Origin of the sequence: Sporosarcina trichiuri (genome assembly GCF_030406775.1) — a bacterium.
GTDB lineage: Bacteria > Bacillota > Bacilli > Bacillales_A > Planococcaceae > Sporosarcina > Sporosarcina trichiuri.
The window spans coordinates 54,919-110,875 of sequence record NZ_CP129119.1 but is presented as its reverse complement, the minus strand read 5'-3'; the positions used below and the strand labels follow the sequence as shown (position 1 = coordinate 110,875).

Genomic DNA, 55,957 nt, shown 5'->3' with positions numbered 1-55,957 from the left:
CTCTACGATGGCACAGTCCAGCACAAACTTATGCGCCTCCATCAAATCCGGTATGTCGACAACTTGGCCGTCTACGATTGGATATGGAACCTGATTGCCGTTCTTCTTATAGTCGCTGGTCTGTTGCTGGCATACCGCACCCGAAAGGACACGCTCCATGAAGAATGACCATCTTGTTCACCATCTTCCGGCTTCAGGCGATCCGGCTGTTACGCTGGGCGGCTTTTCTCAACCTCTTCTGGCCCTGCTGTTCGCAACAGCCATCATTCTCTATATTGTCGCCGCAAAACAGACGGGCCGACATTACAGGAGGTGGCCGGTCTCCCGTGTGATTTACTGGATTGCAGGAGTTCTTTTTGCATGGCTGTCAGTTGCAGGGCCTGTCGCTGACCGGGCTCATACCGACTTCACTGCGCATATGGTCGGCCACCTCTTCCTGGGGATGCTATCTCCTTTGCTCCTTGTGCTGGCGGCTCCCATGACTCTCATGCTGCGGACTCTTCCCACGGAAGCGGCACGCAGGCTCACCCGTCTGCTGAAATGCCGGTTTTCCCGACTGATGACACATCCTGTCACGGCAGCCATCCTCAACTTGGGAGGTCTGTGGCTGCTCTATACTAGTGATCTTTATTCACTGATGCACACATACCCGTCCCTTTACTTGCTTATCCATTTCCATGTATTCGCAGCGGGATATGTGTTCACGGTATCCATGCTCTATGTCGACCCGTCTCCCCATCCGCACTCCTATCAGTTACGTTCAGCCGTACTGCTAGTCTTTCTGGCAGGTCATGCGATTCTGTCGAAGTTCATCTATGCACACCCGCCAGCCGGCGTTCCGGCAGAACAGGCCCAAGCCGGAGGACTGGTTATGTATTATGGCGGCGATGCCATCGACGCTATTCTTATCTTTTTCCTTTGTCTCCAATGGTACCGCTCTGTCCGCCCACGGCAAAAAGGCGGCCGGAAACTCCGGCAATCCTAACTGATTCCGGTCATTCACCGCCTATGATTGCAGGAGCTTCAGCCGCAGCATTCAAGCTTCCCTCAGTATCTTCTCCATCTTCTTGCCTTTCGCCAATTCATCGATCAGCTTATCCATATAGCGGATCTCCTGCATGACCGGTTCTTCGATGTCTTCCACACGCACTCCGCAGATGACGCCTTTCACGAGGCGCCGGGCCGGGTTCAGTGCAGGGGCTTGTTCGAAGAAAGTCTCGAAATCGGTTTTGTCTGCAAGCACTTTGCTGAATCCTTCCTCCGTGAAGCCCGTCAGCCAGTGGATGATCGTATCGACCTCTTCCTTCGTCCGGCCTTTTCGCTCCGCTTTCGCGATATATAATGGATACACGTCCGCAACCGGCATCGTATAGATCTTATGCTTCGTCATCAGATTCTCTCCCTGTTAAACGTTCTGGTAAAACAGACCGTGCTCTGTACAAAATGACAATAACATGCCGTGCCGGCGGTTTGCAATTCTGGCTTGCAGCGCCCATTCCGGATACTGTTTGAACACTTGGATCTGGTCTCCTGTCGCGAATGCGACAAATGAAATCGAATGGTCTTTGTACATAGGGTGATTACTGGAGACATATAACTCCCCGTCGATCTTTTCACAGATCATCATGTGCTCTCCTGCCGCTTTCCCGGCTGTCAGCGGATCCAGTTTCCGGCCGCAGCATGCCACCGATGCACTGCCCGTGCATACGGAAATATTACCGCACGACGGACATACAAAATAGTTTGATTTTTTCATATTGCCTCCTGTGAGATCACCGGCGTCCAATCCGCCGGCCAGAATGTCTTCGATGTGCACACCAAGAAGGAAGGACAGCTCAGGCAGCAAGGACACGTCCGGATATCCTGCACCCCGCTCCCACTTGGAGACGGTGCGGTCGGACACCTGCAGCCGATCCGCCAGGTCTTTCTGTGTCCATCCTTTTTCCCTGCGCATCTGCTGGATGATACTGCCCGTCTTTTCCATATCCATCTCTCATCGTCCCCTTCCTGATGAACTTATCGTACACCGCAGACAGTCCTCTTCACAACAAACGTTCCGTAGAGTCGGCTTCCCACTCTTCCCGCAGGATGCCCATCCGGATCGAATCATAATAGGCCCCGTCATGGAACCGGACATTCCGCATGCGCCCTTCGAGCTGCATGCCGAGTTTCTCGCCGACCCGCATCATCCGGTGATTGCCGGACCATGTCGTCAGGCCTACACGAGGCACCGGCAGTGTCGTGAAAATATGAGCGATCCACATCGTCAATGCCCTCGTTCCGACTCCTTTGTTCCAATTACTTCCTTCATGGATGGCGATGCCTGTCTCCAGCCAGATTTGTGTGGTGTCCTCAAAATAATAGGACACGATTCCCCAGACGACTCCCTCTGCCTCGATCACCCACATCTCCTCGCAGCCGACCCAGCCGGGTGCTGTCTCCATGAATTCACCGAGAGGCTTTGCATGATGAGGAAAGTAAGGCGCATCCCACTGCTTCCACTCCGGCGATTCTTCTTTGTAGATCAATTCCCATAACCGCGGCAGATCCCGCTGCTCGATCGGCCGGATCACCAATTCTTCATCTCTGTACATACTGTTCCCCATTCCCTCAGTTTCCTTCCATCCTACCATACAATTCGGTGAATAAGGCGAGACATAGAAATCCCCGCGGCAAATGGTCTGCCACAGGGTTCCGCTCCATAATACGAGTTCACTTTCCGGACTTCCTAACGAGATACGCAGCACTCATCCAGGACGAAACCGGAATCACGAGCGCGACACCGATCCCCGCGCTGAAGACGAGCAGCACCTCCGAGCTGAACACTTTCGCATTGACGATCTCCCCGAGGTTGTACTGCAGATCCTTGAACCAGATGAGCAGGCCGAGATAGCCGCCAAAGAACGCGAAGAATAGCGTATTTGTATCCGTCCCAAGAATATCCCGGCCGACTTCCATTCCGGAAGCCGCCAATTCATCGCGGCTCATGAGCGGATTGCGCCGGTGCATCTCCTGCATGGTCGACGTGATCGAAATCGCGACGTCGAGAATCGCTCCGATCGTACTGATGATCACGACGGACGCTCCGATCTTCACGAAGTCGACGCCGACATATAAGGAGAAGCCACTCAGGGAATCGGCCTCCTCCTCACCGAAGCCCTGGATCATCAGCGCTTCTGACAGGTAGACGATGAACAGCAGCAGGACACTGATGACGAGCATCGTTGAGATGAATGCGATCACCGTTTTGCTGTTCACCTGATTGATGTAAAACAAGCCGATGCAGCAGACGAGGATGCTTGCGATAAATGTGATGATGATCGGATTGACAGACGGATTCGTCATGAAGAACAGCATGAAGAACAGCACGCCGAAATTCAGGAACAGAGCGAAGAACGACCGCAATCCGCTCGATCCGCCGACCCACACCATGACCAGCAGCAGAACCGCCCCAAGAAGTATGATGACATTCACAGCGCCGCCCTCCTTCTTCGGATGAAGTACAGGACCGTGTAAAGGGTGATTGGAATGGACAGGACGATACCGATGCCGCCAGTCAGCGCCCGTGCGACTTCAAGCGACAGGTTCATCGGCAGTGCGAAACTCAGAGAGGATGCATTCCGCAAGTACAGCAGGAGCATCGGCAGTGAACCGGTCAGATACGCAAAGAACAGGATGCTTGTGATCGTGCCCATGATGTCTTTCCCGATATCCAGTCCTGACATCTTCAGTTCATGCATCGGGATATCCGGATTACGGTGCTGCAGCGCGAACAGCGACGACGAAATCGTGATTGCCGTATCCATGATCGCCCCGAGCGAGCCAATGAACAGACCTGCGAAGAATACGGTCCTATATGGACGTGTCAGGAATTGCATCTCTTCATATCGGAGCCCCTTACCGTCCATCAGCCAGATGACGGCGGCCGCGATAGCGAGCGATATCGCGGTCGCGATCAAGGTAGCGATGATGGCCGCATAGGTCTTTTCATTGAATCCGCTCACCAGCAGCAGCGACACGACAGTGAACAGCACAGCACAGACGCCGGCGATGATCAGCAGACCTTTCGGGAAATGATCGGTGTACAGTTCCAGGGCCACCGTCAAGATGAGGACATTCGCCGCAAAACTGACGAGGGCGAGCATCCCTTTCCGGCGGCCGATCGCAAGCAAAATGAGCACGAACAGCCACGCGATGAGAACGACATACCCATCCCGTTTCAGATCGATCACTTGTCCGGTCAGCAGCCCGTCCGCCGTCCGGTCCTTGCCGATCGTCAGGAACACCCGGTTCCCGACTTCATATTGCTGGTCATAGACGCCCGAGTGGGAGTAGATGTTTTTCAATGCGATCCACTCACCCTTGTGCTCACCATTCCGCACTTCTGCGACGAGCTGCTGCGTCACGAGGGTGTCCCGGTTGCCATGCTCGTCCGTGACAGCTTCCCGACCTGCGTCGTGCGTCTTGACGATCAGACCGATCGGCCTGTCGTACAGAGATTCGTTATGGTGCACCGCAAACAGCGAACCGACGAACAGCACCGCAAGCACTGCGTACAGCCAGACCGCCTGTCGCCCGAGCACCAGTTTTTTCAGAGTAAGCCCATTCATGTACAATCCTCCAGAAGGTGATCCGGAGAACCGACCGGGATCACCAATACCATTTTCGTTTCTCTATCGTACCATGAAATCATATTGTCTTTTTCCTCGGGAGAATCTTCAGCTGCAATTTGTCAAATTCCCACAACAACTGGTAAACTAGTTGTTATCGTGATTGGAGGAGTAGCTATGACGGCACCCCAGATGATGTCGGTCCACAGAGCACTGGCAGAACTGAAGACATTGAACGACCGGATCGAAAAAGCGGTCCGGGATGCGGAATTCATCGCAACGGATCGGAAATCCGCTGAAAAGGTGAACGGACTCCCGATCGAGGAATTCGAGAAGACCCTGCAGGGCGGGTTCGACAAAGCTGTCTCCCTCATCGAGCGGCGCAACCGCCTGAAGGAAGCGATCGTGCAGTCGAACGCCACCACGGAAGTGACAGTCGGCGGTGAAACGATGACGGTCGCCAAAGCGATCGAACGCAAGACATCGATCCAGCTGGAGGAGGACCTTCTGGCAGCGATGACTGCGAAGCGGCGTCAGGCTGTGAATCGGCTCACGATGGAGAACGATACGCTGCCGCATCGGCTCGAGGCGTATTTGGCTGAAATCCTGGGCAAGAAAGAGAATGCCAAAAAAGAGGAAGTCGAGCTGCATACGAAGGCGTTCCTGGCGCGAAACGAATTTGTGCTCATCGACCCGCTGCATCTCAGCAAACGGATCGACGAACTGGAAGAGCGGATTTCGGCCTTCAAGACGGACGTCGACGCTGTCCTGTCCGAGTCGAACGCCATCACGCAGATCACCATCTGATCCGCCGGCCTGCATGGATACCTGAAAACGGCAACCACAAGACCCTTCGTTTACCGGAGTTTCTTTGGGACAATAAGCAAAACCGGCCAACTTACACTTACAATCCTAATGAATAGTTGAAGAGAACTGAAAGCTCAACGCTTACAGCTCAAAGTTGTAAATCTTACACGTCAAAGTTCTTACGCTGTAAAGTTCAACCGATAACGCACAACGCTCTTTCAAATCTTGGACAGACAGTTGCGGGGTTCTTGTGCCGCCCGCCGTTCCCTGCCAAGCTGGGTAGCCCGTGCATACGAAAAAGCCGATGGATCTCCCATCGGCTTTTTTGCATATCTCCTGGGCGGCCAGCAAACAGCGCATGCTGTTCCTGCAGCCGATCAGCGCACCATCACCCGCCTCACGAACAGCGAGCAGACGAACCCGATCACTGAAATGATCAGGGCGAACGAAAATGCATTCTGGACACCTGAAATCAGGGCCTGTGACAGATCGCCCGCAGAAGCGGGATGAGCCGCTCCGCTTAGATAGTGCCGCTGGGTTGCATTCATGATACTTATGGCGAGGGCTGTCCCGATGGCACCCGACGTCTGAATCATGGAATTGACCACTGCCGAGCCATCCGGATACAGATCGGGGCTCAGCTGATTGATGCCATTCGTCTGGGACGGCGTTGTCACCATGGACATGCTCACCATCAGGAGCATGAAGAAAAAGATGATCAGGTACGGGCTCGTCGCGGACGTAACCGTCGAGAAAAACCAGACAGCAGCTGTACTCATCACGAAGCCGGTGATCAGCAGCGCGCGCGGTCCGTGTTTATCGAAAATCCGGCCGCTGATCATGGACATGAGCCCGTTGACGATACCTCCCGGCAGCAGCAGCAGACCCGCACTGGAAGCCGCCAGGCCCAGACCGGTCTGCATATACAGCGGCAGCAGAATATTGGCAGAGAAAATGATGATATTCGCGAACAGGGTGATGACGATTCCGAGGATGAACATCGGTTGGCGGAATACGTTCAAATTGAGGACAGGCTCCGGAATGGTCAGCTGCCGAACTGCATACATACCGATAGCAGCAGCGCCCGCCGTCAGTGCTGACAGGACGACAGGACTCGACCAGCCGCCGCTTTCGCCTGCGAAACTGAAGCCGAACACGATCCCGCCGAAACCGATCGTCGACAGGACAATCGATAGGATGTCGATCTTCTGCTTGACGGGTGTGGTGAGATTCGGCAGGAAGAGGATGCCGAACAGGAGTGCAAATACCATGAACGGCAGGATGAACCAAAAGATCATATGCCAGTTCAGATAATCGATGACCAGCCCTGCGGATATCGGACCGATCGCCGGGGCGAACATCATGACCAACCCGACGATCCCCATGGCGGTTCCGCGTTTCCAGGGCGGAAACAGGATCAGCACTGTATGGAACAGCAGCGACACCAAGAGACCTGTCCCGATCGCCTGGATGATCCGTCCGCTCAGCAGCACCCCGAATGTCGGGGAGACCGCTGCTACCAGCAATCCCGTGATTGAAAAGCATAAACTGGTGATGAACAGCCGTCGGGTCGTAAAGCGCTTGATCAGCAGCCCGGAGACCGGGATCAGGATACCGAGAACGAGCAGATAGCCAGTCGTCAGCCATTGGGCAGCGGAAGGCGAAATCCCAAACTCCTTCATCAGCTGGCTGAGCGCCATATTGAGCGCCGTCTCACTGAGCATGCCCATGAAACCGCTGATCAGCAGGGCGGCCATGACAGGGAGGACGTTCATAGGTTTCTTGTTCGATTCGTTTTCTTGGATGTTTTCCATATGGAGTGTCCCCCTTTCGTATAGGCTGGGTGATAGTCCAAGGACACCGGGCGGCCGCACGCACTATGTGATTTCCCTGTTGTTCGCAATTGAAAAAGCCCGGAAGAATACTGAGAATCAGTACCTCCCGGGCTTTTATCCCTCCGTGTCATAGCGGAACGGCTATGGGTTTTCTCTCGGACCAGTCCATTTCATGAACGAATGCGGAACCCTAGAAAACTAATGAAACGATTCAATTTACTGCACTTTTTTACAGAATAACATACTTGGCCCTGCCTGTGCAGGATTCTATCTGCGACTCACGGCCAGTTTTCTTGCCGGCTCGCAATTGGGACCGCTCTACCTTCGACTCGCGCCCGATTTCCACGCTGAGTCGCAATTACAACCGCTCTATCTTCGACTCACGCCCGATTTCCCCGGCGAGTCGCAATTACAACCGCTCTATCTTCAACTCACGCCCGATTTCCACGCTGAGTCGCAATTACAACCGCTTTATCTTCGACTCGCGCCCGATTTCCCCGGCGAGTCGCAATTAGAACTGCTCTATCTTCGACTCGCGCCCGATTTCCACGCTGAGTCGCAATTACAACCGCTTTATCTTCGACTCACCGGCTCCTCCGCCAGCAGATCGGAGAATTCCCGCTGGATGCACGCTTTGTCACCGAAGACGAGCACCTGGTCCCCTTCCTGCAGACACTCTTCGAAGACCCCTTTTCTCAAAATCCGGTCTCCCCGCCGGATGAAGATGACATGGACGTCGTCATCTTCGCTCAGCAAGCGCTGGCACGGCCCGCCGATGAATCCGCAGTCTTCTTTGATCTCCAGCAGTGCCACATCATCCTCCTCGCCCAGTTCGAGCGCTGTCTTCAGCGGCCAATCCTCCAGCTCATACCGTTCGTCCATCGAGTATTCGAACCGGTTTTCCAGAAACCGGAACACCCGCCGGATCCGCAGCAAGACCATCACACAAAGCAGGAACGCGATGACCACGACCAGCAGCCGGACTTTCAAGTCATTCAGCAGCAGCGCCGCAATCGCTGAAATGATGACGGCCAGTGAAAAGTAGCCGAACAGGATGACAGCGGCACTGAGCCTGCGCCGGATCGGATGATCAATGATCAGCGTCGATTCATCCGTCGTGAATCCGGTCCCGGTCAGCATCGAAATGACCTGGAACCGTGCGATCGACTTCTTCAGTCCAGTGGCGGCAAACAGCTGGACCGCCGTCTCGATCACAAGCCCGACAATCACGCCATATAAGATAATGAACTGAAAATCCCCCAAGCCTGTCCCTCCGATTCATCTGTTTTGCTCAGCCTTTCCATCCGCCGATGTTTAAATTCCGTTGCGGATAGACAAGGTAGGAAAAAAGGGGGCAGACCGATGCTTGAACCTGCTTTTGAACACAAGAACTGGACATGGCACCGTCTGGACAATGCGTCTCCCCAGAACATCGCCGAGCTTCCCGGCATGTCTCCCGCAGGCAGACGCTGGGCGCAATCGTTATACAGCGGTCAAAACAGCAACCTTGAGATGGAGACGGACGAACCCGGCAGCGAATCGATGTGGGGATCGATCGTCTACTCCCAGAACCTTGAAGAGCGGAACCGCCAGACTATCCTGCATTTTTACGTATCCCAGGGTCTGCTGCTGACGTACGGCATCGAGCCGGCCGTCTCGCCGAAGTTATCCGCGCAGCATCTCCTGAAAAGCGTGAACGGCGCAGACAACGCCATCGAAGGATTCATGGCACTGCTCGGGGAAATCGTCGCCGTCTTCCTGATGGATATCGAGTCATTCGAAGACCGGATGCACGCCCTCCTCTGGCGCATCAAGGAAAAGAATGACGAACCTGTCTTCGAAGAAATCATGGAAAACCGGCACGAGATCCTCGTCTGGAAAAATCTCATCATTCCTGTTATCGAAATACGGGAAGCCGCTCAGGAAGCATTCGGCAAAAAGATCGCGGACGGCCCGCATTTCGAACGGACCTGCCTGCGCATCCGGCGCTGCCGGCAGACCATCCGGGACTATGACGATGAAGTCGGCAAGCTCATCGACCTCGAGTCGGTCATCTCGTCCCACAGAGGCAACGAAATCGTCAAGACACTCACCGTCATCACGATGCTCTTCACTCCTGTCGCGGCGTGGGGCGCTCTGTGGGGGATGAACTTCAGCGTCATGCCGGAACTGAAATGGCGGTACGGCTATATCGCCTCCCTGCTCGTCATCCTTCTGTCCACATGGGCGCTCTATTACTATCTGAAGAAGAAGAACTGGATCGGCAGCGTGCTGAAAAGCCCGAAAAACAGGAAGTTTTAACTGGTTGCCTGCAGGTTATCCCATCGTCTTTGCCCTATCAGACGGCCTGCATCCGCACGTGCAGCAGGCAATGCCCCCTTCAGTGGATGTATGGTTCATGGGAGGGCGGCAATCATAAGGGAAATGAGGAGGGACAAGATGAGAGCAGTGACATTTCAAGGCGCAAAAGACATTCAAGTGAAAAAGGTTGAAGCCCCGAAAATCGAGAAGCCGGATGATATCATCGTCCGTATTACGTCGACCGCCATTTGCGGGTCCGACCTGCACATCTATCTCGGCGGACTGCCGGCACAAAAAGATTACATCATCGGCCATGAACCGATGGGCATCGTGGAGGAGATCGGCTCGGGGGTTGTGAAAGTGAAGAAGGGAGATCGGGTCATTATCCCGTTCAATATCTCCTGCGGTGAGTGTTTCTTCTGCCGGCATGATATGGAGAGCCAATGCGACAATTCCAATCCGAATCCCCACGTGGATACAGGGGGATTCCTCGGGTTCACAGAGCGCTACGGCGGCTACCCCGGCGGCCAGGCAGAGTATCTGCGTGTTCCATACGGCAATTTCATCCCATTCGTCGTACCGGAGAGCTGCGAACTTCCGGATGAGTCCCTGCTGTTCCTGTCCGACATCATGCCGACCGCCTACTGGAGTGTCGAGCACGCCGGAGTCAAACAGGGGGATACGGTTCTCATACTCGGCTGCGGTCCGGTCGGTCTGCTGGCTCAGAAGTTCGCTTGGCAGAAAGGGGCGAAACGGGTGCTCGCCATCGACCATGAACCGTACCGTCTGGCCCACGCAGTCCGGACAAACCACGTGGAAGCCTTCAATTTTGAGGAAATCGATGAAATCGGCGGCCATATGAAAGAGCTGACGCAGGGCGGAGCGGATGTCGTCATCGACTGCGTCGGCATGGACGGCAAGAAAAACGTCTTTGAAAAGGTCGGTCAGAAGTTGAAGCTGCAGGGAGGGACAACGAATGCCATCGAAATCGCTCTGGAATCCGTCCGGAAGTTCGGCACTATCCAGCTGACCGGCGTATATGGCTCCCTCTACAACGCCTTTCCGCTGGGCAAGATCTGGGAGCGGAACGTCACGATGAAGATGGGACAGGCGCCAGTCGTCCATAACATGCAGCTGCTGTTCGACCAGGTAGCATCCGGCCAATTCGATCCCACTGATATCATCACTCATATCGTACCGCTCGATGAAGCCGCAGAGGCATATCAGAAATTCCACGGCCATGAAGACGGGTGCATCAAAGTCATTCTGAAACCGTGAAAGTGACAGTGCACGGAAAGCGGTAATCCGGGGTGATATGAATAAATCAGAAAGAGACAGGGCGAAATCGCAGACCTGTCTCTTTCTGGATAATATTCGATGTATCGATACGCCGCATAATCCAAAATCCTAGTTCCCATGGTTCGGAAGCAGTGCAGCAGCGGTGCCATTTCAGTGTTCATCATAATAGGGGTTCCTTGCCGTGATCTTTGTAGACTATACGCATCCGTATCAGTCTTCCACTAGTGAAGGTATCACCAGCCAACACCAAAAAACCCACCGCAACACGGTTCTTTCCCGGTCTGCGGAAGGTCTGCTGGTCACTGCTTGTTTTTCTCTTGAATCGTTTCATAATAATTCTTCTGGCCTTCTTTTATTACATCATGATACTCTTTTTGGCCATTCTTGATGCTTTCATTGTAAAGCTCTTGCCCCTTCATGGTGACATAGTTATACTTTTTCACCTTCTTATCGATTATATAATTCGATAGTTCGATGATGGAATCGTTGTCATCAAACGTGTCCCGTAAAAATTGCCGGGCGTCCACCAGCCGTTCTTTCTCACGGATCACCTGTTCTTGAAGAGTTTCTTTCGTGGTCCGAGCCAACTCCTTCAGGTCCTCTTTTTGTGCCCAGGCGTCTTCCTTGCCTGCCTCTTTCCACTCCCACCATTGCTGCTGGATAATCTCATACTGCTCTTTCATATATCTCTTCAGCTCTTTTTCGGAATTGACATAGATGAATTCTCCGTTACCTGCATCGGCCACCTTCTTCAGCAGGGTCTGCCCTTCGTTATCGACGTCATAACCGATAATGTTGACGACAGTCTGGATATTGCCAGCCACGAGGCCGGATGCCGCCTTCACCGGGTCACCGCCACACGTTTCAATGCCGTCGCTCACGACGTAGACGACCGCCTCATCCACTTCGGGCGGAATGTCCTCCTTCACCGTATCGAGCACGAGTCCGATCGGCGTCCATCCCGCAGGCTTTACGTTGTTGAGCGCTTCCCGGAAAGCCCCCTCCTCGAACTTTCCGTTATAGAAGCTTTCGGTGCTCGTGCAGGACAATTCTTTATCAGCCCGATTGCCGGAGCCTTTATGGCCGTACACCCGCATGGAAACGGTCGCGTCTTCCGGAATCTGCTTGGCGAAGTCCAGCACTGCTTCTTTTGCTGACTCCATCCGTGTCTTACCAGCCACGGTCGCCTTCATACTGCCGCTCGCGTCGATAAGAATCGCGTAATGGGCCTTCTTCAATTTCGGTTGTTCCACATTGCCATCCGGCCGTTCCAAGTCGACTTTCACTGTCGGATCGAATGTCAAATACGTCTTCATCCCCTCTTGATAATCTTCTCCGAGCAGATGCAGCATTTCGTTCAGATACTCTTCTTTCGTCAGATCGCCCGGCAGCTGGCGGAGCGCTTCCTGCACTTTCTGTTCATCATACCGGTCTCCGGCGTAAATGCCCGGTTTCCGCAAAAGCTCCTTCTCCACACTTGTCAGTTCGCGGCCGACGCCTTCCAGCTCGTAATACTCAGGCACAGCTGGCTCGAAGCCGGAATCTGCTGTTTCAGAGGACTCTTCCTGTTCAGTCGGTTTTGCCGGCTCCTTCTCCGCTGTCGTCTGAGCCTCAGCAGACTTGGGTGTTTCCTCTTTGGCTGAACACCCCGCCAGCACAACAAACGAACAAAAAAGCAACCATATCACTTTTTTCACCTTTCACCCTCCCTTGCCTTTCTTACACCGATTATATCGAAGTTTTCGAATCATAAAATACTGCAAAGCAAAACCGTTCCAAAGACGCGGGCCCTACTTCCTGAAAAACTCGCCAGCCTGCAGCAAAAGGTGCCACTCCGACCCATTCATCGGAATGACACCTTTTCAATTGAAACGTTATTGTTCCTTACACGTTACAAAATCACCATTTGAACATTAACGAATTATTTCATTCACAGGTACGTGTCAGTCTTTCACACTAACTTATCAGCTTGGAAAAACTCAGCCAGCTGCTGTTCCCGCTTATCGAGCATGATCTGTTCCGGCTGGATACCCTGTCCGCGCAGCACGCCGATTGTCTGTGCCAGGAATTCGTCGCTGCCGACAACATAGAACAGTCCATCTCTGTCCGCTTTGAGTTTTTCAACTTCCGCATAGTACTCCGTGCGGTTATCGACGAACTGTGCGGTGAACTTCTTATCAGGAGCCGATGTGAATACAGAAGGGAATAAAAAGTCTTCCGACGAATCAACATTCAAGGAATGGATCTGATTCACGCCGTCCTCCTTCTGCAGAAATTCCAGCACAAGCGGCCGGAATGTTGCCAATCCAACCCCTGACGAAAGAAGGTACACATTCTTCCCTTCCCGTTTCAGCGGAACGTTGGAATGTGTTTTGAAAATCGCCACTTCCTGGCCGACTTGCATATTCCGTAAAATCGACTTGAATTCGGAACACTGTTCCCGGATACGTGTCGTGATGCCGATCGAGTTTTCATGCGGCAGCGTGGAAATGGACATATGGCGGATCAGGCTGCGGTTCGGCTTGTCCCCTGCATTGAACCCCTCCAGTGCGAAATGCGTATGGGAGCCCTCTTCCCATACAAACCCTTCCGGACAATCGAGCATGTACGTCCGTACCTCCGGCGTCTCTTCTATGATTTCATTGATTGCTGTCCAATAGATTTGCATCATCATATCCCCTTCCCCCAATTAGTCGGTTCATTGCCTTACTATACAGTAACTGATAACAGTTATCAATTAAACAGATGAACATGTTCTATAATTGTGAAATCATCGGTACGCGCTGACTTTCAAAACCCGGTAGAGCCAGGAATGTCTGACAACAGAAAAAAGGCTTGGCAGCTACCCTGCAGCTGCCAAGCCTTTTATTTTACTTCATCTTCCACACCGCCAGCACCTACCGGATCAGCATGAACTTCAGCGGCATCCGCTTCAGCCTTTGTCACATGCACCGTTCCAAACGGGTGATTCGGCGGCGCATAGATCGAATACAACTTCAAAGGTCCTGCCCCGGTGTTGACAAGGTTATGCCACATCCCGCCAGGTATCAGGATCGCATCATCATCTTCGACATTCCGGCAGAAGTCCAAGCAGTCTCTCGTCTTCCCCATATGGACGGTGCCCTGCCCTTCCTCCACACGCAGGAACTGGTCGAGCTGCGGATGCACTTCCAAACCGACCGACTCACCTGGACCGATGGACATCAGGGTCACCTGCAAGTGTTCCCCTGTCCACATTGCTGTACGGAATGTATTGTTCTGCACAGTCGCCTCCTGGATATTGAACACATATGGAGCCGATCCCTGGTCCCGACTTCGTCTTTCGGGAAAATCGGCAGTCCTCCTCACAGGTTCAGCTGTCCTGCTCTCTGCAGCATAACGGGGCATTTGGTACATCGTATGTGTATGGCAAGGTACAGCCCAATAACAAGGAATCCAGTACACTGTTTCCCATCCTTCCTTCTTATGATGTACGCCTTCCAGGTTATGCGGAACGTTACCCATCCGTCACTGAGGTGTTGCACGCGCAGCAGAAAAGGGTATCCGGAGCAAGCCGGATACCCTCCCCTTTATTTCCGATTCTTTTCTCAATACAACAGATACTGTTTCCGGACTTTCTTGAACTGCTTCAAATCCTTCTCCCACCGTTTCTGCATTTCCTCGACCGTCATGCCCTGCTCGATCCCTTCGCGGACCCAGCCGTTTCCGATCAGCTTGTCGAAGAACGATGTCAGCTGGACTTGCTCCGGATACAGATCCTTCAGCGTCTTCACGATATGGAGGCCTGTCACAACCGGATCATACTTTTCCTTGTCTGTAATATGGATCTGGATGCCATGCGACAGCTTGCCGCTGTGTTTCGAGAACGTCGGGGTGAACGACGCTGCCCGGAACTGCACGCCCGGCAGGTTCAGCTGGTTCAGCTGATGGACGAGCTGCGGGCTGCTGACGAACGGTGCGCCGATCAGTTCGAACGGCTTTGTCGTTCCGCGGCCTTCCGACACGTTCGTTCCTTCTATCAGAGCCGCGCCTGGATAGACGAGAGACGTATCCAATGTCGGCATGTTCGGGGACGGCATGACGAACTGGAGCCCAGTTTCATCGAAGTAGTCCTTCCGGTTCCAGCCTTTCATCTTGACGACAGACAAATCCGCGCCGATTCCGAACTCTTTGTTGAACAGCTGCGCGAGTTCTCCGACTGTCATGCCATGGCGCAGCGGAATCGGATACTGACCGACGAAGGAGGCGAATTCCGGATCGAGCACCGGCCCTTCGACTTTCTCGCCGCCGAGTGGATTCGGACGGTCGAGGACGATGAACGGAATCCCTTTCTCCTTTGCTGCTTCCATCGACAGCGCCATCGTGTAGATGTACGTATAGAACCGCGTGCCGACATCCTGGATATCGAACACGAGCGCATCGATACCGTCGAGCATCTCAGGCGTCGGTTTCCGCGTCTGGCCATACAGGCTGTAGACCGGAAGGCCTGTCACTTCATCGATGTAATATTCGACGTATGACCCCGCCTGCGCATCGCCGCGGACGCCATGCTCCGGTCCATAGAGCGCTTTCAGCTCGATATCCGGATCATTGTTCAGCAAGTCGACGACACTGTTCAGATTGCGGTCGACGCCGGTCGGATTTGTGATCAGCCCGACCCGCTTTCCTTTCAGCATCTTCTTCTCCTTCTGCATGAGCACTTCCGCACCGACCGTGACCGTCTGCTGCCCTTTGCCGTGCCCTTTGTCGTGCTTCTTGCTACCGTTCCAATAGTGGTTGTCCGCCAATACGGCTGTACACGTCGTCATGATCAGCAGCGCTGTGAGCACCATCATCATCCATTTCTTCATCGTGCCACCTCCCTTAGTTGGTATACGTCAGTCCATGGCCGAACGGATACAGCGTACCGCCCGACGGATCGGGGATCGTCACCGGCAGTTTGCCCTGCGGTGCGATTTCGCCGAAAATGGCGGATGCGGATGCTTCGAAACTCGCTGTGCGGAAACTGTATTGCGCAAGATACACGTCGACTTCCGGGTACGCCATGATGTCGTACGGATTCCGCACGCCGATCGCTATCACAGGCACGTCCGTTTTGCCGATCAATTCATTCACCATCTGCATCTGCGGATGTGATGGAGACCTTCCCGCAACTGTTGACGTCGTCGTACCGACAATGATGGCGGATACGCCGTCGAGCTGCGCCAGCTCCTCATCTGTCAGCGGTTCGCCTTTTTTGATCAATACCGTGTTTGCATGGCGTTTTTTCACAGCGGTAAACAGTTCATCGATATAGGAACTGCCGACAACGGCAATCTTGTCTTCAGCCGCAGCGTTCAGCGGCAGCACGTTGTCATTCTTCACGAGGGTCACGGATTTCTCCGCAACGTCCCGCTCGACCTGCTTATGTTCATCGGAACCGACTGTCTTTTCCGCATTCGCAATCACCGATTCAATCGGTGCAGGCGCTTCCTCTTTCACGATTCCCCGTTTCAGCTTGAGGGACAGGATCCGTTCCATGGACTGCTCGATTCGCTGTTCTGAAATCTTACCGGACTGCACAGCATCCAGCAGACCGTCCGCAACACTTTCCAGTCCGACCGGCATGAGCACGAGATCCGTCCCGGCCTGTACCGCACGGATGACCGCATCGACAGGTCCGAAATGCTCTGCGATCGCGTTCATGTTGAGCGCGTCTGTCGTGATCAGCCCGTCGTACCCCATTTCGTCACGCATGAGTTCGGTCAGTACTTTGTGCGATAAAGTTGCCGGCACTGTGATCGGTGTGCCGTCCTTTTTCGAAATCACAGTCGTGTCATCGATCTTAGGGAAAGTGACATGCGCTGTCATGATCGCATCGACGCCTGCGTCCATCGCCTGCTGGAACGGATACAGTTCGACCTGTTTCAGCCGTTCCTTATAGTACGGCACTTCCGGAAGGCCGAGGTGGGAGTCGACCGCCGTATCCCCGTGGCCCGGGAAGTGCTTCGCCGTCCCGGATGTTCCGGTGCCCTGAAGGCCGTTCGTGTAAGCAACCCCGAGCTTGGCCGTCAGTTCCGGATCCTCACTGAATGAACGGACACCGATGACCGGGTTGTCCGGATTGTTATTGATATCGAACGATGGAGCGAAGTTCATGTTGATGCCGAGCGCGTGCAGTTCCTCGCCGATCGCCTGTCCGACCTGATGGGCCAGTTCTTCACTCCGCGCTGCACCGAGCGCCATGTTGCCAGGCATGTCCGTGCCCGACTGGAGACGCGTCACGATGCCTCCTTCCTGGTCGATCGACATGAGAAGACCGTATTTCTCGGACGCCTTCTGGTAATCGGCGACCAGGCGTGCTGTCTGCTCCGTCGTCACGACATTCTCACGGAACAGGATGACGCCGCCGAGATGATACTTTTTCACAAGCGCTTCGATTTCAGGCGTCAGTTCCGTAATGTGTTTGCCATTCATTGTCCGGAAATCAGGCATGAGCATCTGGCCGACCTTTTCTTCCAAGCTCATGCCCCGGATTGCATTCGGCACAAGATTATAGCGTTTTCCGTGCATCTTCTTCACCTCGTACGACATCGAGAAGTTCCCGTGGCGCTTGTCTGAGTTGCGTACCGGCTTTGCGATGACGAGGATCCGGTCCGTCAGACGGCCTTCCCTCACAAGAATCGTCGAAGCGCCGGGTTTCCCGGTCATTTTGACGACGCCGTCACGATTGACGGATGCAACACGGCGGTTCGTCGATGTCCACTGCATGCGGGCTGACGGTTTAACGAAATGCCCGTCCTTATACACATGCAGCGGTGTCAGCTGCAGGGTTCCATCCTCAAAACCATCTTGCGCTTGGGGCACGTTCTGCAGCAGTACAAGGTCATGTCCCGGCGTGCGGTGCGGTTTCGCATAGGCTGCCGTCCCGCTCATTGCGGCGGTCAGCACCAGGATTCCCGCCAGCAGCGGAACGAACAGATAGTTGCGCAGTTTTCTCATCGCCATCTCTCCCTATTAATAATTTCGTCGTGCCCATCCAGACGATTGCTTCGCAGGCTTCACCGTCCTGCCGTCCAGTCTGAAGTCCCCGACATACCAGCCGCGGCCATTGACCAGTGTATCGGTCGTATAGCGGAACCGGACGAACTGCGTCCCTTCGGGCAATGAAACCTTCATCTGCCGCCATTTCGAATTCGTCCCTGTGAGCCGGATGCCCGTTTCCTGCCAGTCAGTCCCATTCACGGACGTTTCGACGATGCCGAAATCGGAGTCCTGTTCAAGCTCGTACCACGTACCGAACGTAAATTTGCGTGCATTCTTCCGCGTTTCCACAACCAGCGTGCGGTCCAGCTTATCACCGTACCCTGCGAACCAGGCATCCGCCCGTCTCGGAATCGGTGCCGGGATTGCATCCGCAGCGTGACGGACGAACTCACGCCGCACACCGTTCAGCGAAATGGTCTTCCGTGTCGGGTGAACCCGATTCGTCAGCAGCACAGCAATCGTCTTGTTCTTCGGACTGATCACAATGCTCGTCCCCGTGAACCCGGTATGCCCCGCGGTCGACGGGCCTGCGAGCGCGTCCATGTACCAGCCCTGGTTCAGTTCCCAGCCGAGTCCGTGGTCATCCCCCTTGAATTCAGGGATCTGGTTCTGTCCAAGCAGTTTCACGGTGGCCGGCTTCAAGATACGTTTGCCGCCGTATCGGCCGTCGTTCAAAATCATGTGGGCAAAAATCCCCAAGTCCTTCGCTGTCGAGAAGACACCGGCATGTCCTGCAACACCGCCGAGTGACCATGCATTTTCGTCATGCACCTCTCCCCATACGAGTCCGCGGCCGATTTCCGGCTGATATTCCGTCGCGGCAATCCGGTGTTTGAGCGAAGCGGGCGGATTGTACATCGTGTCTTTCATGCCGAGCGGTCCTGTGATCTGCTCCTTCACGAACTGGTCGAGACGTTTGCCCGACAGTTTTTCAATGATTGCACCGAGTGTGATCATATTCAGATCACTGTACGTGTACCGGGTGCCGGGTTCCGCCTCCAGACCTTGCGCAAACACGAGCTGCAGCCGGTCTTCACGGGTCTCCCCTTGAGAGTGCAGCGGTATCCACGCCGTGAAACCGGACGTATGGGTCATCAGCTGGCGGATCGTCACCGCTTCCTTGCCATTCACCGCAAACTCCGGAATGTAGTCCGCAACCGGCGCATCGAGCTCAATCTTCCCAGCCTCATACAGCTTCATGGCGGCAACTGTCGTGAAGATCTTGCTGATCGACGCTACATCGAAGATCGTATTCGTCCGCATGGCGACCGGCTTGTCCATCTCTGTGAACTGATCATCCGTGTAGCGTGCAGCATCGCCGTAGGCCTGCTGCTTCACGATATGGCCGCTGCGCGCGACCAATACGACAGCACCCGGCATCGTCTTCTCCGCAATCGCCTGCTCCATGACCCCGTCGATCGCCCGCAGCGGTTCCTGGCGCATGCCCGCAGCCTTAGCGGAGCCAGGATGCAAAACAGGCGCCCCATGTCCTGGATTGTTCCACGCCTTGTGCGGCACCGATCCTCCATACGCTTCTGCCGTACCCGACATCACCAGTCCGCCGGCAAGTGCACCGGCCAGCAGCGCCGCCAGCAGTTTCTTCCTCGGTTTCACCATCAGTCCATCCCCTCTCAACGTAGTGTAAGCCCTTTCACTATAATCAATAACCGATACAGCCGCCATACGACTGAAGGGCAAATGTTTCCAGCTTCTCTGGGAAATTAGAACAGATGTGACATGGTATAATTGTCTGATAAATGAAATAAATATTCCGATTTATTTCGATTTGTTATGAAAGAAAACGACAAAAAACACCCTCCGTCGAAGACGAAAAGTGTTTGATCTGATACTTGCAGACTAGACCATCTCAGCAACTGAATGCCCAGTAGTCTGGAAGCGTACTGGGCAGAGATAGACACAGGGCAGAAGGAAATCCAATTCCTGTTCAGGGTCATTTCCCGATAACACCAATCACAAATCCTTCATATAGGTTTTCCCGCTCCGTTCCCCATCTGAGATGCAGCGAAGACAGGATTTCCACGTGGTCAGCCGGGAACTCACCAGATCTTGAACCGGTACTGACCATTTCATTCTCCACCTCATCCGGGGCAGGATCATAGTCAGCACCCGAGCTGATGACGCTTTGGATCTTTCCGGCCGATGGATCGATATCCACAACCATCTGCAGACGGACAGTCCCCTCTTTCGTCGGAACCTCCCTCACCACTTGCCGCTCAGTTCCGGAACCGAGGGATTCTCCATATGTATACAGAACGTCTTCGGTGTCTTTATCCGTGACATCGACAAACACATGGGAATCCGTCGTCCGCTTCGTCAGGAGGACATCCTTTTTCTCATAAGGAATTTCCACATACAGCTGATTCAGCGCCAGCTGGTGTCCCGTCAGCCCCGGCGGATCAGTATATTCGGACGTACCGTACTGTTCCGCAGGATCTTCCTCATCTGGACGGTCGATCACCAGCACCGCCAAAAATATGACTACTGCCAGAAGGACAGCAATCCAATATTCCTTCTTCATTCCACATCCTCCCCTCACTGCCAAAAAAATCCTACTTGCGCGCTTCACGCTTCGCCCAGACAATGGACAGCAGACAACTCACTACGAACGCGACAATCGCGCCAAAGACACTTTGCGAAATGGAACGATTGGCTATATAAATGCCGACGAACGTTCCGATCGTGATTCCAAGCGGCAGTGTCCACTTCATAGCAGCACCTCCCCTTTCAGTTCCCACGGCTGTCATCCTGATCATCTCGTGTACACTGTTCCGCCGTAACACTGCGTTTGTTTTTCCGATTCCAGACTGTGAACAACAGCCAGCCCCAGGCAACCAGATAAGCGACACCGAGCCCTTTGGTCGCCCAATGGCTGAAGCTAAGCGTGAACACGCACACCACATACGCCAACCATGCCACAGCACCGGCTGCCAGCAACCCTGGATATTTCTTTTCCACACGGCACCTGCTTTCCCGGTTTCTCAGAGACATTCCGATGCAGAGACTCTCCACACAGCCTATCATTCATTGAATCGTTTGTCAGCAGCAGATCATGTTTGCTTTGATTCAGCAGACATCGCGCTTACCCAAACAGCCGCGGCCGGTTCAGAAAGAGATCCGTTTTTTGAGCAAATAAAAAAAGACCCTGCAAATGCAGGGTCCCTCTTAGACGATGATTATGCTTTTTGAACGTTTGCAGCTTGCAGGCCGCGTTGTCCTTGTTCCACATCAAATGTGACGCTTTGACCTTCGTCTAAAGATTTGAAACCTTCACCTTGGATAGCTGAAAAATGTACGAATACGTCTTCTCCGCCTTCACGCTCGATGAAACCGAATCCTTTGTCTGCGTTGAACCACTTAACTGTACCTTGTTCCATAATGGTTTGCCTCCTGGTGCGGATCTCCGCACGATTTGTTACTATGCTTGCTCAAATACTTTAGACGAAAAACAAAACTTTTTGTCGTACTGATAAAGAACAAAGATAATACTCTCTAACCATAACAGGTATGTGCTGGAATAGCAAACAATATCGTCAAATTAAATAAATCTCCGCTGCGCAATCCATCCGCTGCGTCGAAGGTCGACATCTCACTGCCGGGCGTGCTGAACCGAATAGCATCCCGGCTTCCCGGTGAATACAGTATGGGAGATGAACGATAAGGAGAGAAGCGGATTGCAAATTCATGTTGTGAAACAAGGGGACTCCCTATGGGCGATCGCCCAGCGAAGCGGCGTCACCGTAAATCAGATCGTATCTGCCAACGGACTGGAGAATCCGAATGCGCTCGTGGTCGGTCAGGCCCTAGTCATCCCGACAGAGTCCAGCCCGACAAAGACGAAACCGGTCATCGACGTCAATGCGTATACTATCAACGCCGGCGAAACGGGCGCGAGGGAGATCCAAGAAGTCGGCCGGTATCTGACGTATTGGATGCCGTTCGTCTATAGCGTGAAAGAAGACGGCACTCTCTCGACGCTCGATGACACGGAAATGCTGCGGTCCGCTGCAGCTGAACGGATCGTGCCTGTGCTGGCGATCACCAACTTCAGTTCAACGGAGTCCGGAACGGCCCTCGCCCACACCATCCTGTCGAGCAAGAAACTTCAGGAGAAAACCATCACCAGCATCCTCACGGTCATGAAAGCGAAAGGCTATCAGGGACTCAACATCGACTTCGAGAACGTCCGTCCGTCGGATCGCGAATTCTACAACCAATTCCTGCAGCTGGCCGTCGACCGCCTGCATCCTGAAGGGTACTTCGTCTCCTACGCGCTGGCCCCGAAAACAAGCAGTGACCAGAAAGGACTGCTCTATGAAGCGCATGACTACGAAGCACACGGCAGGATCGTGGATTTCGTCGTGCTGATGACATATGAATGGGGCTACCGGAAAGGCCCCGCCCAAGCCATCTCCCCTCTCAATGAAATCAAGAAAGTGCTCGACTACGCGGTCACCGTCATCCCGCGTGACAAGATCATGATGGGCTTCCAGATCTACGCACGCGACTGGCGCCTGCCGTTCGCCCGGGGACAGGAAGCGGAAACCTTCAGCCAGCAGGAAGCGATCCGCCGCGCCATCCAGCACCAGGTCGCGATCCAATACGATCCTGTCGCACAGTCTCCGTTCTACCGATACACCGATTCGGCCGGACACCGCCACGAAGTCTGGTTCGAAGACGCCCGCAGCGCGCAGGCGAAGTTCGATCTGGTGAAGCAGTATAACCTGCGCGGCGTCAGCTACTGGGTCTTGGGCTACCCATTCCCGCAGAACTGGCTGCTGCTGGAGGATAACTTTACAATCCGGAAGCGTCTGTAAGATTTAAAAAACCGGAACTCCATTGAATTCAGCATTCAGAGGAGTTCCGGCTTTTTGGATGAGTTCATATCTCAGCAACAGAGGTAAACAGAGTCGTATGCCGTAACTTTATTCAAAATGGTAAATCATCATCTTCTATGTCTGGAATTCCAGCACCATCAGCAAAGAGATTTTCCGTTTCTGCTTGTACCCATGTTATCCCGTAAGGCGCTCCGCCTGACGTGTATCCTGCTGTATAGAACAGTCCGCTGCCTTGACAGTCTTCCATGTACTGATCGCTCTTCCAGTCGTTCCTCTTGTGTCGTTTAGCCCTCTATAGCTCTCCCTCTACAGAACACTCAAATACAAATCGAGTGAGTCTTCCACTTCCCGTGCCACCAAGGCAATGAAATCATCATAATTCCCTGTAGTATGGGCTTTATCAAGCGCCTCGTAATAAGCCAGCCGATTGCTGACTTTGATGACCACCGCTGGAAATCCTTCTTTCATGATCTCCAGGTTCAGCAACAGTCTGGACGTGCGTCCGTTCCCATCAATGAACGGGTGGATCCCGACAAATAGGGCATGCAGCATAGCTCCGCGCTCAACAGGATGGAGGTGGGTCCCTTCCGTTTCATACCACCTCAACAGCTGCTCCATTTCCTCTTGGATCAGAAAATGGGCAGGCGGTCGATGGTTCGCCCCTGAGATGAAAACCTGTTCTTTCCGATAGACACCGGCATGTTCCTCATGAATCCCTTTCAGAACGAGCCGATGCAGGTTTTTGATCTGCCATTCGGAAAGCGGTTCTTCGTTTCGGACAATTTCCTCGACATATTGGATTGCATCCCGATGGTTGATAACTTCCAGATGCTCCCGTAACGTCTTGCCTCCCACCGTAATTCCTTCCAGCACCACTTTTGTCTCGTTGATGGTCAGCGTATTCCCTTCAATGGCATTGGAATTATATGTCCACTCTAGGAACAATTTCTCTTTCAAGCTTTTTAATGTGTAGGCAGGCAGTGGCCTGGCAGCATCCAACCGGGCTTTCTTTTCATCGATGATTTCAAACAATCCCGCCGCCCCCTGTCTCCCGATTTTGCGTTAGCTTTAGTATATCGCAGTACATGGAAATATGTAAAAAGTGCACCAGCGCAAGAAACAATCGTATTTGTTCAAAAAACGCACCTGTGCACCAAACAAACGTGATTGTTTAAACATTCACGTTTGTTTGCTGCACAGGCACGCTATTCTTAGGAGGTTTTAAAAACCTTTAAGGGAATCGTAAGGAAATCGTAAGGACTCGAAAAGCACACCTGTGCACAAAATGTTTATTCAAGCGCTCTCTTTTGTTCACTGCGCTAGCAGTTCAAGTTTCCATCGTGAAAATTTGCAACACTATCGGGTGTGCAAGTCTCTATTCTTTTCCTTCTATCAATGACTTCATTTCCTGGAGTCTTTGATATGCCTCCGAATAATACCTTTTATTTCCTTCCCATGACTCGCTGGTATCAACTTTGTTAAGGATCTCTTCGGTTTCCGCAAGCCACGCTTCCAGGGGTTCAAAGTCGTTCAGCTCTCTTATTTCCTTCAATCTGGAGAGCGGTAGATCCACTTGGCTGGATGCATTTGAACTAGTGCGGTCCCCCGGTTCCTCCATGGCAGCGGCGTCGCTAAGGAGGCCCATGATGACACCTGTCTTCTGCCCCTCGGTCGGTGCAGCCGGACCTGTTTCTGAATGTTCCCGAGCCATCATGGCTTTCGTTCTGCTGTCGAACGTATAGCCATTTTCGTAGGTGATTCCATTAATGAATTGGCTGTCCGCCACCCGACCTTCTTGCGGAAGTTCGTAGTTCTCGAAATGCTTTTTGATCTCTTTGTAAGGATATTCCTGGAGCCATTCCTCATAGGGAGCCGGACGTTCCTCATCCTTGTTTACGCCCTCTCCGTCTATTGGCAGCGGAGCAGTTCCATTTTCAGTGACTGCCGGTTCCGCCTGTGGAGGGGATTCCGCTTGATCGGCCGGAGTTGAAATCATGTCTGTTATAAAATATACGCCGATCAGCAGGAATACAATCACAAAGGACAAACTCATCATCCGCGGAAACCAGTCGTTTCTTTTTCTTGTTCTTTGTTTGATCTTAACGAATACTTCCTGTTTATGACGCGTCGTGAACTTTCCCTCTTTGAACACACTTCTGTCCATGGCATCGCGGTAACCTGACAATCTATCCTTCATTCCACTCACCCCTTTCCATCGACCCTTCCATCAGGCTGCGTCCTCTTTTCAAACGCGTTTTGACGGTATTCCTGTTCATGTTCAGCAACTGTGCAATCTCCTGGACGGACAGCTCTTCATAATAATGCAAATGGATGATTTCCCTGTATTTCACCGGGAGCTCCATGACCTTTTCGGCCAGTTGAATGTCCGCATCTTTTTGCAGCGAGAACGTTTCCGGCGATGGCTCGGTTGATCTGAAAAATTGAAACAAGCCGCTGTTGACCACTACCCTTCTCGCCCAGGCACTCCTCAGCGCATCTTTGCAGCGGTTTATGGTGATCCGGTATACCCATGCTTTATAGGATAGAATTTCTTCGTATGTATCGTACTTCTCGTAACAAGTCAAAAAGACATCCTGGACAATCTCCTGCGCCTTTCCCCAGTCGCGGAGGTAACTGTAGGCCAGCTTCGTCAAGCGGTCTCCATATTCGTCCATCAGATCTGCCAGCCATTGGTCTTGAACGGTATTTGAAAAAGCGGTATTTTCCCGTTCCGTCACCACACGTCTCCCCCTTTCGCCGTTTTCTTTGTATGAGTACTTCTTTTTCAGCACCCCTAAGACGGTGGCAGATGGCTAGGAGTTTCATTTTTATCGAAACAAAAAACACTTGGGCTGGAAACAAACGTGTTTGTTTAAACATTCACGTTTGTTTGGCGCAGGTGCGTTGTTTTCGACACCTGAAATATTCATATGTCTTGGGTGAAGGGGTGTGCAATTTTGTTTATTACAAAGGCGTGTTCTTTAGCGGGTAAGTATTAAAGTATGAATTGCAAAACAGGAAGTTAATTGGTAAAGTTGAAAAAGAGAGAGAATTGGAGGAATTAAAATGAAAAAGGCAGCCATGGTATTTGGATCGGTGGTAATCGGAGGAACTCTGTTGACAAGCTACACTGGATTGGAAAAGCTTGATTTGAATGCAAGTGCAAGCGAATCAATTAAATATCCAAATCCTGAAGGAGTCATTAACTATCTTGTTGATGATCAGGGGAGAGAGTATGGCTATGACATGAATGGAAATGTAATCTTCCCGGATCATGAGAAAACAGAAGAAACTAAAGATGATGATTCTGTATTTATCTCTTCAATGAATATGGATGATGACACTATAAATGCAGAGCGATCTTCTCACGTATCAACATTATCTGATGAAATTCATCGGAACGATCAAGAAGCGTACGATAAGATTCGAGGAGATCTGTTCAAGATTCAAGAGAGCAACGTCATCACAAAAGAGAATGCTGAATATGACCGCTTCATTGATGTAATGGAAGATATATATCCATTGATCGATCCTTGGAAAAACCCTAGTGGATATGATGAATCTGTTATTGGACCAGAAGAAGAAAACGAATATTATGATGCAGCGATCAAATACATTGCGTATGCCAAGTACTTCGAAGACGAGATCAAAGAAAATGGATGGTATGATGAAGTGAAGAAGGCGATGAGCTATAATGTTGCTATTGTAAATCAAGATCATAATACTACTTATGGATCTCGTCTTGATTTTGGAACAGGAGTAATTGATGTGATTGCTCTTCATGACATGGGAAAATAAGTTGGATTCTGCCAACAAACAAAACTGCATATCAATTCTTGAGGCTTATTCGTATAGAATAAGCCTCAAATTGTTGACAAAAGGATTGGATATCATCGTTTGTTCGGTCCGCAATTACGTAATCCTTAAATCCTTCCCAGCGTTTAACCTACCAGGTGAGAGATTCACGGCACTCAACAGCCGAACCCTATCATGGTTCCGTCACGTCAATGACAGCTGTATGGATTTGAGTAAAATACGTCTCCAGCCGCTGTTCCAGCTTCGCCTCGAGCGCATGGTACGCACCATCCGCCTGCTCCGCAACCTCGTAAAACTCTTCTTCTGCTCTGTCATTCCCCTCTAGGGAGATGAACAGCCGCCACAATTCCGGTCCGTATGTCTTTTCGATCACGGCATACTCCTCCGCCCCTATTATTGCAAGAGCGTCCGCGAGCTGCTGTACATAGCTGCCGATCCCCATCTCCGAGATCTCATCACCGAACCACGTCAGCAATCCTTCATGGCCGCCGCCCTCCATCTCCGAATAATAGTGGTACAGCAAGAAGGCTTCGCGCAGTACCGGATCATCTTCCGGCAGGTCTGCCCCGCTCAGGACGGAAACGACCGCATTCCAAATACTCTCGTTGTCCAACAGCTCGTTCCGATTCATCGTCGGCTTCATCAATTATCCTCCCACTTTCCGCATGCCGGATCATCAGGTGCCGGCAGCTCCATCATAGATTCTTCCATATTTCAGATTCATCCTATCAATGCCGAACCGCCCACGATACATACAGATCACGCAAATGTATCTCAAATTATAAACGTGTGCAAATACGCAGCTGGTTGCCATCAGGATCGGTGAGGGTCATCATCCGAAGTCCTTCGAGATCTTCATTCGGAGGCACCGTGATGCAAAGTTCCTTCGCGTTTTTCAAATCGCTGTACCAACGGTCAACGTTGGGAACAAAGAAGTGGATCAGCCCGCCCACCTGGCAGTCTCCGGCATGTTGGGTCAAGTAGAGGGTCATGTCGTCCTTCGTCAGTTGAAGGAATGCCGGGAAATGCGGTTCAAAGCGATGCTCCCAGTCCACTGCAAACCCCAAGGTGTCCACGTAAAATGCCATACTGCGATCATAATCGGTGATGCGGAAAGCGGGAATCACTGTTTGCATGAGGTCCCCTCCTTGAATTAGATAAATTCAAAAATCTTCTATGCATTGTTTGGTCTAAGGTTCTTGAAAACCCGTCCGTCACAGCAGCTGCGCCTGGAACAGCGTCAGCGGATACACACGCTGGTGCAGCAGATTATCGACGATCTGCTGCATGACCTGCGAATCCCGGTGAGGCTGCTGCAGAAAGACCGATAAGTCACCTAGCGAAATCCATTCCCCGGCAAGCAGTCCATCTTACAGGCGTACAGAACCTCCGACCATCTCCCCCACAAAGTGGAAGAGGATCCCCTGATCGCCTGAATCGCTGACGAAATTATATACACCCGTGCTGCTACGCAGCTTCACATCCAAGCCAGTCTCCTCTTTCGCTTCTCTGCAGGCGGCTGTAAGGATGTCTTCGTTATATTCGATACTGCCGCTCGGAAAGTTCCATTTACCGTGTGCAGCCGGCTTTCCTTCCTGGACAAGGAACACCTTGCCTTCTCGAATGATGGAGACACTTGTGACCAGTACACTGTGCTTTTCCGCCATTTTCCCACTTCCCCTTCCTTTGTGCCCCGTGCCAGCAACGATCCATCGGATTGTCGCAGATGCCCCGTTCGGCAGCCATCCCGATGGACATCCGGCAGCCCGTTACAAGTGCAGCTTCATCCCCTCGTGGCTTGCTTCGAATCCCAATCTTTCGTAAAACCGATGGGCATCGGACCGGTGCTTATCTGTCGTAAGCTGCACCAGACTGCAACGTCCCGCTCGCGCTATGGAGATGGCCTCCTGGAACAGCTGTTCACCGATCCTTTGACTCCGATACTGACGATCCACCCGGACCCCTTCGATCTGCGCCCGTTTCATCCCCCGCCGGGCCAACCCAGGAATGAGAGTCAGTTGGAGGCACCCGACAACCTTTTGGCCGTCGACCGCAACAATCATTTGATTTCCAGTCTGAGAATCCATTGCTTCAAAGGCTTCAAGATATTCGGCGGGCAGCGGATCTTCGTATCGCTCACGCTGTGCTCCTAATTCGTCATCGGCCAGCAGCCGTACAATGGCCGGCACATCCGCTCTTGTCGCCTGTCGGATTTCCATCTGCAGTACCTCCATTTCTATCAGTTTCTCACTTCTTCAACTCACATACAGCAGACAAGCATACGGGGGCATTCATCATCCGACCGGAAGCCACCGTCAGTCCAACAGCCACGGCACATTCAGTTGGATCTCAAATTGAACAGCCGGCTGCGGAAAATTGTCCGGGACCAAGTCCAGCTCGTCGCTGAAATCCATCTCCACCCGATCCGGACACACGAACCGAACATCGTGTTCACCGCCCACAGCTGGATAAGGACCTGGTCCAGCTAAGATCTCCCCGACCAGATGATAGAACGCAACATAGAGATGCGTGCCATCGGCATTCACGCCAACCTCGGAGACCTCCCCTTCTTTCCGGGGGTCAATCCCGAGAACGTCAAACAGATCCTGGATTTCCTGTGGGAAGTGATCACAAGCCAACCTGTAATTCGCACAATACGAACAGCCGCAATCCTCCGTGATGAACTGGTGCGTATCATAATAGTTTTTTGTGCTCGTACGATCGATTGTCACTACATAGCGTCCTGTTGTAAGTCTGATCACAATCCCCTCCTGCATCCGACCGTTTACTATCGGCCGCCTGTTCCCTAAATTCTGCGGGCAGGTGGCCGTCACATTTCATCCGGCGAGGAAATGCCCAATAGCTTGAGCGCGTCCTTCAGAACGATTCGCACACACGAAACGAACGCCAGCCGGTCCTGCCTCCCCGGACTTTGTTCCAGCACTCTGGTTGTAGCGTAGTACTTATTGAATTCCCGTGACAGCTTCAGACTGAACTTCGCAATCAGGGACGGGTCCGCTTGGTCGAAGGCTTTCTGGATCATGAGCGGATACTCGCCAAGCAGCTTAACAACAGGCCATGCCGATTCCCCTAAACCATCGAAACTTGGCGTGCCCTCTTCATCCCCTCCTTTTGTCAGCAGCGAAGAGATCCGGGCAATCGTATACTGGACATAGGGACCGGTTTCCCCCTCGAAGTTCATCATTTGCTCTATTGAGAAATCGATATCATGTAAGCGGTAGGTTTTCAAGTCGTTGAACAGGACAGCTCCGACGCCCACTTGGACGGCTACCTTGTCTTTCTGCAGAAGGGCCGGGTTTTTTTCTTCGATATTCCGCTTGGCTGTTCCAATCGCCTCGTCCAGCACATCTGCCAGCAATACGATTTTCCCCTTGCGCGTGGACATCTTCTGGCCGTCCTGCAGGATCATCCCGAATGGCACATGCGTCAAATTCTTTGACCACCCAAAACCCATTTTACCAAGCACCGTGAAAAGTTGTTTGAAGTGCAGAGATTGCTCATTACCCACTACATACAGCACTTTTTCGGGAATGTATGTTTGTTGACGATAGATGGCGGCCGCGAGATCGCGGGTCGCGTACAGCGTGGCCCCGTCCTTTTTCGTAATCAGACAGGGCGGCAGGTCTTCAAGTTCCACGACATGCGCGCCGTCGGATCGGGTCAACAGCGATTTCTCCTTCAGCTCCTGGACGACCGTTTCCATCTTGTCGTTATAGAACGCTTCCCCTGCATACGAGTCGAATCGGATTCCCAGCAGCTCATAAATCGCTTCGAATTCCTTCAGCGACTCTTCCCGGAACCACTCCCACAGTGCGTAAGCCTCCGGATCGCCGTCTTCCAGCGACTTGAAAGCCACACGCGCCTCCTCATTCAACGAGTCGTCCGTTTCGGCAGCTTCGTGGAACTTCACGTAGATGTTCAGTAATTCCCGGATCGGGGACTCTGCAATAGCTGCCTGGTCTCCCCAGCGTCTGTACGCCACAATCAATTTACCGAACTGTGTGCCCCAATCCCCTAGATGATTGATCCGGATCGGCGTAAACCCGTTCTTTTCCGCGATGTTCGCCAGTGCGTTTCCAATTACCGTGGACCGCAGATGACCCATGGAAAAGGGCTTCGCAATATTAGGGGATGAATAATCAATGAGCACGTTCCCCCGCATCGCTCCATGCGAGCCGTACTGTTCCTTGGCAGCCAGTATTTCCTGCAGAACCTGGTCCATCACGATCTGGCGGTCTAAGGAAATGTTCACATACGGACCGACTGCGGTAACATTTAGTATCAGATCGTGGTGTAGCCGGCCTGCTAAGTCGGCGGCAATCAGATGCGGAGCTTTCCTTTGTTCCTTCTCAAGGCGGTAGCAAGGGAATGCGATGTCCCCCAATTTCGGATCTTTCGGTTTTTCCAACAGCTGTTCAAACTGAGAACGCGAGACTATGTGATCCAGCGCTTCGGCAAGCAGCTCTGCAATCATTCGGTTTTTATCCATTTTTTCCCTCCATATAAAAAAGCCCCCGTCTCCAATAAGAGACGAGAACATAGATTCCCGTGGTACCACTCCAGTTGCCACAATACGTGACCGCTTTCCATTGGTAACGGGGTGTCGCCCCGATCTTCCCTACTGTAGTTCAAGAAACATCTCAGAAGTGCGTTTCGTTTACGTACCGTGTATTAGGCTCCCACTCTCCCTAACTCGCTTGCCACGGACCCGTAAATTACTCTCTTCGTCATCGATTTTAAATTATTGTAATTTATCCAACAATACACATCTTGCGGACGGCTGTCAAGGTTGTCGTGGGTACAATGGAAATTCAAGACAGTCCGTACCGGCCGAATTCGCAAGCCGCAGCCGCCTGCTGAAGAAGAATTCATTTCACGAACCGCACCAATGTTTTTTCCGGCATGCGAATCCGGTCCATATCAAAGTTGTTGAGCGGTAATGTGACTTCCCCTTCCCGCTTATCGCATTCTTCTCCTACCCAACAAGTGTAGTGCTCAAAGAACTCTCCCGTCTCAAGATATTGGTCCATGAGTTCACAAAGTCTGGACAGCTTCATTTTTGAGTCATCCAAGATAGCGGTGTCCGTATGCTCGGATATCTCAATGCCCCAATCACTTGACACTTCATAGACATACGGCGTAGAGAATTGACATTCCTTCACATTCCGGAGTTCAGCAGGACTCGAAAAGCAGGGCCCGATGATAAGGAGATCCTCCGAACCGTCGCCGCTGAGCGGTATTTCTTTCATACATCCAATATAGCCCGCTAAACTCATGGGCACATCCCTCCCTCCTAAAATTTGTTTGCCAAGCCCTGATATGTACCTTTCCCCATTATGATTGCCTCCACTTCTGGCATCATGTAGGTTCAGTCATTCCTGCGATGCACGAACTGCTTGATGGACTGGGAAAGTACTAAATAGAGTGCGACTGCAATCGCCACTCCGGCCGCGGTTATACTGACTGTCATCATATAGCCGCCGATCGCCGTGTGAAAGACATTGGTCAATAGAAGAGTCGCAGCCACAAATACGATCCCTGCTATCCAGATGGTTTTTCTGCTCATCGTAACACCTCCGTAATTCATGCGTACGCCTGCCCACTGTACAGGTTCGCCATGATAGCGGATTACAGTAACATACTCTTCAAGATCGAAAGGTTCTTGTCAAAAAACATTGCGTTCTTCTCAATGCCGCGTCGTGCACACCAGCCAATACTATTGAACGCATCGGTAAATTGATAAAACGGCAGAACCGCCTCTAAGTCCATTAAGGGTCTCACACTGGTATAGCCTTCTTGATAGGACTGATACAAGCTGGTATCGAAGCTCAGAAAATCGCGATACAGTTTTGTGAAATCGATTTCTGTGGCGCCGAACCGGACACTTTCGAAATCGATCACGCCGGATACCCGGTCTCCGTCCACGATGATGTTGGCTGGCCGGAAATCCATATGGAGGAAGCACGGGCCGTCGGGTGGCGGCAGCTCTCGTTTCATGCGTTCAAACGTTTCCATCGACTGGTTGTATAGCGTTCCGTCCAAGAGCTCTTTCACGTCTTCCGCGAAACTGGTAAATTGGCGTTCCACAAAGTCGGGCCACCCCGGGTATTCATTGTCGATCCCGGCCAGTTCCATATCAGCTGGCGGCCGGACCTCGTGCATGGCGGCATGCAGCACCCCGACTTGGAACGCGACGGCGGGGCTGTCCGTATTGGCCAGCGGCCGCCCCTTCAGTTCAGATAGAATGAACGCGCCCGGACACTCTTCATCGCCCGGCCAAAAATCCAACATGTCCGGGATGGACACCTGGTCTTTCAGCACTTTGTAGGCGGCCAGCTCCCGGTCATATTTCACTTTTGTATACGGGATCTTCAAATAGACCTGTTCCCCTGTACGCAGTCTGCACTTGTACACAGTGGAACTGTGGGAATCGTCGACTTCGTCAAAGGACAGGACATCCAATTTCAATTGCTGCAGGACACGAGTCAGCATCCAACTCCTCCTTTCTTTGCGAGGCTCGCATCCAATTATACGAGCATGAACCCGATGCCCCAGATCGTCTTGAAATACTCCTCGTCCGTCACCGCGGCGATTTTCTTCCGCATGTTGGACATATGGACGCTGATCGTGTTGTCGTCGCCGTAATACGGACCTGTCCAGAGGCTTTCGTAGATCTCCTTTTTCGAGAACGCCTTTTCCGGATGGCGCAGCAGCAGGGTCAGGATGTCGAACTCGGCGTTCGTCAGCTGAAGGGGCTCTCCAGAGAGTGTGACGGTCAGTTTGTCCGTGTCGACAGCGAGATCCCGCCACGCAAGTTCCGCGGACGGCGGCTCTGCTCCAGCGGATTTCCGCAGCTGGACCGCCACCCGTGCGGCGACTTCCTCCTGATGGAACGGCTTCGTCATATAATCATCCGCTCCCATCTGCAGCACCGCCACCTTATCGGCAACCCCCGCCTTTGCGGAGATGACGAGGATCGGCACCGCGCTGTCCCGCCGGATTTCGCGGATCAGCTCCTCTCCGCTCATCCCCGGCAGCATAAGATCGAGCAGCACAAGATCGAACAAGTCCGTCCGCAGCCGCAGCAGTCCCTCCGTCCCCGAATACGCCGCCGTAATCGCCCGGCTTTCCTCTGCCAGCATCACTTGCAGCAGCCGGCTGATATCCGGATCGTCCTCGATGATCAGTATCCGTTTCGTATCGTCCATGTCGCGTCACCTGTCTTTTGGAATGTATTGGTTTGAGTATACAGCAATGGGTGGGAAGAGTGGGAGAATTCGGGGGAATGAAAAATAACCACCCTCTGCTGTCCTGGTAAGCAGATGGGGTGGTTGAACCTGACTATTTCTATAGGGACACTTTCTTATGGCAATGACGCGCTATCCACTGGACAACTTCCTGAAACGCCGGTCGGGTCTCACTGTCGACCACCAGAATGACAAATCGATAAATCTCCTCGTCCTCAACGCTCAATTGGCAGCCATTGATGTCCAAAAAGGTGAAGGCCGCCAAGAAGGAGGTTCTCTTGTTCCCATCCTTAAAACAATGGCCACTCGCCAGTTCGTACAGATAACAGGCGGCTTTCTCTTCTAAGGAAGGGTACCTTTCATGACCGAAGACATTCGTTTTAGGCAATGCCAATTTTGCATCCAGCTTATTCATGTCCACACCTGGCAGGCCTTCATAATCTTGAAGGGCCAGATCATGAAGCATGATGACATCCTCGACATCGAAATAATCCACCGCCATCAGTTCTTACTAAGCTTTTCCAAAGCTTTCCCGTTTGCCTTGACAGCTTTTTCGTAGCTGGCCTTGATCATTTCTTTTCGTTTTGCGGATTCGGTTTGTTTCTTATCTGTAGCTTGCATAGTTGAATCCTCCTTTTCGTTCTGCATTTGATCGACCTCCGTACATACATTGATTGTTTGGTGCATAGGTGTGTTCTTCAAAAGCCAGGACCCCCGTTCTACGGTGCAATCGGTAGGATACTGGCTTTAATTTTTGTATTTTTAAGGTGAACTTTTCTAATCTAGTTAAGCTTTTTATAAGCCGACTTGAGTAACAGCATACAATGCTACATCATTACTAAAGCCTTCAAAAACCAACTGCTCAATCAATCCGCTACGCGAGAATGCAGTATAGTCCAAGTAGTTCTGAGCCATTAGCACAGCCTGCTCTTTCCAATCTACACGAATAGAATTGACAGCATACTTGGCATCCGCCTCACTAAAACCTTCAAATACCAATTGTTCGATTAAACCACTAGGTGAGAATGCAGTATAATCAAGGTAACTCATCGCCATTTTTACTGCTTGTTGTTGGGAAACCGTTTCTGCATCCCTTTGCTTCTGTTCTGCTTCCACGGCTGCTTGGGCTTTTGCTTCTTGCGCCTTTTTTTCAGCGTCAGCCTTTGCTGTCGCCTCTCGTTCTTTCTTCTCCGCTTCTGCTTTAGCTTTAGCTTCTTGTTATTTCTTAGCTGCCTCTTCCTTAGCTTTGGCTTCTTGTTCTTTCTTAGCTATTTCTTCCTCAGCTTTGGCTTCTTGTTCTTTTCTAGCAGCCTCTTCCTCAGCTTCGGCCTCTTGTTCTTTCCTAGCGGCCTCTTCTTCTTGTTTCGCTTCCTCTTCTAACTTAGCAGCATTTTTTCGTCGTCATCTTGCTGAGCACTTTTTTCTATTGCACTTTGTTCACTTACCTCTGCAACGTCGTTCTCAGGGGGCAAGGTAACACCAAAGAGAATAAAGAATGCAATGACAGCTAGCCCGAAGTATAGTGCGGCTGATTTTCTAGATCTCTTATCCATCGGCATCCACCGCAACAAAAGAACTGGGCGAATCAAGCCAACAATTAAGGCTAAGAAAGATAATAAAAACAAAAGAAAAAATAAGTTATTCATCTGTCTCCTTCATTCTCGCTATTTCATTCATATACGAGTAGAATACCACAAGACACCAATAAGTTACATTTATATTTTAATCTCGCTAATTTTTTACATCGCACTATATTCAACTTATAATAGGGCACCTATGCATGAAACAAACGTGATTGTTTGAATGAACAGTAACGGTTGTTTGCTGCACAGATGCACTCTTCATAATTCACTAAATCACCCGCAAACTCCTACCACTCATCCCAGCCGGCATCGCTTCATCCAACCGCCAGACGAAACTGATCGGCTGATTGCCTTCGTGGCTTACATACTCCGCTGTGCCAAAGAACGTAAACGGTGACGTAAAGCCGTCTTGTTGCCGATACTCGCGCACAAATAACGCAATCGTGTTACCGGTATCCCGTTGATGAATGTAGCGCTGCCCCGTCGGACTCGTGACCGATGTTCGATTCTGGGATTGCCAGTGGAACAAGTGGTCATTGATCGCATAGTCTTCATATTGCGTGGAAGGAGAAAAATCCTTTTCCGTTTTATTTAATGTGATGAAGAAAATATCCGTCTGCTTGTCCTCTAAGTACTTGACCCCTTCTCGAAATGCAGGTTTTGCCGATTCATTGAAATAGCCAAATGCCGCTAATACTTGGTCGGACGTATACTGTGCATGCACGCGTAACGGAGAGACATACGAAAACGGCGATGGTTTCTCAACGGTTCTAATCCGATTCAGGCATATTGTCAAAACCTCTGTTACTTCCTCTTTCAATTCCTTGCTCATTAGTAATCGCTGCAGCCCATCGTCCATGCTTGAAAATCCCTGTTTCTCCGGCGGGTTGGCAAAGAAAGAGTAGTAGAGCATTCCAATCATCAGGTGCTGTTCTTCCGTGTCTACTCGCCCTGTCGACAAGTATGCTAAATAGAACCGAATGAGATCAACGGAGTCTAAATGGAAAAGAGAATGAATTCGTTTACAGACGATCTCCTCATAGGCACTTGTGAATTCTTCTTTGACCCCAGCTTCCACTCGCAAGCGAGCAAATGTCCGATTGCGACCCTTCCCATAAAAATCAGCAAACGACAAATCATAGTAGCGAAGGAAATTCGCCAGCGTCATTTCTTCCCCTGTATCCGCTTTAAAATAACGCATTTTACGAATCAAATTCGCTTTCGATGTCCGTGACTCTTGGACATTTCGTAGAATATAGTCCTTCGCCTGGCGCTCCATGACAATGGCCGATCCTTTCGGCATTTGAGAAAACCCGTTTTCTACGTAGTGACGAATGGAATGCTTTGTTTTTCCAATGAGCGCTCTAAATTTTGATTCGAATGGATAGTCGGCGTGCGCTTGCCCGACAAAGTCTAATACAGTTAAGCACTCTTTATTATCGGCTAATCGTAATCCCCTTCCGAGCTGTTGCAAGAACACCGTTAGACTTTCCGTCGGACGCAAAAAGAGAATGGTATTCACAGTTGGAATATCGACGCCTTCGTTATATAAATCGACAACGAAGATAAACTGAACGTCTCCAGCTTCAAGCTTTCGTTTTGCTGAGGATCTCTCGTCATCCGATGATTGCCCGTGCAGCGCAATTGAGGACAATCCCTTCGCGTTAAAGTAACGGGCCATATAGAGGGCATGGTCAACAGAGACGCAAAAACCAATCGCTTTCACTTCATCAAGACCTGTGACGTATTTCCGAACGCTCTGGATGACCAGGTCACTCCGCCGGTCATTCGCCGTATACAAATTGGACAGCTCTTGCACGTCATAGCCTTTTCGTGTCCATTTGATTGCAGAAAGATCTACTGTATCCGTTACACAAAAATAATGAAATGGGCTCAACAACTTCCGATCAATCGCTTCTGTCAGTCGCATTTCCGAAGCAATCCGATCATCAAAATACTCCAAAACATTTTCGTTATCCATTCGTTCAGGAGTTGCAGTTAACCCTAACAAAATTGTAGGCGTATAATGACCGAGCAAAGCCCGATAACTTGGTGCGGTCGCGTGATGGAATTCGTCCACAACAATGAAGTCATAGAAATCAGCAGACGTTTTCTCGATCATCTTGCGGCTGTTCCAACTTTGTATACTCATGAACACATGATTCAAACTAGTCGGCTCATGGCGTCCTACAAACAATTCACCGAAGTTTGCGTCCTTTAAAATAGCCCGGAACGTATGTAAGCTTTGCTTTAGTATCTCTTCCCGATGCGCAATAAATAAAAGTTTCGCCTGTCGATTGTTTGCATAGAAACGTTTAAAGTCAAAAGCGGAAATCACGGTCTTTCCAACACCGGTTGCAGCAACGACCAAGTTTCGGGTATGCCCGTAGATTGTTCGCTCTGCTTCCAATTCGTCCAGTATTTCCTGCTGGTAATGATAGGGACGAATATCTAAAAAGTACTGTTCCGCCGAATCGTAAAGCACATTCTTTCGCAATGACGTTTGCACAAGTGCCCAATTGTCTTCATGCTCCATCGCCAAGCTCTTAAATTCCTCGTCATTCCAATAACTCTCAAAGGTCGCTTCAAATTTACGAATGATATCAAACGAATCTTGCTCGGTTACTTTCAGATTCCACTCCAAGCCAGACGTAAGGGCCGGATTCGACAAATTCGACGAGCCAATATACGCCGTACTGAATCCAGTCTTTCGTTTAAACAAATAAGCCTTGGCATGCAAACGAGTCCGTTCTTTGTCGAGCGATACGCGCACTTCCGTATTTGGCAATTGACGCAGCTCTTGGAGCGCTTTGACGTCGGTCGCCTCCATATAAGAGGTCGTAATGACATGAAGACGTCCACCTCGTTCTGTGAATCGACGTAACTCTTCCATAATGATTCGCAAGCCCGACCATTTCATAAAAGACACGAGCCATTCAATCTCGTCAGACGACTCGATTTCTTTCTTGAGCTCTTCGACCATATTCGGTTCTGCATGTGAGCCCGTAAACAAAGAGCTTTGCGACAAAGGGGTCAGCGGACGCTGTACGTTTTGCGCACCAAATGAACGGGCGTTGTTCAACGTCGAATAGACAGCGGTCAGGACTTCAGCTTGTTCATCAATCTTCAAATCGGCAAACTCTGTGTCATCCAGTTGCCGCTGCAAAACATCGATTACTTCGTTACACGTTTGGATCTGGCGTAATAGCGCTTCGTTACGATCGCCACCTTCGCGTATATGCGACAGTGCGATTTTCGTCACAGCCGACACATAGCTCGCCAACACGACACGAGCCTCCGCTTCCTCTAGCGATTCCTTCTCAATTGCAAACGCATCGGAGGATAAAGAAGCCAACTCCTGCTTGACTCGTTCATTGATCAGCTGCTCATACAATCCTTCTTGCATAACGCAATCACCCTTTCTACAGCCGGGATATCTGCCGGCGCCCACTCAAGTGCATGTAACTCTTGCCAAGGGACCCAGCGTAGTTCACTGTGCTCCGTTGCGACTGGCAGGCCCTCTACCAGTGTGGCCATGTATGTCTCTAATCGAATGGTAATGAATCCATATGTATGGGTCGTGTTTTCAACAAAAGCGCCAACAGCAATTTGGCAACCCAGCTCCTCTTGTATCTCTCTTGCTAATGCTACTTCAGCAGTCTCTTCACTCTCCACTTTCCCGCCAGGAAATTCCCAAAAGCCAGGTAACGTCATTTGAAAAGATCGACGAGCGCAGAGAATTTCACGTTGGGCATTTTGGATGATGGCTGCGACTACGTGGATGGGTGTGAGCATTTTTATCAATTCCTTTTAAACGTGATATTCCAATGACTTTAAAAGTAATTCAATATTGATTGTCTAGTATTTCTTTTAATTGTTTAATCACTTCTTCACTCATTTGGATAGTTTGACTAACTGACCCTTGTACTTTACGATCATTTGAACCATATGTATTTATCTGGATGTATTTCCTTCCACCACTCTTAAAAACATTGTAGGTCGCTTCAACTGAACTGTGGAGTTTAGCATTTCTTACTTTTTTCTTAATTTGATTCACTAACGCCATCCATATCAGCTCCTAATAGTTTTGAAAAGTCTATGTTATCCTTTATGATATACTAAAAGTAAAATCCAGGAAAGAGGGATCTATATGCCAACCTACAACAAACTAGTAAGAGACCTAATTCCACAAATCATCGAAAATGACGGCAAAACTCCTGTGACTCGGGTTTTATCTGGTGCTGAATTTGCAGAGGAAGTGAAGCGTAAACTCGCGGAGGAATTGTCAGAGTATGAAGAAGCAGCAACCTCTCGTGAGCGGCTGGAGGAGCTGGCGGATCTGTTGGAGTTGGTCTATGCAGCTGCTAGCTTGGAAGGAGCGGATGAGGATGCATTGCAGGTAATCCGTGAAGAGAAACGCGCGTTACGCGGATCGTTTGATGAGAGGCTCTATTTAGTCGAGGTGCAGGATGACTGATGTCCGGCTGCTGACGCGCAATTTGCTGAGCGAATTGCAGCGGCTTGGCGAGACGGCGGATACGATTTATATCGTGACCGCCTTTTTGATGCGTTCGGGGGTTCGTGAATTGCTGCCAATGCTACAGCGGGCGATCGTGCGGGGTGCCGATGTGAAGATCGTCACGGGCGACTATTTAGCAATTACCCAGCCGGATGCTCTTACGCTGCTTTTTGAATCACTGCCTGAAGCTGAGATCCGGATGATCGAAAGCGGCGGTGTTTCGTTTCATCCGAAAGCCTATCTATTTGGGTCGTCTGCTGGTGATTCTGTGATCGTTGGCTCGTCAAATGTGTCGAAATCAGCACTGACGACTGGGATTGAGTGGAACCTTCACGCTCCCTCGTCAGCCTCTCCCCTACTGTTCGAATCGGCGGCTGCGAAGTTTATGGAGCTGTTTTTATCACCACTCGCTCATGTTGTGAATCTGGAGCAGATCGCTCACTATCGCGAACAGTATGATCGGATGAATGCCCGCCTGCCCTTCAGCCGGGAGTGGGAGGAGGCTGAGGAACTAGCACTAACACTGGGTGCGGCGGAGAAACCGGATGTCGTGTTCGAACGAGCTGACGACTACGGGCCTGTTATATTGGAACCTCGCCCTGCGCAGGCACTTGCCTTGCAGGCGCTGAATGACTCTCTCGCTGAAGGTCGCACTTCTGCGCTTGCCGTGCTTGCGACCGGGCTCGGCAAGACATATTTAGCTGCATTTTTTGCTAAGTCGTTTGGCCGCATATTGTTCATTGCCCATCGGGAGGAACTGCTGTTACAGGCAAAGGCATCATTTGAGCGAGTACACCCTAAACGATCTTGCGGAATTGTCAACGGATTTACGAAAGAAACTACCGCTGACATTGTATTTGCCTCCATTCAAACACTCAGCATGGATCGTCATCTGCGACAATTTGACAGCGATACGTTCGACTTGGTGATTGTCGATGAGTGTCACCATGCGATGGCTGCTTCATATGAGCGGGTGTTGGCTCATTTCACACCAAGGTTCCTGCTGGGACTAACAGCGACGCCTGAACGTCTGGACAATAAAGACGTCTACAGTTTGTGTGATGGAAATGTAGCGCTTTCCGTGAATTTCTTTGAAGCCATTCGAAACGGCTGGCTGTCCCCCTTTGTGTACTACGGCGTATTTGACGAGACCGATTACAGCGGCCTGTCGTTTCGTAATAATCGCTACGATGAGGAAGAATTGCTACAGCTGCAGATCCAAACAGATTATGCGGCAGCCGTATATGCTGCCTGGTGCAAGCATAAACAAACACGCACACTCGCGTTCTGTTCTTCCGTACGGCAGGTACAGTTTTTAAGCAGCTATTTTGCGCAGAAAGGAGTTCGTTCTGTTGCATTGCACGGCAGTAGTGAACGAACTGTGAGAACTACTGCACGAGAGCGGCTGGAGACTGGACAACTCGATATTATTTTTACTGTCGATCTATTCAACGAAGGGGTTGATATCCCCCGTACTGACACACTGCTGTTTGTACGACCAACTGAATCGACGGCTGTCTTTACGCAGCAAATCGGCCGCGGGCTGAGGCTTGCGAACGGCAAATCTCAATGTGTTATTATCGACCTGATCGGCAATTATCGGACAGCTCGCAGTAAGTTTACTGTCTTTACGGATCAGGATTTGAGTGGGACTGCGACAATCACTAGTGAGACGCTCTCCCTGCCTGGCCAATGGGAGTTCAACTTTGAAACAGCCGTCATCGACTTGCTGGAAGCCCTGAAGCCTAAAATGAATCGGAAGGCAGAATTGGTCGCGGCTTTTCAGGATTTGAAACGAACACTCGGACGGCGACCGACTTATTTGGAGTATCACTTGAAGGCGGACGCTAATGCACGGGATATCAAACAATTATTTAAATCCTATCCTCTGTTTCTCCAGAAAGCCGATACACTCAGTGAACTGGAAGAAGAGGTTTTAACATCGTATCGCGAATGGTTTGTCAATGTGTCAACGACCAGCATGACCAAGAGTTACAAGATGGTATTGTTACATGTCATGCTTGCACGGGGTGAACAAGATTGGTATAAACCGATCTCGCCAAAGGAAGCGGCAGCCGAATTTCATCGGTATTTGACGGCAGCACCTTACCGGCAAAAAGACTGGTCTTCCAAGAAAGGCAAAGCACTGTTGACCTATGATGAAACCACTGTAGCGAAACTGATTGCCGATATGCCGATGAACAAATGGAGCGGGTCTGCTAATGGGATTGTGTTGTTTGAGGACGGATTATTCTCCATACAGATCAATCCGCCCGCTGAACATTTGGCCATTTTGTTCGACTGGACACAGCAGATTTGTAACGGGGCCTTGCATATGTATTTTGAACGACGATCAAATGAAGACTTCTCTATTTACCAATCGACTTACACGCCCTGATATGTTCACTACCTCCTAATGAAGGTTATATTTACAAGTAGATTAACCAGCAGAATGGAGGTCATTTCTATGAAGAAGAACTTACTGCTTTTGCTTGTTGCATCTGTATTAGGATTGGCTGCCTGTGGAGAAACTAGTGAGGAAAATGTTGGAGGTACAGTGAACTCTGATGATTCAGGTCCGGAAGCCACAGAACCCGCTGAAGATACCGAACAAAACGTCGAGGGAGAAGACAATGAAATTAATGAAGTAATTGCTGACAACGAAAACTTGAAGGCAACTCTAGTCAAGATTGTAAAGAAAACTCACAGTACTTGGGGAAACTCGATAGAAGTGATTTTCGATGTGGAAAATAAACGTCAAGATAAAATCGAAGTACAAGCACGAAGTGTCTCTGCGGATGGAAGAATGGTCGATGAGACATTACTAAGCATGAGTCAAGAAGTAGCGGCTGGTAAGTCTGCTAAAGCAACCTTGAGTATTGAAGATTACGAGGGATATAAATTCCCCGAATTAAATTCTGACTTAGAAATGGAACTTCATGTATTTAGTTGGGATGACATGGAGTATGAAGAAAACTTCCCTGTGAAAGTGGAGCTATAATTATATTGTTCAAAGACAGGCAGCTACTAAAGTGCCTGTCTTTATTCATTCATTCGCAACCCTTTTATTCTATTGCCTCCTTGCTCACTTTCAATTAATTTAAGTGCAATATGAAATATATCTTGCAACATTCTGATAATTGAGTATAATAGGTTTCATTCTTAGAGCCGACAGAGTTGGTTCTTTTATTACTCAGTTATGAGAAATCGGGGGTTTTTGCATGAAAGTGCTGGAATCGGTGAGTTCGTTTGCCGGGAAGTATTTTGCGGTGTGGGTGATTTTGGCTGCGGCTTTGGCGTTTCTGTTTCCGACGCCGTTTCTTGGACTCGGGGCGTATATTTCGATTTTGCTGGGCGTGGTGATGTTCGGCATGGGACTGACACTGAAGGCGGTGGATTTCAAGATCATTGCGACAAATCCGCTGCCGGTCCTTGTCGGGGTGGCGGCGCAGTTCGTGATCATGCCGCTCGTGGCGTTCGGCTTGGCGTATCTGTTCCAGCTGCCGTCTGAGTTGGCGGCGGGGCTTGTGCTGCTCGGCTGTGTGCCGGGCGGGACGGCGTCGAATGTGATGGTGTATTTGGCGAAGGGGAACTTGGCGCTGTCGGTGGCGATGACGTCGCTGTCGACGCTGCTCGCACCCATTGTAACGCCGGTACTGTTGTTGTGGCTTGCGGGCCAATGGCTGCCGGTCGATCCGCTGTCGATGTTCAAGTCGATCGTGCAGGTGATCATCGTGCCGATCGTGCTCGGCCTGCTGATCCGCCGGTTCTTCCCGGCGGCGGTTGAGAAGAGCGTGTCGGTCGTGCCGCTCATTTCGGTGCTTGCCATCCTGATCATCGTGGCGGCGGTGACGTCCGCGAATGCGGGCAATGTCATCTCATCCGGGTTCGTCGTCTTTGCGGCGGTGTTCCTGCATAACGGGTTCGGCCTGCTGCTCGGCTATATGACGGCGCTCATGCTGCGGCTGAACGAGACGGACCGCCGCGCGATTTCGATCGAGGTCGGCATGCAGAATTCGGGGCTTGGTGTCGCGCTCGCGACGGCGCACTTCGGACCGCTTGCGGCGCTGCCGAGTGTGTGGGGTGCGATCTGGCATAACATTTCGGGGCCGATCTTAGCGACGATCTGGTCGAAGAAGCCGGCCGCGGAACTTGCGCCTGGGGCGGAGCCGGTCGAACCGTCTGTGCAGCGGGCGGAGACGCTTTGAATTGATTTATGGACATACGGAGTGTACCGGGTATCCTGAGGCGGATGCCCGGTTTTTTGGTGTGTCTTCAGACCGTGCTGCATCCCTAATTGATTCTCAGAGAAGGCTGTTAAGAGAATCTTCATAGATATGCTGCCCTGCGCTTCATTATTTCGTCGTATGCTTGAGGCTGAGGTTTGATCAGAAAGGCTGATACTGATGTGGAAATTATTCCGTTTGATACTCGTAATTGCATTGCTTTTCTTTATTGGCTCCCAAGTCGCCGGCCGCGTCCATATCGGCCTGCCTGGAATGTTGGGCGGCGCTCCAGCGGACGGGTATGCGAGCCCTCATATCTATATGACGGAACGCGGCAGCGGGAAGATTGCCTATGCGAAAGAAGCGGAGGCAAAAGCTTTTCCGGCATCGCTGACGAAAGTGATGACAGTGCTCGTCGCTCTGGAGCACATCGATGATTTATCGGCTGCCGCGCCTGTCGATGTCGAGACCTACCAGCGGATGGTGGCGGTGAACGCATCGATGGCCGGGTTCTACGGCCGTGAACGGGTCACGTACCGGGATTTGCTGTACGGGACGATGCTGCCGTCGGGCGGCGAGGCGGCGAATTCACTGGCTGTTCACATTGCGGGCAGTCCGGCTAAGTTTGCCGGGCTGATGAATGAAAAAGCGGCGGCGATCGGGATGACCGGGACGCACTTTGTGAATCCGGAAGGACTGCATGATCCGCAGCAGTACACGACGGCGGCCGATATGGCGAAGCTGCTCGATCATGCGCTGGACAACCGGGACTTCCGCGCGATCTTCACACGAGGTCAGTTCCAGACGACGGCGACCGCCGATCATCCGGGCGGCCTTCTGCTCCGATCGACGGTGCTGTCCTCGCTCGCTGGCGCGGAACAGCCAGGGTTCGAGATTCTCGGCGGCAAATCGGGCACGACGTACGAAGCCGGTCAATGCTGGGCGACGCTGGCGGCAATCGGGGATTCGGAATTCATCACGGTTGTGATGGGCGCACCGCTCGGCGATATCAGTAAGCCGGATTTTGCGCATCGGCAGGATACGCTGACGCTGTTATCCGAGGCAGCTGCGGGACGGCTGAAGTAATTTCTCATACCTCTCGGCCGACTCACTGAAGTACCGGTTTTCGCAGAATCACCTCCAGCGTTTGTTGCGGATTCATCCAGGGAAGACTGAGAATGATCGGAATGACTGCAGACACAACAGCGATGAGGAGAGTGATCGTGTGGCAAACACAGCGAAAACAGTGGCACAGGTGATGCTGGAACAGCTGTCCCTGTATGGCGTGGAACGGATTTACGGAGTGGTCGGGGATGCGAGTTTCGGACTGATCGATGCGCTCGCGAAGCAGGACGACATTGAATTCATCGCCTGTAAGCATGAGTCGGTGGCGGCCTTCATGGCGTCGGCGGAAGCGAAATTGACCGGCCGGCTCGGTGTCTGCACGGCAACGATGGGTCCGGGAGCGACGAACTTGCTGAACGGTCTCGGGGATGCCTATGCGGATCATGCGCCGGTCCTGGCGCTGACAGGACAGGCGCCGAGCGATAAGATCGGCACGGAATTCCCGCAGTTCATCAACCTGCAGGACCTGATGAAGCCGTTCGCGCTCTATTCAGCGAATCTCGCGAGTCCGGATGCCGCGCTCGACCTGCTGGAACGGGCTGCCGGGACATCGCTCCGCCAGCGCGGTGTCACGCATCTGTCCGTGCCGAAGGATCTGTTCATGGCGGAGTCGTCGGATACGTCGCGGCCGCTTGCGGATGTCATCGAAGGGGCCGCCGTCTTCACGGAGGAAAGTCTGACGAAAGCGGTATCCATCATGAAGTCCGCCAAGCGGCCGATGATCCTCGCGGGAGCCGGTGCGTCGGAAGCCGTCGATGATCTGAAACGGCTGTCGGACAGCTGGGGTGCAGGAATTCTCGCGAGTCTCGGCGGGAAAGGTCTCGTGGAAGCGTCCTTCCCGCATATGCTGCAGGGGATCGGCGAAGGCGGCAATCCGCATGCGTCCCCATTGCTTAAGGAGGCGGATGTCGTGCTGCTGGCCGGGACGACGTGGTGGCCGGAGGGGCATGTGCCGTCCGCTGCCCAGGTGATCCAGATCGACCGCCACTTCGACCAGCTGGAGAAGACGATCCCCGTCAGCCTCGGCATCACCGGCAATACGGAAGACGTGCTGCCGTTGCTGGCGGACGGTCTCGAAGGGTTCTCCCGTTCGGATGACTGGCTGGCCCGCTGCACGGACGTCAAAGAGAAATGGGACCGCCAGAATGAAGAGGAAGGCAATACGGAGGGCTTCCCGGTCCATCCGTCGCGTCTCATGCGCGCACTCGACCGCACGGTTTCGTCCGATGCCATCCTGGCTCTCGATACGGGCGACAACACCGTGTGGATGAACCGCAACTTCCGGCAGACGGACCAGACGATTCTCGTATCCGGCTACTGGCGGACGATGGGCTTCGGCCTGCCCGCCGCCATGGCCGCGAAGCTCACGCAGCCGGAGAAACAGGTCGTGGCGATCGTCGGGGACGGCGGTCTTGAGATGGTGCTTGCCGATCTGCTGACGGCGGCGCGGTACCATCTCAATATTACGGTCGTCGTCCTGAATAACGGCTCGCTGCAGATGGAAGTTGATAAGCTGAAAGTGCTCGATGCAAAAGGGATCGGTACCGAGCTGACGAACCCCGATTTTGTCGGCGTCGCGGAAGCATGCGGCTGGACAGGGTTCCGGCCGGATTCCGATCAGGCTCTTGAGTCGGTGCTGGAAGAGGCACTCCGCACGGACGGCCCGGCGCTCGTCGATGTCCGGACGGCGCAGGCGTTCTTCCCGGAGACAGAATAAGCAAAACAGCGGTGATCGCGAGTCCGATCACCGCTGTTTTTTATTGGCACAGCCGATACGAATATGTTGACACAGCTTCGAAACAGCCTCCCACTCTATCGTCACATCGCTTCCTTGATGCCTTTCCTGATAAGCCAGGCGTTCGCCGGGTAGCTCGTGGCAAATCCTAAAATCATCGCGATCTGCATCATGAACCAGTAGACGGGACTCGTCGGTTCGGGCGGTGTCTGGAATAGCACGTAGTGGACAAGCGCCATCCAGCCGAACATGCCGACTTCGAAGGCGATCAGCGAGATGGTATCCGCTTTGGCGGCGCCGATGAGGGCATGCATCTTGCCCTGCTCTTTGTTCATCGGGTAGATGGACGCGAACTGGAACAGGATGCCGAAGATGTAGGCCAGTGCGAATTGCATGACATAGTGTGCGAAAAGCACCGTTCCTGCAATAGTGAAGCCCGTCAGCGCGACAATCGGAACGGCGACTGCATCACCGAACGAACAGCCTGACGCACAGTGCGATGTCGAGACGAACACTTTGGCGCCTTTTCCCCGTGTGTGGGCGATGTCCATGTTCTTCGCCTGGATGCGTCCCCATTTGTAGTAGGCGATCAGTGCGATCGGCCCGAAAAACCAGCCGTTCAGCGGCCAGACGACATTCATGATCGCCATCTTCTGCGGGTGGCGGATGATGTCTATGATAATCACGGCACTGCTGAGCAGGCCGATGGCAATAGCAATCCAGGAAATGACGACAAGCATATTCTCACCTCTCTTCCGTCTATAACCTTCAAGCCGTAAATGAAAACAGCAGCACCGCTTTCCCAGTATGGGATGCGGTGCTGCGCGGCTGATCAGTCTTCTTTCGCTGATAGTTCGTCTTCCGTCACCCATTTATGATTCTTCACTTCGTCTCCGCCGTCGGTCGGCATGTAGTCGATCATATAGACGGTCGTCTCTTTGGACGTTTCGATGACGGCTTCCGCCCCTTTCATGCCTTTCATATGATCGGCGAGCACGGTCACTTCGGTGCCGTCTTCCACGGGCGCTTCCGGAGCATCCTCGAGTTCTTCCTGAATGACCCACTTATGATTCTCCACTTTCGCTCCGCCGTCCGTCGGCTCGTAGGTGATGACATACGCCGTCGTACCATACGCACCGACGATGGTCGCCGTCGCGCCTTTCATGCCGGGCATATGGTCGGTCTCGATGATCGCTTCCGATCCGACCGGATACTTTGGATCGGCCGCTTCCTGCAGCCCGTCCGGGATCGAGCCGTCGGAAGAGTGCTCCATTCCTTCGTGCCCGGACTCCTCCTGCTCCCCGGCGTCCTGATTTTCATCAGCAGCTGTATTCTGATCCGCGCCTTGGGTTTCCTCGACGCCGTTTTTCTCCTGCTCTTCCCCTTCGGAAGCGCATCCCGCAAGGACGAGGGCGAGCGCTGCGCTTGCTGTCAGTAAATATTTTTTCATGAAAATTCCACTCCTTTTTCCGATGTCGCTGTCTGTCTTCCCCGGAGACTTCACGGGATAACCGATTTTCGCGAAGTCCTTACAAACTTCTTATTTGCGTTCGATTTGATGATGTTTCCCGTGCGTTCTGCACAAATTTTCGATACGTTAGCGGTATACTGTGGACACGAATGAAAAGGGGCACACATTGTGAACAAGATATCGACGAAGCTGGCAGCCGCATTCATCGTCTCCTTTCTGGTCATGGACACGGCGCTGATGTTGTATTTGCACCATATGATCACGGATGCCCGGGTCGAGGAAGAGCTCGATCGGCTGCTCGAGGCCGGCGGCAATCACCGGGATGTACTGGAAGACAACTTCAGCGACCGGACGCTCGCACACATCTTCCTCATGGAGCGCGGGGACAGACGCAGCGTCGCCGTCCTGGACAGTGACGGCCGGCCGATCGGGTTTTCATCCGGAAGCGAAGAGCGGTTTTCGCCGTATCTTCCGGACGTCCGCGATATGGCCGGGGCCGATGACAGGATCCTGTCCCGTGACTGGAAGTCCTCGCCGTATCTCGTCGGCGTCCATCCGTTCCGCGCCGGGGCGGACAGCGGCACGCTTGTCATGCTGCAGAGTACGGCGCCGATCCGCCAGCTCGTCAGCCAGCTGAATGTGCATTTCCTGCTGGCGGGCGGCGGCAGTCTCGTGATCCTCGTGTTCGTCTATTGGCTGCTGTCGAAGTGGCTGACGCGCCCGCTCATCCGCATGAAGGAAGCGGCGGAGCAGATGAGCGACGGGTCGTATAACGTCGATCTGCCGGTGATGCAGGAGGACGAACTCGGCGAACTCGCTGCCGCCATCCGGAAGCTGTCCGGCGATCTCCGGCGGGTCAAGCGGGAGCGGAACGAATTCCTCGCCTCCGTGTCCCACGAAATGGGGACGCCGCTCACCTATTTGAAAGGATATACCCGCGTCGCGCAGCGGCCGGATCTTCCGGAGGACGAGCGGACCCGGTATTTATCCATCATCGAAGAAGAGGCGGCCCGGCTCGAGTCGCTCGTCAAGGATCTGATGGCACTTGCGCGGATGGATGAAATGACGTTCAGTGTTGAGAAAACGGACTTTGAGGCGGAGGAATTTATCCACACCGTGCTGCAGCTGGTGAAGCCGGCGTATGATGCGAAAGGCATTGCGCTGCACCTTGTCCTGTCCGGAGATTTCACGGTGCACGCGGACCGGATGCGGCTGGAGCAGATCGTGCTCAATCTGCTGGACAACGCCCTTCATTATTCGGAAAGCGGCACAGCGGTGACGGTGCGGATGGCCCGGGAGCAGAAGCAGACCGTCCTGCAGATCGAGGACGAAGGACGCGGCATCCCGGTGGACGAACAGCCGTATGTGTTCGACAAAATGTACCGGGTGGAAAAATCACGGTCCCGAGCGTTCGGCGGTGCGGGGCTCGGTCTCGCCATCGTGAAAGAGCTGACGGAGGCGCACGGCGGGACGATCCGGCTGGATAGCGAACCCGGGCGCGGCAGCATCTTCACGATCCGGTTATGAGGAAGGAGTTTGGCAATGCAGACAATTTTACTGGTGGATGACGAACAGCGGATGCTCGACCTGCTAGAGCTGTTTTTGCTGCCGGCGGGCTACCGGTGCCTGAAGGCGGACAGTGGGGACGACGCACTCCGGCTGTTGGCGGCAGAGACGGTCGATCTCGTCCTGCTCGACGTGATGATGCCCGGGCTGGACGGCTGGGAAGTGTGCCGGCGCATCCGGCAGCAGTCCGCCGTGCCCGTCATCATGCTGACGGCGCGCGACAGCATGCCCGATGTCGTGAAAGGGCTTGACGAAGGCGCGGACGATTACATGACGAAGCCGTTCGATGAGCGGGAACTTTTGGCACGGGTCCGGGCGGCGCTGCGGCGGGTGCCGGTCGGATCGGAGACAGAGGTGCTCCGTGCCGGGGAAGTCGTGTTGGATTTGGAGTCCTATTCCCTGCGATTCCGGGAATTTGTTGTGCAGCTGACAATGAAGGAATTTTTAATTGTGGAAGCGATGATGCGCCGGCCGAACCGGACGTTCACGCGGGAGGACCTGCTGCAGGTGGCGTGGGAGCACGATACCTACACGGAAGGCCGGACCGTCGATTCCCACATCCGCAACTTGCGGGACAAACTGCGGCGGGCGGATTTCCCGGTGGAGTCGATTTTGCAGACGGTGTGGGGCATCGGGTACAGGTGGAAATGAAAGGATGCAAAAGCGCTGCGTGACACGCTGCGCTTCTGCTCGTTTTGTCGGTGTGAGTGGCAGTTTTGGCGTGGCCTATCTGCGACTCGGCTGGCTTTTTCGGCGTGAGTCGCAATTGGGGACCGCCTATTTGCGACTCGGCCGGTTTTTTTGGCACCAGTCGCAATTGGGGGCTGCCTATTTGCGACTCGGCCGGTTTTTCTGGAGCGAGTCGCAATTGGAGACTTTCTATTTGCGACTCGGCCGGTTTTTTCCACGCGAGTCGCAATTGGGGGCTGTCTATTTCCACGTTGCTTCCAACCCTCGCCTGCTTCATGCAATTAAGACCCGCTTAACCGACACTCGTGCCAAATTCCGCACGCGCCAGGAAGATAAGACGCCCTTAACCGACACTCACGACAAATTCCAGCCGCTCCAGGAAGATAAGACGCTCTTAACCGACACTCGCACCAGATTCCCCGCCGCTCCAGGAAGATAAGACGCCCTTAACCGACACTCGCCCCCATTCCCCGCCGCGCCAGGAAGATAACCCGTTTCCAGCCGCCGTCCCCGCACTCAAAAAAGCATCCCGCCGCGGCGGGCTGCTTCTCATTTCATCATAACGTGCCTTTGAATCTCTCCGGGCTGCTGACGTACGATTCCAGGATGTAGCCGCAGTCGGTGCAGAGCAGATACTCGACGTTGGAGCCGAACCGGACTTTGCCGATCGGTGACATGACGGCGTAGCCTCTCTGCCGGCCCCGGCCAAGCTCCCGGCTGCCGCATTTCGGGCATGCTGTGTCGGTGCTTCCGATGTCCATGCGCAGGATCCCTCCTCTCTCAGAACGCTCCGGCTGCGGACGACGCTCCGGCCTGGTCGGCTTTGACGCAGTCGATCGCGATGACGAGGGCGATGATGAACGTCTCCATCGACTCCTCGAATACTTGGATGTTATACGTATCGCCCCAGTCGAACCATTTCTTGTCGACGGTGCCGGCGGTCTTTCCGTCCTTCAGGATGTCGAAGTTCATCTCCCACCAGGTGCCGAGCACTTCGATGCCGGCTGCGTCGATCGTGTAGCGCGGCTTGAAGAACGAAAACTCTTTGCGGATTGTGACCGTTTCCTGGCCGACGGCCTCGACGGTGAACACCGGCAGGAAACTGAACGGCTTCTTCGTGATCACCGCGATTTCGTGACCCGCCATATCGGCAATCGTGTATGTCTTCGGAATCTGCAGGAAACTGCCGCCCACTTCATAGACGTCCCGCCCTTCGCTGTCTTTCACCGTGAACTGGCCGTTCAGCCGCATCCATTTCTGCCGGATGATGAACTCCTTCATACCGATCCCCCGCTTTCGCTGTCATAGTGCCTTCCTTTACGTCGGCACCGACAGAAAAGTTTCACTTGCCGCGTACGTCCACGACTTCGAAACGCTCACAGACGACAGGGATCCGCTCGTCGAACACCAGCCCTTCCGCCTCGAGCTCCCTCTTGAAGAAGTCTTCGTGCACACGGCGCCAGTATCCGAGCGACCGGTCGCCTTCGCCTTCTAGAAACGCATGCTCCTCCGGCACATCACAAAACGGCATGACGTCAACAGCTGTTGTCCGGATGATTGCCGCAGGTGCCCCGCTGCCGTCGAGGACGATGTCGTACTGTCCGACTTTCGGCAGCGGCTCGTCCCCGAGTTCGTACATTTTATAGTTGGACGCGGTCGCGGTCTTCACACCTTGCACGACGAGCGCCGCCAGTTCGTCCGCCATCTTTTCCGAATCGCCGAACCCCCACGCGTTGACGGTCTCCGGCGCGCCCGGATGCTCTGCACGGAATTCGTTCCAATAGTTTTGTACAGTCGTTTCGATCATGATTCCTCTCCCCTTTGCTGTCTGTATGCTTGTATCCCCCGGATGACGGTCCGGTAATACGCTTCCGTGTGCGGCACGAAATCCGCACGGGTGAGCCGCCGCCCTTCATCTGCCGTACATATAGTGTCACAACGGCCGTCCCACAGAGCGGCGAAGTCCTGGAGGGGCACGAGGCAGATGCCCGCCACTTCCTCCTCCTGCAGACGGAAGTCCGGAAGCGCGGCATCCACCGCGTACAGGAACACATGGGCGAATTCGTTGTCATCGATCGCCTCCGTCCGGATCCGGTCCTCGATGACGCCGAGCGGATGCAGATCTTGGAATGACACCTCAATGCCGAGCTCCTCTTCGATCTCCCGCACGCCGTCTTCCGCCGTTTCCCCCGCCAGCAGATGCCCGGCCGCCGTAATATCGAACAGTCCGGGGTAATCCTTTTTCCCCTGGCTGCGCTGCTGCACATAGACGGCCCCGCCGTCCCGCGTGATGAACCAGCACTGGAACGTCTCATGCCAGAGCCCATCCCGGTGGACCGTCTCCCGCAGTTCGGTGCCGATCGGCCGCCGGTTTCCGTCAAAGACGGTCAGTCGTTCCCCCGTCATATTCTCACACCCTTTCCTCCTGTTTTCTTTATTGTATCAAAAGCTGGCAAGCCAAGAAGTTGAGAATATACCAGCGCGCGTATATAATCCAAGCAGACAGTCCTTTATTTGATAAAAGGCGCTGCCTTGCATCCTTACACACATGGACAGCAACTTTCCATCAGCAGGAGGACCTTCAACATGATACCGGACATCACCATATACACTTCCCGCACGTGCCCGGTCTGCGGGATGGTGAAGCAGTTCCTGGACGACAATGAAATCCCATACACCGAAGTCCCGGTCGATCTGAATCCGCTGGCATAGCTCCGGCTGATCGGCATGCGCGGCCGGTTCACTGTGCCGCAGACAGAGGTGAACGGCGTCTGGATCGGCGGATTCGACCCTGTGCGGATGCTGAAAGTGATGAATACGGACTGACGAAAAAAGCAATTCTCCGCATTCACCGGGAGAATTGCTTTTTCGGTTCAGATCAGGACACGGCCGCGGAATCCCCGTGCGCCGTAATACGAATCCGCCCCATTATGATACGTGAAGACATGGTCGTAGCGTCTGTCGCAGAACAGCGCCCCGCCCTTCTTGCGGATCGCTTCCGGTGTCAGGATCCAGCTGGATGTTTTCCGGTCCAGCGGCTCGATTTCCTGAAGCGCTCTGTACTCCGCTTCGTCCAGGATTTCGATGCCGAGCTCGGCCGCCAGTTCGGCAGCACTCGTCTCGGGCTTGTTCTTCTTCCGTGCCGCCAGTGCCGCCCCGTCGTAGCAGATACTTCTGCGGCCAGCCGGACTTTCCGGTGAACAGTCACACACGATATAGGCGTCTTCCGCGCTGTCATAGCCGATAACGTCCGGCTCCCCGCCTGTCCGCTCCATGCCGGAGAGGACTTCCAGTTTCTCCGGATCGGCTTCGAGCCTTCTTTGGATTTCCACCCAGCGGATGCCAGGATGACGGTGTTCGTTCTCTTCGAACCGTTTCTGCAGAAGCGTGAGGAGTCCGTTCTCCTGTTCAGTCATCTATACATCCTCCATTCCTGATTCGCATACTTGCGCTTTTTGGCAGTTGCGCTATGGAGTTAAACGTAGCTCAAGAGCCGGATAAACGCAATGGATTTTTATATGCCTGTTCTTGTGGTAAACTAGCCTAAGATAATTGGAAACACGAAATACGTACGCAAAGGAGCCTGCCATGTATATCGTCAATTCGACATTCAACGTACCCGCCGGGAAAGCGGAGGAAGTGATCCGGATCTACAGCGGCCGCTCGAAGCGGGTCGACCGGGCAGCAGGCTTCCTCTCTTTCCAGCTGCTGCAGAACCAGAAACGCCCCGGCGAACTCGTCGTCCATATGGAATGGGACACGCGGGAGCACTATCTGGCCTGGGCGCGGAGCGATGAATTCAAAGAGATCCACGAACTCGAGAAGAAATACCCGGATCAGGAACTTGCGGGGATCATCCCGAAAGTGGCGCAATATAAGGTGGTGGCGGACTGATGGAGCAGGAGGCAAAAGACCGGGTTGTCGATGAAGTCGTCTGGCAGATCTATGATGCCCACCCGTGGCTGACCGAAAAATTCGGCGATAACGGACGGATGCGGACTGCTGAGGATAACTACCATCATCTGAACCACCTGGAGACGGCGTTCCAGATGAGCGACAGCAAGTTTTTCACGGATTATACAAAATGGCTCGATCAGGTGCTGACAAGCCGGAATGTCGGCACGGACCTGATCATCGATAATTTCGAACGGCTGCTCGCCGTCCTGCCCGGCGAGGTGGATATTGAGAGGCAATCCGCGTACACGGATTATCTGAAGAAGGCACTTGCCATCTTGCAGCCGAATGACTGAAGACCGATTGAGGAGGGATCGAATGACCGACTACGCCAAACAGCTGACCGACCTGCTGCTGAGGGGAGATGAGCAGGCGGCCATTTCCTATATAGACGGCGTGCTCGCCGGGAATGACCGGCTTACGCTGTACGAGGATCTCCTGACACCGGCAATGATCCGTATCGGTGAACTGTGGGAACAGAATGAGATCACCGTGGCGGACGAACACCTGGCGACTGCGGTTTGTGACTATGTGATCTCCGATTATGAGTACCGTTCGTCTTCGGACGACGCGCCGGATCGGAAGAAAGTGATGCTGTTCGGAGTCGAAGGCGAAGAGCACTATATCGGTTTGAAGATGGCGGCGGCCGTGTTCCAGGAATTCGGCTGGCGTGTCCGGTATCTCGGCCCGAATTTGCCGCTCCGCCATGCTGAGACCGCTGTCAATGCCTGGCAGCCCGACGTTGTCGCCATGTCCGCGGCATTGTCCTATCGGCTGCCGATCCTGCGGAAATCTGTCCAGGTACTCGCGAATACGGACTGCCGGCCGTCCATCGTGATCGGCGGGCGGATGGCGCCGCATGCATCCTTCACAGAGGAAGCGGCGCCCGGCCAGGTGCTCGTCATGCCGAATCTGCGGGAACTGCACGAATGGCTGGCAGCTGAGGGAAAAGGAGCGAGCGTGAAACATGTCCTATCCTAATCCCCTGATGCCGCTTCCGATGTACACGATCGATACGGATCTCCAAATCGTCCGGGTCAATCAGGCGGCCGCGACAATGCTCGCCGCCGGCTCGAGCATCCTGGACGTCATCGAGTCCGAAAGCCGCCGGAAAGTCGAGCGGCGGATACGGGAATCGGACACAGTCGAAGCGCTCGAAGTCAATGTCCTGTCCCCCTCCGGTTCCGTCCTGCTTGCTGATCTGTATGCTTCCTGGACGGAGGAGCCTGCCTGCGAGGTGGTCATCGTCAAAAAAGACCAGGCGATCCTG

General features: G+C 52.8%; 64 protein-coding genes, 1 riboswitch and 1 other annotated feature (2 of these 66 running past the window's edge). Of the genes, 21 read left to right on the top strand and 43 right to left on the bottom strand.

Annotated elements, in window-relative coordinates:
• Both QWT68_RS00660 and QWT68_RS00655 read left to right on the top strand, forming a co-directional pair.
• Window positions 1-168: the 3' portion of a DUF2243 domain-containing protein gene (locus QWT68_RS00660; RefSeq protein WP_082023283.1), read on the top strand. 276 nt of this gene lie to the left of the window's left edge; the window shows 168 of its 444 coding nt (coding positions 277-444); the start codon falls outside the window, past its left edge; its stop codon occupies window positions 166-168.
• Window positions 158-985 carry a cytochrome c oxidase assembly protein gene (locus QWT68_RS00655; protein WP_290149046.1) on the top strand — a complete coding sequence of 276 codons (828 nt, stop codon included), beginning with the start codon at window positions 158-160 and terminating at the stop codon, window positions 983-985. Before QWT68_RS00660 ends, QWT68_RS00655 begins: the two co-directional genes overlap by 11 nt.
• 51 nt (window positions 986-1,036) lie before the next feature.
• Here the strand turns inward: QWT68_RS00655 and QWT68_RS00650 are convergent, their stop codons facing one another.
• The 5 genes from QWT68_RS00650 to QWT68_RS00630 all read right to left on the bottom strand — a co-directional run bounded on the left by QWT68_RS00650 (window position 1,037) and on the right by QWT68_RS00630 (window position 4,610).
• On the bottom strand, window positions 1,037-1,390 hold the full coding sequence (locus tag QWT68_RS00650) for a DUF2200 domain-containing protein (RefSeq protein WP_040285909.1): 354 nt from the start codon (window positions 1,388-1,390) through the stop codon (window positions 1,037-1,039).
• A 15-nt stretch (window positions 1,391-1,405) separates the two neighbouring features.
• Complete coding sequence (locus QWT68_RS00645) at window positions 1,406-1,990, bottom strand: helix-turn-helix domain-containing protein (protein WP_290149043.1); 585 nt, start codon at window positions 1,988-1,990, stop codon at window positions 1,406-1,408.
• Window positions 1,991-2,042: 52 nt separating this feature from the next.
• Window positions 2,043-2,594: a GNAT family N-acetyltransferase gene (locus tag QWT68_RS00640; RefSeq protein WP_040286028.1), complete on the bottom strand. Its 552-nt coding sequence runs from the start codon at window positions 2,592-2,594 to the stop codon at window positions 2,043-2,045.
• Between the two features lie 118 nt (window positions 2,595-2,712).
• Entirely contained in the window at window positions 2,713-3,474 is a 762-nt protein-coding gene (locus tag QWT68_RS00635) for a YibE/F family protein (protein ID WP_040285911.1), read from the bottom strand.
• Window positions 3,471-4,610 carry a YibE/F family protein gene (locus tag QWT68_RS00630; RefSeq protein WP_290149040.1) on the bottom strand — a complete coding sequence of 380 codons (1,140 nt, stop codon included), beginning with the start codon at window positions 4,608-4,610 and terminating at the stop codon, window positions 3,471-3,473. The genes QWT68_RS00635 and QWT68_RS00630 overlap by 4 nt, the downstream gene beginning before the upstream one ends.
• 177 nt (window positions 4,611-4,787) lie before the next feature.
• Between QWT68_RS00630 and QWT68_RS00625 the strand changes: the two genes are divergently transcribed.
• Window positions 4,788-5,417 carry a hypothetical protein gene (locus tag QWT68_RS00625; protein WP_290149038.1) on the top strand — a complete coding sequence of 210 codons (630 nt, stop codon included), beginning with the start codon at window positions 4,788-4,790 and terminating at the stop codon, window positions 5,415-5,417.
• Window positions 5,418-5,794: 377 nt separating this feature from the next.
• Here QWT68_RS00625 and QWT68_RS00620 read toward each other — a convergent pair whose 3' ends face one another.
• Together QWT68_RS00620 and QWT68_RS00615 are read right to left on the bottom strand one after the other, a co-directional pair.
• Window positions 5,795-7,192, bottom strand: a complete 1,398-nt coding sequence (locus QWT68_RS00620) for a DHA2 family efflux MFS transporter permease subunit (protein ID WP_290150436.1) — start codon at window positions 7,190-7,192, stop codon at window positions 5,795-5,797.
• Between the two features lie 161 nt (window positions 7,193-7,353).
• Window positions 7,354-7,457: riboswitch (guanidine-I (ykkC/yxkD leader) on the bottom strand.
• Window positions 7,458-7,825: 368 nt separating this feature from the next.
• Window positions 7,826-8,515 carry a hypothetical protein gene (locus QWT68_RS00615; RefSeq protein ID WP_290149036.1) on the bottom strand — a complete coding sequence of 230 codons (690 nt, stop codon included), beginning with the start codon at window positions 8,513-8,515 and terminating at the stop codon, window positions 7,826-7,828.
• Between the two features lie 99 nt (window positions 8,516-8,614).
• Here QWT68_RS00615 and QWT68_RS00610 point away from each other — a divergent pair, with 99 nt between their 5' ends.
• Window positions 8,615-9,553 carry a magnesium transporter CorA family protein gene (locus QWT68_RS00610; RefSeq protein ID WP_290149034.1) on the top strand — a complete coding sequence of 313 codons (939 nt, stop codon included), beginning with the start codon at window positions 8,615-8,617 and terminating at the stop codon, window positions 9,551-9,553.
• A gap of 138 nt (window positions 9,554-9,691) precedes the next feature.
• A complete protein-coding gene (locus tag QWT68_RS00605; protein WP_290149032.1) occupies window positions 9,692-10,831 on the top strand; it encodes a zinc-dependent alcohol dehydrogenase in 1,140 nt (379 codons plus the stop codon).
• 320 nt (window positions 10,832-11,151) lie between these two features.
• On the opposite strand, the gene QWT68_RS00600 is transcribed toward QWT68_RS00605, so the two are convergent.
• The 10 genes from QWT68_RS00600 to QWT68_RS00555 all read right to left on the bottom strand — a co-directional run bounded on the left by QWT68_RS00600 (window position 11,152) and on the right by QWT68_RS00555 (window position 21,273).
• The gene (locus tag QWT68_RS00600) at window positions 11,152-12,549 is read right to left on the bottom strand and encodes a VWA domain-containing protein (RefSeq protein WP_290149031.1); all 1,398 of its coding nucleotides are present in this window, start codon (window positions 12,547-12,549) and stop codon (window positions 11,152-11,154) included.
• Between the two features lie 254 nt (window positions 12,550-12,803).
• Window positions 12,804-13,520, bottom strand: a complete 717-nt coding sequence (locus QWT68_RS00595) for a dihydropteridine reductase (RefSeq protein ID WP_290150435.1) — start codon at window positions 13,518-13,520, stop codon at window positions 12,804-12,806.
• 197 nt (window positions 13,521-13,717) lie between these two features.
• A complete protein-coding gene (locus QWT68_RS00590) occupies window positions 13,718-14,296 on the bottom strand; it encodes a cupin domain-containing protein (protein ID WP_431312211.1) in 579 nt (192 codons plus the stop codon).
• 143 nt (window positions 14,297-14,439) lie between these two features.
• The gene (locus tag QWT68_RS00585; protein ID WP_290149029.1) at window positions 14,440-15,702 is read right to left on the bottom strand and encodes an exo-beta-N-acetylmuramidase NamZ family protein; all 1,263 of its coding nucleotides are present in this window, start codon (window positions 15,700-15,702) and stop codon (window positions 14,440-14,442) included.
• A 13-nt stretch (window positions 15,703-15,715) separates the two neighbouring features.
• Entirely contained in the window at window positions 15,716-17,833 is a 2,118-nt protein-coding gene (locus tag QWT68_RS00580) for a glycoside hydrolase family 3 protein (RefSeq protein ID WP_290149027.1), read from the bottom strand.
• Between the two features lie 15 nt (window positions 17,834-17,848).
• A complete protein-coding gene (locus QWT68_RS00575) occupies window positions 17,849-19,495 on the bottom strand; it encodes a serine hydrolase domain-containing protein (RefSeq protein ID WP_431312210.1) in 1,647 nt (548 codons plus the stop codon).
• A gap of 334 nt (window positions 19,496-19,829) precedes the next feature.
• Window positions 19,830-20,417: a hypothetical protein gene (locus QWT68_RS00570; protein ID WP_290149025.1), complete on the bottom strand. Its 588-nt coding sequence runs from the start codon at window positions 20,415-20,417 to the stop codon at window positions 19,830-19,832.
• 31 nt (window positions 20,418-20,448) lie between these two features.
• Window positions 20,449-20,607, bottom strand: a complete 159-nt coding sequence (locus tag QWT68_RS00565) for a hypothetical protein (protein ID WP_179860752.1) — start codon at window positions 20,605-20,607, stop codon at window positions 20,449-20,451.
• Window positions 20,608-20,623: 16 nt separating this feature from the next.
• Window positions 20,624-20,854: a hypothetical protein gene (locus QWT68_RS00560; RefSeq protein ID WP_290149023.1), complete on the bottom strand. Its 231-nt coding sequence runs from the start codon at window positions 20,852-20,854 to the stop codon at window positions 20,624-20,626.
• Window positions 20,855-21,072: 218 nt separating this feature from the next.
• A complete protein-coding gene (locus QWT68_RS00555) occupies window positions 21,073-21,273 on the bottom strand; it encodes a cold-shock protein (RefSeq protein ID WP_290149022.1) in 201 nt (66 codons plus the stop codon).
• A 297-nt stretch (window positions 21,274-21,570) separates the two neighbouring features.
• Between QWT68_RS00555 and QWT68_RS00550 the strand changes: the two genes are divergently transcribed.
• Window positions 21,571-22,713 (top strand): glycosyl hydrolase family 18 protein, encoded by a 1,143-nt coding sequence (locus QWT68_RS00550; RefSeq protein WP_290149020.1) that lies wholly within the window; start codon window positions 21,571-21,573, stop codon window positions 22,711-22,713.
• A 327-nt stretch (window positions 22,714-23,040) separates the two neighbouring features.
• Here the strand turns inward: QWT68_RS00550 and QWT68_RS00545 are convergent, their stop codons facing one another.
• The 3 genes from QWT68_RS00545 to QWT68_RS00535 form a co-directional block, all read right to left on the bottom strand.
• Entirely contained in the window at window positions 23,041-23,766 is a 726-nt protein-coding gene (locus QWT68_RS00545; protein WP_040285928.1) for a Fic family protein, read from the bottom strand.
• Window positions 23,767-24,109: 343 nt separating this feature from the next.
• On the bottom strand, window positions 24,110-24,931 hold the full coding sequence (locus tag QWT68_RS00540) for a helix-turn-helix domain-containing protein (protein WP_290149018.1): 822 nt from the start codon (window positions 24,929-24,931) through the stop codon (window positions 24,110-24,112).
• A complete protein-coding gene (locus QWT68_RS00535; RefSeq protein ID WP_290149016.1) occupies window positions 24,921-25,472 on the bottom strand; it encodes a sigma-70 family RNA polymerase sigma factor in 552 nt (183 codons plus the stop codon). Before QWT68_RS00535 ends, QWT68_RS00540 begins: the two co-directional genes overlap by 11 nt.
• A 328-nt stretch (window positions 25,473-25,800) precedes the next feature.
• Between QWT68_RS00535 and QWT68_RS00530 the strand changes: the two genes are divergently transcribed.
• Entirely contained in the window at window positions 25,801-26,532 is a 732-nt protein-coding gene (locus tag QWT68_RS00530; protein WP_290149013.1) for a hypothetical protein, read from the top strand.
• Between the two features lie 190 nt (window positions 26,533-26,722).
• Here the strand turns inward: QWT68_RS00530 and QWT68_RS00525 are convergent, their stop codons facing one another.
• From QWT68_RS00525 to QWT68_RS00450, 16 genes are all read right to left on the bottom strand, one after another.
• Window positions 26,723-27,193, bottom strand: coding sequence for a DMP19 family protein (locus QWT68_RS00525; protein WP_290149012.1), 471 nt, complete (start codon window positions 27,191-27,193; stop codon window positions 26,723-26,725).
• Window positions 27,194-27,329: 136 nt separating this feature from the next.
• Window positions 27,330-27,686 carry a glyoxalase superfamily protein gene (locus QWT68_RS00520; RefSeq protein ID WP_040285934.1) on the bottom strand — a complete coding sequence of 119 codons (357 nt, stop codon included), beginning with the start codon at window positions 27,684-27,686 and terminating at the stop codon, window positions 27,330-27,332.
• Between the two features lie 234 nt (window positions 27,687-27,920).
• Window positions 27,921-28,217: an NUDIX domain-containing protein gene (locus QWT68_RS00515; protein ID WP_290149011.1), complete on the bottom strand. Its 297-nt coding sequence runs from the start codon at window positions 28,215-28,217 to the stop codon at window positions 27,921-27,923.
• Between the two features lie 102 nt (window positions 28,218-28,319).
• On the bottom strand, window positions 28,320-28,769 hold the full coding sequence (locus QWT68_RS00510) for a GNAT family N-acetyltransferase (protein WP_040285935.1): 450 nt from the start codon (window positions 28,767-28,769) through the stop codon (window positions 28,320-28,322).
• A gap of 96 nt (window positions 28,770-28,865) precedes the next feature.
• A complete protein-coding gene (locus QWT68_RS00505) occupies window positions 28,866-29,312 on the bottom strand; it encodes a hypothetical protein (protein WP_052461704.1) in 447 nt (148 codons plus the stop codon).
• 68 nt (window positions 29,313-29,380) lie between these two features.
• The gene (gene argS, locus QWT68_RS00500) at window positions 29,381-31,060 is read right to left on the bottom strand and encodes an arginine--tRNA ligase (protein ID WP_040285936.1); all 1,680 of its coding nucleotides are present in this window, start codon (window positions 31,058-31,060) and stop codon (window positions 29,381-29,383) included.
• Between the two features lie 34 nt (window positions 31,061-31,094).
• Window positions 31,095-31,311: a binding site (T-box leader), on the bottom strand.
• Between the two features lie 128 nt (window positions 31,312-31,439).
• The gene (locus QWT68_RS00495; protein ID WP_040286036.1) at window positions 31,440-31,847 is read right to left on the bottom strand and encodes a hypothetical protein; all 408 of its coding nucleotides are present in this window, start codon (window positions 31,845-31,847) and stop codon (window positions 31,440-31,442) included.
• A 92-nt stretch (window positions 31,848-31,939) separates the two neighbouring features.
• Entirely contained in the window at window positions 31,940-32,137 is a 198-nt protein-coding gene (locus tag QWT68_RS00490) for a hypothetical protein (protein ID WP_040285937.1), read from the bottom strand.
• Window positions 32,138-32,199: 62 nt separating this feature from the next.
• On the bottom strand, window positions 32,200-33,063 hold the full coding sequence (locus QWT68_RS00485) for a phosphotransferase family protein (RefSeq protein ID WP_040285938.1): 864 nt from the start codon (window positions 33,061-33,063) through the stop codon (window positions 32,200-32,202).
• Window positions 33,064-33,098: 35 nt separating this feature from the next.
• Entirely contained in the window at window positions 33,099-33,779 is a 681-nt protein-coding gene (locus QWT68_RS00480; protein ID WP_040285939.1) for a response regulator transcription factor, read from the bottom strand.
• A 139-nt stretch (window positions 33,780-33,918) separates the two neighbouring features.
• Window positions 33,919-34,314: a type II toxin-antitoxin system death-on-curing family toxin gene (locus tag QWT68_RS00475; RefSeq protein ID WP_179860753.1), complete on the bottom strand. Its 396-nt coding sequence runs from the start codon at window positions 34,312-34,314 to the stop codon at window positions 33,919-33,921.
• A gap of 299 nt (window positions 34,315-34,613) precedes the next feature.
• Window positions 34,614-34,934 carry an Ltp family lipoprotein gene (locus QWT68_RS00470; protein WP_052461706.1) on the bottom strand — a complete coding sequence of 107 codons (321 nt, stop codon included), beginning with the start codon at window positions 34,932-34,934 and terminating at the stop codon, window positions 34,614-34,616.
• Window positions 34,935-35,194: 260 nt separating this feature from the next.
• Window positions 35,195-35,464, bottom strand: a complete 270-nt coding sequence (locus QWT68_RS00465) for a hypothetical protein (RefSeq protein WP_040285940.1) — start codon at window positions 35,462-35,464, stop codon at window positions 35,195-35,197.
• Between the two features lie 205 nt (window positions 35,465-35,669).
• Complete coding sequence (locus QWT68_RS00460) at window positions 35,670-38,807, bottom strand: DEAD/DEAH box helicase (protein WP_290149008.1); 3,138 nt, start codon at window positions 38,805-38,807, stop codon at window positions 35,670-35,672.
• Window positions 38,780-39,196 carry a (deoxy)nucleoside triphosphate pyrophosphohydrolase gene (locus QWT68_RS00455; RefSeq protein ID WP_040285942.1) on the bottom strand — a complete coding sequence of 139 codons (417 nt, stop codon included), beginning with the start codon at window positions 39,194-39,196 and terminating at the stop codon, window positions 38,780-38,782. Before QWT68_RS00455 ends, QWT68_RS00460 begins: the two co-directional genes overlap by 28 nt.
• Window positions 39,197-39,245: 49 nt before the next feature.
• Window positions 39,246-39,467 carry a hypothetical protein gene (locus QWT68_RS00450; RefSeq protein WP_052461707.1) on the bottom strand — a complete coding sequence of 74 codons (222 nt, stop codon included), beginning with the start codon at window positions 39,465-39,467 and terminating at the stop codon, window positions 39,246-39,248.
• Between the two features lie 84 nt (window positions 39,468-39,551).
• On the opposite strand from QWT68_RS00450, the gene QWT68_RS00445 reads away from it, so the two are divergent.
• The 6 genes from QWT68_RS00445 (at window position 39,552) to QWT68_RS00420 (ending at window position 46,988) form a co-directional block, all read left to right on the top strand.
• The gene (locus QWT68_RS00445; protein ID WP_040285943.1) at window positions 39,552-39,878 is read left to right on the top strand and encodes a nucleoside triphosphate pyrophosphohydrolase; all 327 of its coding nucleotides are present in this window, start codon (window positions 39,552-39,554) and stop codon (window positions 39,876-39,878) included.
• A complete protein-coding gene (locus QWT68_RS00440; protein WP_290149005.1) occupies window positions 39,871-42,318 on the top strand; it encodes a DEAD/DEAH box helicase family protein in 2,448 nt (815 codons plus the stop codon). The genes QWT68_RS00445 and QWT68_RS00440 overlap by 8 nt, the downstream gene beginning before the upstream one ends.
• Before the next feature lie 69 nt (window positions 42,319-42,387).
• Window positions 42,388-42,921: a hypothetical protein gene (locus QWT68_RS00435; RefSeq protein WP_040285944.1), complete on the top strand. Its 534-nt coding sequence runs from the start codon at window positions 42,388-42,390 to the stop codon at window positions 42,919-42,921.
• Between the two features lie 220 nt (window positions 42,922-43,141).
• A complete protein-coding gene (locus tag QWT68_RS00430; protein WP_290149004.1) occupies window positions 43,142-44,128 on the top strand; it encodes a bile acid:sodium symporter family protein in 987 nt (328 codons plus the stop codon).
• A 198-nt stretch (window positions 44,129-44,326) separates the two neighbouring features.
• Window positions 44,327-45,232: a D-alanyl-D-alanine carboxypeptidase family protein gene (locus tag QWT68_RS00425; protein WP_290149003.1), complete on the top strand. Its 906-nt coding sequence runs from the start codon at window positions 44,327-44,329 to the stop codon at window positions 45,230-45,232.
• Between the two features lie 139 nt (window positions 45,233-45,371).
• Window positions 45,372-46,988: a thiamine pyrophosphate-binding protein gene (locus QWT68_RS00420; protein ID WP_290149002.1), complete on the top strand. Its 1,617-nt coding sequence runs from the start codon at window positions 45,372-45,374 to the stop codon at window positions 46,986-46,988.
• A 101-nt stretch (window positions 46,989-47,089) separates the two neighbouring features.
• On the opposite strand, the gene QWT68_RS00415 is transcribed toward QWT68_RS00420, so the two are convergent.
• A complete protein-coding gene (locus QWT68_RS00415; RefSeq protein WP_290149000.1) occupies window positions 47,090-47,746 on the bottom strand; it encodes a DUF4396 domain-containing protein in 657 nt (218 codons plus the stop codon).
• Between the two features lie 92 nt (window positions 47,747-47,838).
• Window positions 47,839-48,456, bottom strand: coding sequence for a YdhK family protein (locus QWT68_RS00410; protein ID WP_290148998.1), 618 nt, complete (start codon window positions 48,454-48,456; stop codon window positions 47,839-47,841).
• Between the two features lie 189 nt (window positions 48,457-48,645).
• On the opposite strand from QWT68_RS00410, the gene QWT68_RS00405 reads away from it, so the two are divergent.
• From QWT68_RS00405 to QWT68_RS00395, 3 genes are read left to right on the top strand one after another with little or no spacing between them, the layout of a single operon-like run.
• Window positions 48,646-50,004, top strand: coding sequence for a sensor histidine kinase (locus tag QWT68_RS00405; protein WP_290148996.1), 1,359 nt, complete (start codon window positions 48,646-48,648; stop codon window positions 50,002-50,004).
• Between the two features lie 15 nt (window positions 50,005-50,019).
• Entirely contained in the window at window positions 50,020-50,694 is a 675-nt protein-coding gene (locus tag QWT68_RS00400; protein WP_290148994.1) for a response regulator transcription factor, read from the top strand.
• 4 nt (window positions 50,695-50,698) lie between these two features.
• Window positions 50,699-51,172, top strand: a complete 474-nt coding sequence (locus tag QWT68_RS00395; RefSeq protein ID WP_290148993.1) for a hypothetical protein — start codon at window positions 50,699-50,701, stop codon at window positions 51,170-51,172.
• 118 nt (window positions 51,173-51,290) lie between these two features.
• Here QWT68_RS00395 and QWT68_RS00390 read toward each other — a convergent pair whose 3' ends face one another.
• From QWT68_RS00390 to QWT68_RS00375, 4 genes are all read right to left on the bottom strand, one after another.
• Window positions 51,291-51,494 carry a transcription initiation factor TFIIIB gene (locus tag QWT68_RS00390; protein WP_290148992.1) on the bottom strand — a complete coding sequence of 68 codons (204 nt, stop codon included), beginning with the start codon at window positions 51,492-51,494 and terminating at the stop codon, window positions 51,291-51,293.
• Between the two features lie 19 nt (window positions 51,495-51,513).
• Window positions 51,514-52,014, bottom strand: a complete 501-nt coding sequence (locus QWT68_RS00385) for an LURP-one-related/scramblase family protein (RefSeq protein ID WP_290148991.1) — start codon at window positions 52,012-52,014, stop codon at window positions 51,514-51,516.
• Between the two features lie 61 nt (window positions 52,015-52,075).
• Complete coding sequence (locus QWT68_RS00380) at window positions 52,076-52,540, bottom strand: ASCH domain-containing protein (protein ID WP_290148990.1); 465 nt, start codon at window positions 52,538-52,540, stop codon at window positions 52,076-52,078.
• Window positions 52,537-53,139: an NUDIX hydrolase gene (locus tag QWT68_RS00375; RefSeq protein WP_290148988.1), complete on the bottom strand. Its 603-nt coding sequence runs from the start codon at window positions 53,137-53,139 to the stop codon at window positions 52,537-52,539. The genes QWT68_RS00380 and QWT68_RS00375 overlap by 4 nt, the downstream gene beginning before the upstream one ends.
• A 180-nt stretch (window positions 53,140-53,319) precedes the next feature.
• On the opposite strand from QWT68_RS00375, the gene QWT68_RS00370 reads away from it, so the two are divergent.
• Window positions 53,320-53,445 (top strand): glutaredoxin family protein, encoded by a 126-nt coding sequence (locus QWT68_RS00370; protein WP_290148986.1) that lies wholly within the window; start codon window positions 53,320-53,322, stop codon window positions 53,443-53,445.
• A 161-nt stretch (window positions 53,446-53,606) separates the two neighbouring features.
• On the opposite strand, the gene QWT68_RS00365 is transcribed toward QWT68_RS00370, so the two are convergent.
• On the bottom strand, window positions 53,607-54,149 hold the full coding sequence (locus QWT68_RS00365) for a DUF4256 domain-containing protein (RefSeq protein ID WP_290148984.1): 543 nt from the start codon (window positions 54,147-54,149) through the stop codon (window positions 53,607-53,609).
• 172 nt (window positions 54,150-54,321) lie between these two features.
• On the opposite strand from QWT68_RS00365, the gene QWT68_RS00360 reads away from it, so the two are divergent.
• The 4 genes in view from QWT68_RS00360 to QWT68_RS00345 are tightly spaced (at most 22 nt apart) and all read left to right on the top strand, a layout consistent with a single transcriptional unit that may run on beyond the window.
• Window positions 54,322-54,627 carry an antibiotic biosynthesis monooxygenase family protein gene (locus QWT68_RS00360; RefSeq protein WP_040285955.1) on the top strand — a complete coding sequence of 102 codons (306 nt, stop codon included), beginning with the start codon at window positions 54,322-54,324 and terminating at the stop codon, window positions 54,625-54,627.
• Complete coding sequence (locus QWT68_RS00355; RefSeq protein ID WP_040285956.1) at window positions 54,627-54,983, top strand: hypothetical protein; 357 nt, start codon at window positions 54,627-54,629, stop codon at window positions 54,981-54,983. Before QWT68_RS00360 ends, QWT68_RS00355 begins: the two co-directional genes overlap by 1 nt.
• A 22-nt stretch (window positions 54,984-55,005) precedes the next feature.
• Window positions 55,006-55,668, top strand: a complete 663-nt coding sequence (locus QWT68_RS00350; RefSeq protein WP_290148982.1) for a cobalamin B12-binding domain-containing protein — start codon at window positions 55,006-55,008, stop codon at window positions 55,666-55,668.
• A protein-coding gene (locus tag QWT68_RS00345) for an STAS domain-containing protein (RefSeq protein WP_290148980.1) crosses the window boundary here: on the top strand, window positions 55,655-55,957 show its beginning. It continues 486 nt past the right edge of the window; only the first 303 of its 789 coding nucleotides appear in the window; its start codon is at window positions 55,655-55,657; its stop codon lies beyond the right edge, outside the window. The genes QWT68_RS00350 and QWT68_RS00345 overlap by 14 nt, the downstream gene beginning before the upstream one ends.

Coding starts and splice junctions, on each gene's coding strand:
- QWT68_RS00645 (WP_290149043.1), bottom strand. CDS start 1,990: ATGGATATGGAAAAGACGGGCAGTATCATCCAGCAGATGCGCAGGGAA.
- QWT68_RS00415 (WP_290149000.1), bottom strand. CDS start 47,746: ATGCTTGTCGTCATTTCCTGGATTGCTATTGCCATCGGCCTGCTCAGC.
- QWT68_RS00605 (WP_290149032.1), top strand. CDS start 9,692: ATGAGAGCAGTGACATTTCAAGGCGCAAAAGACATTCAAGTGAAAAAG.
- QWT68_RS00410 (WP_290148998.1), bottom strand. CDS start 48,456: ATGAAAAAATATTTACTGACAGCAAGCGCAGCGCTCGCCCTCGTCCTT.
- QWT68_RS00570 (WP_290149025.1), bottom strand. CDS start 20,417: ATGAAGAAGGAATATTGGATTGCTGTCCTTCTGGCAGTAGTCATATTT.
- QWT68_RS00390 (WP_290148992.1), bottom strand. CDS start 51,494: ATGGACATCGGAAGCACCGACACAGCATGCCCGAAATGCGGCAGCCGG.
- QWT68_RS00440 (WP_290149005.1), top strand. CDS start 39,871: ATGACTGATGTCCGGCTGCTGACGCGCAATTTGCTGAGCGAATTGCAG.
- argS (WP_040285936.1), bottom strand. CDS start 31,060: ATGGATAAAAACCGAATGATTGCAGAGCTGCTTGCCGAAGCGCTGGAT.
- QWT68_RS00515 (WP_290149011.1), bottom strand. CDS start 28,217: ATGGCGGAAAAGCACAGTGTACTGGTCACAAGTGTCTCCATCATTCGA.
- QWT68_RS00365 (WP_290148984.1), bottom strand. CDS start 54,149: ATGACTGAACAGGAGAACGGACTCCTCACGCTTCTGCAGAAACGGTTC.
- QWT68_RS00610 (WP_290149034.1), top strand. CDS start 8,615: ATGCTTGAACCTGCTTTTGAACACAAGAACTGGACATGGCACCGTCTG.
- QWT68_RS00580 (WP_290149027.1), bottom strand. CDS start 17,833: ATGAGAAAACTGCGCAACTATCTGTTCGTTCCGCTGCTGGCGGGAATC.
- QWT68_RS00375 (WP_290148988.1), bottom strand. CDS start 53,139: ATGACGGGGGAACGACTGACCGTCTTTGACGGAAACCGGCGGCCGATC.
- QWT68_RS00520 (WP_040285934.1), bottom strand. CDS start 27,686: ATGCAAACAGTGATTCCCGCTTTCCGCATCACCGATTATGATCGCAGT.
- QWT68_RS00510 (WP_040285935.1), bottom strand. CDS start 28,769: ATGGAAATCCGACAGGCGACAAGAGCGGATGTGCCGGCCATTGTACGG.
- QWT68_RS00650 (WP_040285909.1), bottom strand. CDS start 1,390: ATGACGAAGCATAAGATCTATACGATGCCGGTTGCGGACGTGTATCCA.
- QWT68_RS00555 (WP_290149022.1), bottom strand. CDS start 21,273: ATGGAACAAGGTACAGTTAAGTGGTTCAACGCAGACAAAGGATTCGGT.
- QWT68_RS00490 (WP_040285937.1), bottom strand. CDS start 32,137: ATGAGCAGAAAAACCATCTGGATAGCAGGGATCGTATTTGTGGCTGCG.
- QWT68_RS00445 (WP_040285943.1), top strand. CDS start 39,552: ATGCCAACCTACAACAAACTAGTAAGAGACCTAATTCCACAAATCATC.
- QWT68_RS00450 (WP_052461707.1), bottom strand. CDS start 39,467: ATGGCGTTAGTGAATCAAATTAAGAAAAAAGTAAGAAATGCTAAACTC.
- QWT68_RS00575 (WP_431312210.1), bottom strand. CDS start 19,495: ATGGTGAAACCGAGGAAGAAACTGCTGGCGGCGCTGCTGGCCGGTGCA.
- QWT68_RS00425 (WP_290149003.1), top strand. CDS start 44,327: ATGTGGAAATTATTCCGTTTGATACTCGTAATTGCATTGCTTTTCTTT.
- QWT68_RS00480 (WP_040285939.1), bottom strand. CDS start 33,779: ATGGACGATACGAAACGGATACTGATCATCGAGGACGATCCGGATATC.
- QWT68_RS00350 (WP_290148982.1), top strand. CDS start 55,006: ATGACCGACTACGCCAAACAGCTGACCGACCTGCTGCTGAGGGGAGAT.
- QWT68_RS00525 (WP_290149012.1), bottom strand. CDS start 27,193: ATGAAGCCGACGATGAATCGGAACGAGCTGTTGGACAACGAGAGTATT.
- QWT68_RS00630 (WP_290149040.1), bottom strand. CDS start 4,610: ATGAATGGGCTTACTCTGAAAAAACTGGTGCTCGGGCGACAGGCGGTC.
- QWT68_RS00595 (WP_290150435.1), bottom strand. CDS start 13,520: ATGCAAATCTATTGGACAGCAATCAATGAAATCATAGAAGAGACGCCG.
- QWT68_RS00620 (WP_290150436.1), bottom strand. CDS start 7,192: ATGAACGTCCTCCCTGTCATGGCCGCCCTGCTGATCAGCGGTTTCATG.
- QWT68_RS00655 (WP_290149046.1), top strand. CDS start 158: ATGAAGAATGACCATCTTGTTCACCATCTTCCGGCTTCAGGCGATCCG.
- QWT68_RS00530 (WP_290149013.1), top strand. CDS start 25,801: ATGAAAAAGGCAGCCATGGTATTTGGATCGGTGGTAATCGGAGGAACT.
- QWT68_RS00370 (WP_290148986.1), top strand. CDS start 53,320: ATGATACCGGACATCACCATATACACTTCCCGCACGTGCCCGGTCTGC.
- QWT68_RS00435 (WP_040285944.1), top strand. CDS start 42,388: ATGAAGAAGAACTTACTGCTTTTGCTTGTTGCATCTGTATTAGGATTG.
- QWT68_RS00640 (WP_040286028.1), bottom strand. CDS start 2,594: ATGTACAGAGATGAAGAATTGGTGATCCGGCCGATCGAGCAGCGGGAT.
- QWT68_RS00565 (WP_179860752.1), bottom strand. CDS start 20,607: ATGAAGTGGACACTGCCGCTTGGAATCACGATCGGAACGTTCGTCGGC.
- QWT68_RS00395 (WP_290148993.1), top strand. CDS start 50,699: ATGCAAAAGCGCTGCGTGACACGCTGCGCTTCTGCTCGTTTTGTCGGT.
- QWT68_RS00585 (WP_290149029.1), bottom strand. CDS start 15,702: ATGAAGAAATGGATGATGATGGTGCTCACAGCGCTGCTGATCATGACG.
- QWT68_RS00455 (WP_040285942.1), bottom strand. CDS start 39,196: ATGCTCACACCCATCCACGTAGTCGCAGCCATCATCCAAAATGCCCAA.
- QWT68_RS00360 (WP_040285955.1), top strand. CDS start 54,322: ATGTATATCGTCAATTCGACATTCAACGTACCCGCCGGGAAAGCGGAG.
- QWT68_RS00400 (WP_290148994.1), top strand. CDS start 50,020: ATGCAGACAATTTTACTGGTGGATGACGAACAGCGGATGCTCGACCTG.
- QWT68_RS00355 (WP_040285956.1), top strand. CDS start 54,627: ATGGAGCAGGAGGCAAAAGACCGGGTTGTCGATGAAGTCGTCTGGCAG.
- QWT68_RS00465 (WP_040285940.1), bottom strand. CDS start 35,464: ATGAATAACTTATTTTTTCTTTTGTTTTTATTATCTTTCTTAGCCTTA.
- QWT68_RS00495 (WP_040286036.1), bottom strand. CDS start 31,847: ATGAGTTTAGCGGGCTATATTGGATGTATGAAAGAAATACCGCTCAGC.
- QWT68_RS00625 (WP_290149038.1), top strand. CDS start 4,788: ATGACGGCACCCCAGATGATGTCGGTCCACAGAGCACTGGCAGAACTG.
- QWT68_RS00460 (WP_290149008.1), bottom strand. CDS start 38,807: ATGCAAGAAGGATTGTATGAGCAGCTGATCAATGAACGAGTCAAGCAG.
- QWT68_RS00540 (WP_290149018.1), bottom strand. CDS start 24,931: ATGAAGGATAGATTGTCAGGTTACCGCGATGCCATGGACAGAAGTGTG.
- QWT68_RS00380 (WP_290148990.1), bottom strand. CDS start 52,540: ATGATCGAAACGACTGTACAAAACTATTGGAACGAATTCCGTGCAGAG.
- QWT68_RS00485 (WP_040285938.1), bottom strand. CDS start 33,063: ATGCTGACTCGTGTCCTGCAGCAATTGAAATTGGATGTCCTGTCCTTT.
- QWT68_RS00385 (WP_290148991.1), bottom strand. CDS start 52,014: ATGAAGGAGTTCATCATCCGGCAGAAATGGATGCGGCTGAACGGCCAG.
- QWT68_RS00430 (WP_290149004.1), top strand. CDS start 43,142: ATGAAAGTGCTGGAATCGGTGAGTTCGTTTGCCGGGAAGTATTTTGCG.